Consider the following 40474-nt stretch of genomic DNA (forward strand, 5'->3'; position numbering starts at 1 on the left):
CGTGCTCGCCAGCTCCCTGCCCGGTCTGCTGCCCGACCTCTCGTCCACGCAAGCGCTCGAACTCGCGGCCGCGGCCAGCCGTCCCCGCCGACGCCGCGCTGGTCCTCCCTCGCGGCCCGTCCGCACTCGACCGGGCCGGACGCGGCAGTCACGCCCGCCGCGTCCGGGTGTGCGGGTCAGCCGGGCAGTTGGCAGCCGGGGCGGGTGAGGTCGATGCGGCTCGGTGTGGTGATGCAGGCCGCGATGTAGAAGGTCTGCTGGGCGTAGCCGATGTTCGGCCGGATGGTGACGTTGCCGGCCTGGTCGACCTCGCACGGGTTGTCCAGGGTGCAGCGCTGGGCGTTCTCGTTGAGCGTGTTGTTGATGGCGACGATCTGGCCGGTAGCGTTGTCGAGCACCGGCGAGCCCGAGGTGCCGGGGATTGTGTGGCAGGCGGCGGTGTAGCGCACGGAGTCCTGCCAGGTCCAGCGGTCCTCGCGCAACCGGAAGGCGAAGCCGTCGATGTCGCATGGGTATGTGGCGCGGTGGAAGCCGGAGACCACGGTGATGGCTGTGCCGGTCGTCGGGTGCACTGTGGACAGATCGAGCGCCCGGCTGCCGAACTGCTGCTGCAGCTGGGCGTAGGTGATGGTGAGCCGGTAGATCGACACGTCGGTGTTGGTCATCGTGGCGTAGAGCAGCCGGTTGGCGCGCAGGGTGCCGAGGCTGGTGCCGTTGGAGTTCAGCAGGGTGAAGGTGCGGGTCGAGGCCTGGTTCTGCAGGACCTCGCCGGCCGCGAGCAGCCGGACGCAGTGACCGTTGGACATGACCAGGGCGGGGTCGCCCGGCTGCGAGTTCGGGGTGCGCACCACCGAGCCGGAACAGTTGCTCAATGCGACGATGCCGGTGAAGTCGACGGTGGCGATCGTGGGAGCCGGTTGGGCCGGCGCGGCGGTGGCCGCGGCGCCCACGCTCGGAGCCGCTCCGAGCGCGAGCGCCGTCATGGCGCCGACGGTCAGCAGCGCGCGGGTCAGGCGACCGCGAGGACTTGTGGTCACAGCAGGGTCCTTTCGTTGACCGGAAGTGGTCCCCACGAGCGTGTAGCCCCGCGTGTCCTCGCCGACACCGCCAGACGTCGGAAATCGGCTCAACCGCCCTGATTCCGGCCGCGTCAGGCTTGCCGGAGTCGTCGTGGTGGGGTGGGATCGCTGGATTGACGCGGGTTGTGCTGGTGCTGATCGATCCGCGACGGATGACCCCACATCCGAGGAACGACCGTGTGCTTGCCGAGAATGCCATCGAAGCAGGTCAGGCGGTGTGGTGGTACGGCGTTGAGGATGTCGCCCAACCGTTGTTGTCGGCGGAGGTGGAGATGGTCGAGGCCTGTTTGATTGGTGGTCGGTTGTGGCAGGGCGTGTAGTGGTCGGGCGTTGGCGATGCCTTGGTGGGTCGGTGAGTGTTGTAGAACTGCTCGTACTCGCGCAGGGCCCGAAGTGGGTGTCGTTGGTTCCAGATCAGTGTGCGGTCGAGCAGTTCGCGGCGGCAGGTCTGGATCCAGCGTTCCATGATTGCGTTCATTCGCGGTATTCGGACACGGGCGAGAGCCACGAAAGCCGAGTGACCAGTGTCTGGAACCTCGAAGGCAGGCTCGTCGACCGGATGACCGGCGCCACCTCGCCCACAGCCCTCGCGCATCGGTGCTCGCGAACGCGACCACCGATGGCAGCATCCAGGTCCGGAACCTCACAGACAGGAGTTCCAGCATGCTGTCCGGGCCGTCGCCGTCGCCGCAGAACCTCGCCTTCACCGGGGACGGCAAGATCCTGGCGGCAGCAGCCGGAGACTCGGTCCGCCTGCGGGATCTCGACACGCGCGAACTCATCACCGAGCTACCCCAACAAGAAGACTCTCCGACCATGGCCTTCAGCCCCCGACGACCACGGGCTCGCCATCGCGGGAGCCGACGGAACCGCACGCCTCTGCGACCGGCTCACCCACGACTTTCCCACCGAGAAGACGCCGCCCAACTGCTCCGGCACGACCTCGTGATCGCTGACAGCACGAAGTTCGGTCGCCGGCGGCGCGGCCGGGCCTGCTGATCGAGCGGACCGCGGGCTGGACGGTCGGGCGCGATTCGCTGCCATCACAGTCGAGAATCCGGTGCGGCTGAAGAAGTGACAGAACGGAAACCGCCCTGGTATTCGGGGCGGTCCCGGTGCGAGCGGGGATCCGACGGACCTTGGCAGCACTTCCACACCGAATTGGTCTGCTGCGTCAACGCGAGGATCCGCAGCACTTCGGACATCGTGGAATAAAAAGGATTTTAGAACTCGTTCTATGCGGCAGGTGGGCCGCGCAAAGCGGTCTTGGGCCGATATCGGCATGCACTCTGTTATCTGACAGTTGACCGGCTTTTGCCGTAGCAGCGATTGTTGAGCGACCCTCGACGGCGCTGTCAGTGGGAGTCCATTCACATGTCAGGGGGTACCACATGTCTTGGTCGCTCGATCGCGCTCGGCTTCGACGGTCCCACGGAACCGCGATCTTGGGCATCTTTTCCCGGTTGGGCCATCTACTAGAGTGGATGGAAATCCTGGGATTTCGGGTGAGGTGCCGTGACCGACGTCAGCAGCAACAGACGCGAGCTCGGCCGCTTCCTGCGCACCCGTCGGGAGCGCATCGCGCCGGAGCAGGTGGGCCTGCCAGCCGGGCCGCGCCGTCGTACGAGGGGGTTGCGCCGCGAGGAGGTCGCCGTTCTTGCCGGCCTGAGCCCCACCTGGTACACGTATCTCGAACAGGCGCGCAACATTCGCCCGTCGCCCGAGGTCCTCGACAGCCTGGCCCGGGTGCTCCAGCTGACCGAGGACGAGCGCCGTTACATGCATGTCCTCGTGTACGGCGAGGTGATCCATCCAGAACCGTTGGAAACGGATATCTCGGGCAACCAGATACTCGAGCAGGTGGTCGGCCTGATGGCGGGGTCACCGTATCCGGTGTACTGCTCCGACCAGTACTGCGATCTCATCAGCTGGAACCCCGCGGCGCGCGAGTGGTTCGACGACTGGGACCGGACACCGAAGGCCGAGCTCAACTTCCTGCGCTGGATGCTCGTCTCCCCCGCGGCGCGGCAGGTGCTCGTGGACTGGGAGAACGACGCCCAGGACATCGTCGCGCGCTGGCGGGGGGAGGTGGCCAAGTGGCCCGGCGATGCCCGCATCGAGGCGCTCATCGCCGAGTTCGCCGAGGTCAGCCCGCAGTTCCGGCAATGGTGGGATGATCACGACGTGCAGGAGCATCGCTCGCGCGTGCGGCGGTTCCGGCACCCCCGGCTCGGCGTCCAGACACTGCGGATGGTCGTGCTCAACGGCCCTGAGTTCTCGCCGGCCGCGGCCATCGTGCACATCCCGGTGCAGGTGTAGGCCGCAGCGGCGTTTCTTCCCTCGGCTCGCCGGGCCTGCTCAAATTGCGGTGCGAAACTTTCATGTTGCGGAATCACATACCAGGAGGGGTGTCATCACAATGGAGAAATACGAATCCCTTGGCGCAAATACCGACGCTGTCGACGATTACCGGACGGCAGTCATCGGGGTGGCGTGTAGACTCCCAGGAGCATCCGATGTCGAAGAGTTATGGAATGTCCTCACCACCGAAACAGATGCCATACGACGTATTCCCGTGGAGCGGTTCGACGTCGACAAGATATACGATCCGCGCCCCGGGACGCCCGGGCGCGTCGTCACCCGGCACGGCGGGTTCCTGGACGACATCGACAAGTTCGACGCACAGTTCTTCGGCATCTCGCCACAGGTGGCCATGCGCATGGACCCCCAAGAGCGGTTGCTGATGGAGGCGACCTGGGAGGCCGTCGAGGACGCCGGCATCCCGGACCGCGCACTGGCGGGCAGCAACACGGGCGTCTACGCCACCTCGGTGACCGCCGACTACTGGGACATACTGCGTGGCGCCGGCAAGAACGACCTCCACTCCGCGGTGAACGCCAAGCCGAGCGCCACCGCCGCCGGCCTCATCGCGCACCACCTCGACGTGCGCGGCCCGGCCATGGGCCTGGAGGCTACCTGCGCCTCCGCGCTGCTGGCCGTGCACGTCGCGTGCCGGGCACTGCGCCACGGCGAGATCGAGCTGGCCATCGTGGCCGGTGCGAACGTGCTGCTCGGTCCGGACCAGTACATGGCCATGTCCGAGGCCGAGATCCTCTCACCGACCGGCCGGTGCCGGTTCGGCGACGCCGCGGCCGACGGCTACGTCCGCAGCGAGGGCGTGGTGGCCGTGGTTCTCAAGCCGCTCAGCCGGGCCGTCGTCGATGGCGATCGGATCTACGCGACGATCCGGGGGAGTGCGGCGGTGAGCAACGGTCGAAGCGGCGGCACCATGATCTCGCCCGGACTGGCCGGCCAGGTCGAGATGCTGCGCCGGGCGTACCGGGACGCCGGTGTCGCGCCCGGCGCCATCTCCTACGTCGAGGCGCACGGCCCCGGCACACCCGAGGGCGACGTCGTGGAGCTGACCGCACTGGCCGAGGTCCTCGACGAGGGCCGCGAGCGCGACCGGCCGTGCGTGGTCGGGTCGGTCAAGTCGAACATCGGGCACACCGAGGCCGCGGCCGGGCTCGCGGGTCTGCTGAAGGCCGTGCTCGTGCTGAAGAACCGCTGGGTTCCCGCGACGCTGCACGTGGCGCGACCGAACCCGGTGTTCACCGAGTTGCCCGGGTCGATCGAGCTCGCGGTGCGGCCGATCGACCTGGCCGAGCGGCCGGCCGGCACGCTGCTCGCCGGGGTCAGCGCGTTCGGCCTGACGGGCACCAACGTCCACGTCGTGCTCGGCGAGGCGCCACTGTCGGCGGCCTCGGCCCGGCACCACACCGCACCTCTCGTGCTGCCGCTGTCGGCCAAGTGCCCGGTGGCCATGCGGCAGCTGGCCGGCCGGTACGCGGACCTGATCGGCAGCCGGGTGGCCGCTGGGAACCTGACCGACGTGTGCTACGGCGCGGGCGCCCGACGCAGTCACCTCGCCTACCGGCTCGCGGTGGTCGGCCGCGACCGGAACGCGTTGGTGGACGGGTTGCGTTCGGTCGAGGCCGGCTACGACTCCCCGTCCGTCCTCGGCAGACCCGAGTCGAGCGCCGAGGCCCCCCAGGTGGTGTTCGTCTTCGCGGGGCAGGGTTCCCACCGCGAGGACATGGGAAGGGAGCTGATCGAGGAGCAGCCGTACTTCCGGGAGTGGATGCGGCGCTGCGACGAGGCGATCGGGGCCGAGGCGGGTTGGTCGGTGATCGAGCGGATCTGCGGCCACGCTCCGCTGACCGACGAGGAGCACATCCAGCCGGCGCTCTGGGCGATCGAGGTCTCACTCGCCGCGCTGTGGCGGGAATGGGGCATCGAGCCAGACCTGGTGATCGGGCACAGCATGGGCGAGATCGCGGCTGCGGTCACCTCGGGTGCACTGTCCCTTTCAGACGGCGCGGCGTTGGTCTGCCGACGGGGTGCCCTGCTGACCCGGGTCCAGGGCTCGGGTGCCATGTGGGCGGTGCAGCTCGGCGAGGACGAGGCCGTCGAGGCGATCGCGGACCAGACCGGCCAGGTGTGCGTCGCCGCGGTCAACAGCGACCACTCGACCACGCTGTCCGGTGACACGGCGGCGCTCCTCGAGGTCGTCGAGCAGCTGCGCGGTCGTGGGATCTACAGCAAGCAGCTGCGGGTCAACTGTGCCTCGCACGCGCCGCAGGTCGAGCCGATAGAGGCGGACCTGCGCGCCGCGTTGACCGACCTGCGCCCGGTCGAGCCCCGGATTCCCATGTACTCCACGGTGTTCGACCGCGAGGTGGCCGGGCCGGAACTGGATGGGGCGTACTGGGCACACAACCTGCGCCAGCCGGTCCGGTTCGCCTCGGCGGTGCGCGCGGCGGTCGCACGGCGGCCACGCACGCTGTTCATCGAGATCAGCACGCACTCCGTGCTCGTCCCGGCCATCGAGGACGTGCTCGAGTCGGTGGCCGGAGACCAGGTCGCGGTGCCGTCGCTGCGCCGTGACCAGAGCGAGCTGGACACCATGGCGACCGGGCTCGCGTTCGCGTACACGCACGGCTGCCGGCCACGCTGGGAACGGGTGTACGAGAACGCGCGGTACGTTCCGGTGCCTGGGCACCCCTGGCTCCGCCGGCCCTACTGGGTCGACACCACGGACCGGCCCGTGCCAGTCGCGCCTGTCCCGGCCGAACCGGCGCGTCCCGCACCCGTGCCGGTTCGCGCCGGCGCGGCCGGTGGTGACCTCGTGCGCACGATCGTCATGCACACCGCGGACGTGCTCGCCATGCCGCAGGAGAAGATCGACCCGTCGGCGCCGCTGCTGGACTCCGGGTTGGACTCGTTGCTCGCGGCGAAGCTCGGCACCCGGATCGAGCAGCAGCTCGGTGTGCGGGTTCCGGTCCGGCAGCTGCTTGCCCGCCTCTCGCTGGTCGACCTGGCCGAGCAGTTGAGCGGTCAGCTGCCGGCCGGTCAGCCGTCATAGCGCAACGCGAAACCGACCGGTCCCGGGTCCACCGCGGCATCGTCGTGGACCCGGAACCAGATCGTTCAGACGGAGGGGCGGGCGGCCCACGCGTCCTCGGTCAGGCACTGCGGGCCGGCCGAGCGGTAGGCGTGTGCCATCGAGACGAGGGTGACGTGGTGGTGCCAGCCGGGGTAGGACCGGCCCTCGAAGTGGCCGAGGCCGGTCTCGTCGTGCAGCCGGGTCATGTCCTCGGCGACCTGCCGGCGCGTCCGGGCGAGGTGGATCAGCTCGGGGAGTCGCATCTGGCCGAGGTTGGTCACGTACACAGCGCTTGGCTGGCCCTGCCCCGACGTCCATTCCGCGAGTACGGCACGGTTGGCGCGGTAGGGGCGAACCCGCGAAAGGGCGCCCTGCATGGGCGCCAGCACGAACCGAACGGTACTCATCCGCCCATCGGCCGTCTCCCGCGAAGTGACCACGCCGTGGCCGAGCCGACGGGCCCGGATGGCCACCTCGCCGGCGGTGGTCGGCCGGTCAGTGGTGGAGCCGGCGACCGTGAGCCGGGGCGGTGGCGCGACGGGCATGTTCTCGACCACCTGGACCAGATAGGGCACGTTGCGCTCGTCGAGCCCGCGCAGCAGGAGCTCGGCCTGGCGGTCGAAGCGCGCGTCGGCGAGCAGCGGCACCGTCGGCAGGTCCCAGTCAATCAGCAACTCGTCGAGCATGTCGAGGCCGCACGCCCAGGCGGGCCGGTGCCGCTCCCCGGCCGGCACGCGGGTGCGCGAGCGCCGCTCGGCGTCGTCGTGCCACGCGCGTGGCAGCAGCAACCGCCAGTTCACCGGCACGCTGCGGTCGTCCCAGGCGAGGAACGCGGCCAAGCCCAACTGGCAGTTCAGCAACCTGCCCGCGGCCGGCGCGAACTGCCTGGCCACGCCGACGGAGTTGCACCCGTTCTTCGGGAACACCGCATCCTGGAGCACTATCGCTCTCGGCCGGCCGGTCGCGACCAGTTCCCGCGCGAGGCGGTTGCGTACCGGTGTCCACTGCCAGGGGCTCTGGTTGACGAACTGCTGCAGCGACTGGTCGGCGCGCCAGCCGACCACGTGGTCGCAGATGCGTCTGATGGTTTTGCGACCGGGTAACGACACCAGCCCCCGTACGTAGACCTCGCCCCAGCGGCGCTGGTCGGCTCGGCTGAACGAGGCGAAGAGGCGCTGGCAGAACTCGGATAAGTTGCCGGTGTCCCCGATCCGGGCGGACCCGATGAAGTCGATCTGCTCAGTCGTCATGGTTTACCCCCATCTACGCGTGGATGCGTTCGGATCAGTCGGCCGGCGGCACGTCCCGGAGGGTCGGTGCGAGGCAGTGGGCCTGGTCGTAGCGCAGGCGCTCGGCGATGGCGATGGCATATGGGGTGTAGCAGGTTCGCCAGTCCTGGAACGTCGCCCAGGCGTCGGCGTATCCGCGGTCCCGTGGCAGCCCCGCGGTCACCGCGACCTGCATCGACTGCTCGAAGTTGCACTCCTCGCGGCCCTGCAGGCTGACCGCCGGCCGCGGGATCTGGATGCCGAGGCGGGCGGACAGCTGCGGCAGGCAGGTCGTGCCGGCCTGCAGCACGCTGTGCACGCCGGGCGGTACCCACCGCGGCGCGACCGCGTCGGCCAGCGCGGCCGCGTCCAGCACCAGCACCGCGGCGTCCAGCCAGCACAGCTCGGTGGCCGGGCCCAGGTAGGTCAACGGGGGGAAGGCGGTGTGGGTGGTCCGCACGTCGGCCAGCCACGCGGTCCAGTGTGCGAAGGTCTGGTCGAGGTGGTCCCGGGAGCCGGACGTCAGGTGGTGGGCCAGCAGCCGTTCCGCGTCCGGCGGCCGCAGCGCGCGCATCGCCAGCCCGGCGACGGTGCGCTCGCGCCGGCTGTAGGCCGCGAGGATCCTGGTCACCAGCACGGTGAACAGGGCGAGGGTCACCGCGACGGACAGCCAGGCGACCACGGCGAGCGGCACCGGACCGGCGTCCAGGAGCGGGAACGCGACCAGCGCGTCGCAGGTGAGGTCCGCGCCGCCGATCGCCGGTGCGGTGAGCGCGAACCCCAGCAGGGTTCCGCCCACCCAGCAGGAGAGCGTGGCGAGCAGCGCGACCGGTCCGGTCAGGTCGAGCACCTGCCCGCGAGCAACGGGTGGCAGCCAGCGCGCGACCGTGCCGGTGACGACCGAGGTCGCCCGGGTCGCCGCCCGCATCAGGCGGGAGGACCGGCCACGCGGGGCGATCACCGTACGCAGCACGCTCGACCAGACGGCCAGCACCAGCGCGACACCGGCCAACAGCGCGATCAGCTCGACCATGCCCGGCCTCCCACGGTTTCGTCGACAGGACCCGACACTGAGGGTCGCAGGTGGCGCCGGCGGGTATACAGACCGAGCGAATGGTGGTACCGCCAATGCCAGCACTCGCCGCGGCGGCGCACTCCGTTAGCTGCCTGTTGACCGGCCCCAAGGTCAACATCACCGTTGAGGGAGGGATTTCGTACAACAGTTAAGGGGCAAGCTCATGGAGTGGCACTTCGTCGGCCGTAACCGGCACGCGGAGATCATCCGAGACCGCCTCCGCCGGCCGGGGGCGGGCCCGCTCGTTGTGGTCGGCGAGCCGCGGATCGGCCGCACCACCCTGGTCACCCGCGCACTGCGGTCGCAACTGGACGAGGAGCGGGACCAGCTGTTCGAGCTGCGACCGGGCAACGGCCGGCCGTTCTCCTCGCTGCGGCACGCGCTGCCACCCGGCACCCCGACCACCGGCGCCGACGCCCAGCAGGTGGCCGAGCTCCTATCCGCACAAGCGGGCGGCCGACGACCGGTCGTACTGGCCGACGACGCGCACCGCGCCGACCCAGCCAGCATGCTCGTGCTCCTGTGGCTGCACCGCCACCGCGGCGCCTTCCTGCTGCTGACCCATCCCGGTGCCGACGCGGACGTCCGGCCCGACCCGCTGGACTGCCTGCGTTACGAGCCCGGCTTCGAGTACCTCGAACTGCCCCCGCTGAGCCTCTACGAGGTGCGTGTGCTGCTGGCCGGCATGCTCGGTGGACCGGCCCGGTCAGCCACAAGCGACGCGCTGCACGCGGCCACCGGCGGCAACCCGGGGCTGTTGCGGGATCTCGTGCTGCATCAGGCGTTACGTGACCACATGGTCCAAGTGGACGGGAAGTGGGCGCTGGGCGACACGATCACGCCGGGCACCGTGCTGACCTGCCGCGGCGCTGAGCACCTGCTCTCCGCGGTCCGCGCGGCGTGGCGCGAGTTGGCGCTCGACCGCGTCGATGACCTGTGCCGGCTGGCGACGTGGAGCGGACTCGCCGAACACATCGCGTTGATCCGCGCGTCGGTGTTGACCTTCCGCGGCCGTTTCACCGAGGCGCTGGCGATGCTCGATGAGCCCGTCGACGTGTCGACACGGCCGCACGCCGCGCTGATGCGTGCGGTGTGCCTTGGCATCGGGCTCGGCCGTACCGAAGAGGCGTTGGCCGTGCTGACGGCCGCGCAACAGCAGGGCGTGCTGTCGCGGACCAGGTCGCTGGCCTACCAGGGCTGGTTGCTGAGCCTTTCCGGGCGAATGGAAGAGGCCATGGTCGTGCTGACCGACCGTGAGCCGCACACCGACCGGGAGGCGACGTTGTTCGTGAACCTGGCTTCGGCGTTGCTCGCGCTGGCGTCGGGCAGGAGCACCGAGGCCGTGGGATTCCTGCGGCGCACCCTGGCCGGTGCCGAGGGCGTGCGCGACGCGCTGCCGTGGCTCACGCCGTACCTGACGGCATACCTGATCGACGCCCTGCTGCTGGCCGGCCGCATCACCGAGGCGACGAAGCTGGCCGTGGAGTTCCACGCAGCGGTGCCCAGTTCCGGCTGGGGTGTGGTCGTGGCTCTCGCTACCACCGACGTGCGCGCTCCGGCCGTTGCGCTGACGCGCTGACCGCGCGGAGGGGCCTTTCTCACGTATCGTGTGAGGAAGGCCCCTTCGGCGCGTCACCTGTGGATCGTGCACCCCGCGTCGGCAGTCACGCCCGGTGCACCGCGAGCATGGTGATGTCGTCCGACTGGTCGGCGTCGCCGACGAAGCGGAACAGGGCGTCGTCCACCGAGCGCAGCAGGTCCTCGGCGGAGGCCGGTGCCCGGCGCACCAGATCGAGCAACTGGTTCATCCCGAAGAGCCCGCCCGTGGCGTCGCGGGCCTCCACCACGCCGTCGGTATACAGCAGAAGGCGGTCGCCGTGGTCGAGTTTGGTATGTCCCAACGTGTACACGCTGTCGGGCATCATGCCGACCGCGGGACCGGTGGGGTAGAGCAGATCCTGTCGGCCGTCCGCGTGGACCAGCACCGGTGGGTTGTGACCGCCGTTGATGTACAGCAGTGAACCGGACACCGGGTCCAGCACACCGAAGAACAGCGTGGCGAAGTAGCCCTGCCGCAGGTGGTTGCGGGCCAGGTACCGGTTGGTGCCGACCACCGCCTGCATCAGCGGCCCCGCCCCGATGGACAGCAGCGGCGGCAGCGCGGCCCCGTTGCACACCGCGTTGTCCACGATCAGTTCCGGCCCCGCGTCCACCAGCTGCCAGCTGCCCGTGTGCTCCGCGGTGTGCCGCAACAGGGTCCTGATCAGCGCCATGAACAGTGCGGCACCGACACCCTTGTCGCACACGTCCGCCACGACGAACCCCAGCCGCCGTCCGTTGACCAGCTCGAAGCCGTCGTAGAAGTCGCCGGCTACCTGGCGGGCGGGACGGAACCGGGTGGCCAGCTCCCAACCCGGGTAGCTCGGCAGCTCCTGTGGCATGAACCCGGACTGGATCTCCCTGGCGATGCTGAGGTCCCGTTCGTACTCGCGGACGCTGGCGGTGGTCAGCTGCTCCATGACCGGGGCGAACGGCATCGGTTCCCAGTGGTCGTCCAGTCGCCCGCCGAGCATTCCCGGCACGTACGGCGGGACGACGTAGTCGAAGCCGCTGCGGACGCACGACTCCAGATCGTCCAGGTCACCGTCGGGGAACACCACCACGTGCGGGGCCGTCGAGGTCATCGCGCCGCGCTGTGCGATCAGCGACACCTGGTGCGGGCCGAGCGACGCGGACACCAGCAGCACATCGGCCTCGGCGTAGAGCACCGGCCGTTCGGCCAGTTCGCGAGTGGTGGCATGCCTGACCGTCACGCCGTCGGCCCGCAGTGCCCGGTCCAGATCCGGGACCGCGTTCTCCCGGTCAGCAATGACAATCGCGGTGGTTCCGGCCATCGCGGCCTCCGTCCTCCAGCAGCGGGGTGCGCCGCATCACCAGTTCGGTGCGGTTGCGCCCGTGCTCGCGGGTGTAACCCAACTCGTCCACCGAGCTGACCGCCAGGTACAGGCCGAGGCCGCCGACCTCGCACAGCATCGGGTCGGTCAGCGAGGGCGGCTTCACACGGTTGCGCGGATCGAACGGCGGCGCGCAGTCCTCGATCCGCAACCACACCCTGTCCGGTTCCACACCGCCGAACACGTCCACCGTGCCGGCCCGGCCCCGGTAGCCGTGGACGGCGATGTTGGTGGTGATCTCGTCGGCGGCGAGGCGTAGCCGGTACGCCCGGCGCGAGCAGAGCCCGCCGTCCTCGGCGAGCTGGCCGACCAGGTCCGCCAGCCGATCGGCCAGGTCGCCCGCGTTGGTCCGCAACCGTTGCGTGATCATCATGGCTCCGTGGTCTCCTGCATCAGGATGGCGCGGTCGAAACCGGTCAGCCGGATGGTCTCGGCCACCTCCGGCTGAGTGCCGACGAGCACGATGTCGGCGCCCCTTTCGAGCTTCTGGTGCGCGAACACAAGGCAGCGCAGCCCGGCCGAGGACAGGTACGTCAGCTCCCCGACCAGCAGCACCATTCGCCGTACCCGGCGGGCCACCGCGTCCATGATCAGCTCGTGGAGCCGTGGCGCGGACCGCGAGTCCAGCTCGCCGGACATCTGTACGGTGGCCACCCCGTCCTCCACGTCCAGCTTCGCCTCGAATGCCATCGTCATCACTCCTCGATCTCCTGTGCCCCGTGCGGGGTCGCGACCAGCACGACCACCGACCGGGGACCCACCCGCACCGCGGCCTGGTCGGCCAGCGCGGTCTCCTCGCCCGGACGGCAGCTGTCTTCCTGCGGCGGCGCCGAGGTGTCCGCGAACCGGCGCCACAGCCACCCGGCGGGCAGCTCCGGCAGTTCCAGCCGGTGCGCCTCCCAGTGCCCGTTCGCCGCGACGTAGACGCAGTCGTCCGCCTCGACACGGCCGTCTCCACCGCCGGCGTCATCGCCTTCGCAGAGCATGCAGGCGAACAGCCTGCTGTGCGGCGACCAGTCCGGGGTCCATGCGTGCACGCCGTGCCAGCTCACGTCCGGGAACATCCGGTCGTGCGTGTGCCCAGTGGGGTGACGCCGCCGGCGCAGGCACGGGTGCGCGCGCCGGAACGCGATCACGTCGCGGGTGAAGCGCACCAGGTCCGCGTTGCTGTCCGCGAGCGACCAGTCCACCCAGGACAGTTCACCGTCATGGCAGTAGGCGTTGTTGTTGCCCCGCTGCGTCCTGGCCATCTCGTCGCCGGCCAGCAGCATCGGGATGCCGTGGCTGGTCAGCAACATCAGCAGGGCGTTGCGCATCTGCCGGCCACGCAGCGCCAGCACGTGGTGGTTCTCGGTGGGGCCCTCGTGGCCGCAGTTCCACGAGTGGTTGTCGTGCTCCCCGTCCTGGTTGTCCTCGCCGTTCGCCTCATTGTGCTTGTGGTGGTAGGACACCAGGTCGTGCAGTGTGAACCCGTCGTGCGCGGTGACGAAGTTGACCGACGCGACCGTGCCGCGGCCGGTGTACAGGTCGGGGGAGCCGACGTACCTGGTGGCCATCTCGGCCGTGGCGCCCACGTCGCCCTTGAGGAACCGGCGCAACGCGTCGCGGTACCTGCCGTTCCACTCCGCCCACCGCTGGTACGCCGGGAACGAACCGACCTGGAACAGCCCGCCCGCGTCCCATGCCTCCGCGATCAGCTTGCAGTCCCGCAGCACGGGGTCGTGCGCGAGCGCCTCCAGCAGCGGCGGGTTGGCCAGCGGCGCCCCGTCCTGGGAGCGGCCGAGGATCGCCGCGAGGTCGAACCGGAAACCGTCCACATGGTACTCGGCGACCCAGTACCGAAGGCAGTCCAGCACGAACCCGCGGACCACCGGGTGGTTGCAGTTGAGCGTGTTGCCGGTGCCGCTGAAGTTGTAGTAGTGCCTGTCCGGGGTGAGCATGTAGTAGACGCGGTTGTCCAGACCGCGGAACGACAGCGTGGGGCCGAGCTGGTTGCCCTCCGCGGTGTGGTTGAACACCACGTCCAACACCACCTCGATACCCGCGCGGTGCAACTGCTTCACGGTGTTCTTCAGCTCGTCGGCCTGCATACCGTGCTGCCCGGTGGCCGCGTACCCGGCCTTGGGCGCGAAGAACCCGACCGTGTTGTAGCCCCAGAAGTCGAACAGCGGGCTGCCGGTGGTGGGGTCGGTCCTGGTGTTGTCCCGCTCGTCGAACTCGAAAACCGGCATCAGCTCGACGCAGTTGACGCCCAGCGACGCCAGGTAGCCGATCTTCTCGACCAGGCCGGCGAACATGCCTGGCGCGTTCACCCCGGACGACGGATGGGCGGTGAACCCCCGCACGTGCAGCTCGTAGACGACCAGGTCCTCCTGCGGTATCCGGAGTGGGCGGTCGTCCTCCCAGTCGAAGTCGGCTGGCGCGATCCTGGACCGCCACGGGCCGCCGGGCGCGCCCCACCGCTCCCGGCCGGACAGCATCGTGCCGTACGGGTCGATCAGCGCCTGTCGCGCGTCGAACCAGTCACCCTCGTCAGGCTTGAACGGACCGTGCGCGCGGTAGCAGTACTCGACGGCCTCCGGGTCCAGCCCGAACACGGTCATCGCGTACACGCCGCCGGTGCGGAAGGAGTCCGGGAACTCCAGCTCCGCCCACGACTCGGCTTCGCCTGGCCGGTACAGCACCAGCGTGATGCCGGTGGCGTTGTTGGAGTACACCGAGAAGTTGACGCCGCCCGGCACGAGAGTCGCGCCGAACGGGACCGGCCGTCCTGGCCGCACCGGTAGGCCGGCGATCCGGTGCGTCGGGTACGCGTCGATCCGGCCGAGTGGCTGACTCGCGTCCCGTTCCTCCGAGGTACGGGTGGGAAACCTCGGGCCTGATGTTGATCCTGTGGTTGACACAGGGAGTGTCATGGCGCCCCCTCGAATCAGCCGCCCAGCGCGGTGATGCCCTCGGGCGTCGTGTCGAACATGGTGAAGAAATCCAGAAACCCGGTGGCCGCCATGACGTCCCGCACGTCGGGCCGGGCTCCGGCGAGCAGCAGGTGGCCGCCGCTCGTCGCCGCCTGCCGGTGGACCAGCAGCAGGACCCGCAGGCCCGCGCTCGACAGGTAGGTGGTCCGGGTCAGGTCGAGCAGGACCGGGCCCCGCTCGGGTAACAGCTCACCGAGCTCCCGGTGCACCTGCCCCGCGGTCCGGCTGTCCAACTGGCCGTCCAGCGCGAGCACGGTGACCGGGCCCTGCATCTGCTTGCTGATCTGCATGATGTCGCTCCCTCAGCGGTCCACGGGTGCGAGATGGGCCCGCACCGTCAGTTCGGCCGCCGAGTCCGGGAGGCGGACGGTCATCGCCTCCGGGTCGAAGTCGGCGTACGGCACACCGTCGATCTCCACCCAGCGCAGCCCAACCCGGCCGGGTGGCAGGGCGTCCGGGGCGACACGCAGCACGCGGCCGGCGAAGCCGTCCGGCCGGGGGCGGAACCACAGCGACAGCGGCTCGCCGGACAGCAGCAGTCGCTGATAAACCGTTGCCAGGTAACAGAGTTCCGCGGCGTGGTACATACTCATCGAGTGGCTGCCCTTGAGGCGCTCGGTGCCGAGCAGGTACGGCACGCCGCTGGCCAGCACGTTGAAGTACACGCCGCCCTCGTCGTGGTCGAGGAAGAACGCGTTGTAGAACGCGGCCGCCTCCCTCCCGTGCTCCCGGAACTCCGAGTCGCCGCCGCTCCCCGCCAGGATCAGGTATGCCAGGATCGCCTGCTCCTGCTGCCACCACGCCTTGCGGTCGTGCCAGACGAACCGGTGCCGGCCGTCGTCCGCGCCGCGGGTGCGCTCGACCATGTCGTACCAGCCGCCACGCTGGCTGTCGGTGCCGTGCTCCGGCAGCATCTTGCCGATGCGTTCGGCGAGCTCGCGGTAGGCGGAGTTCGGCCGGATCGCGTCCATCCGCATGAGGTTCCAGGCGATCTTCAGGTTGTGTCCGACCACGGCGCGGTCCTGCTGCCAGCCGTGCTCCGGGTCCGCACTCCAGTCACCGTGGAACCGCTCGCGCACGAACGGGCTGGCGGGGTCGGGAAAGTGCTCGAGGATCAGGTCGAAGGTCTCCGCCAGCATGTCGGCGTGCCGCTCATCGCCGGTGGCCAGGTACAGGTTGATCAGATACGCCGGAGCGTGGTCGCCGATGGAGTTCCAGTTCTTGCGCGACCGGTTGGGCCCGAGCGACTCGTGGTGCGGGCTCAGCGTGATCGGGTCGATGTGGGAGAAGTAGCCGCCGTGGGTGGGATCGTGAAAGAACCGATGGAACAGCCGCAGCGTCGCGTCGATGTCCGCGGCGATCCGCGGGTCGCCGGTGACCCGGTAGGTCTGCGTGGGGCCGACCAGCGCGTAGATCTGTTCATAGGCCGGGATCGCATCGTAGTCGTCGCCGAACTCGGAGGTGAACATCTTCTCCTGCACCGTGCCGCGCACGTCGATACCGTGGTACCAGTAGACGACGTCGTCGTCGCGGTCCACGAAACGCATGTGCGCGCGCAGGTACTCGGTGCCGCGCTCGGCCACCCGCAGGAAGTCCTCCTCGCCGGTGAGCAGGTGGGCCGTGGCCATGCCGTAGACCAGCCGGGAGATCGTGTCGGTCTCCTGGACGTGGTGGTCGCTCTTGTCCCCGCCGAGCCGCAGCATGGTGCGGTAGTCGGCGTAGTCGACCGGGTCGGTGGCGCCGAACTGGGCACGCCGGTAGAACCTCGCCAGCTCGCCGAGCTGCCGCGTCCACCAGCCGCGCTCCTCGAAGGCGTACTCGTCGACGCCGTGGCCGAGGAAGATCAGCTGCTTGGCCTCGAACTCGGTGCCGCCAGCCTGCGGGTAGAAGATGCCGTAGGCGAACAGCCGGCGGCCCGGCTCGAGCAGCTCGACCAGCTGCCCGCTCGCGTCGGCGTAGGGCTCGCCGAGGTTGCGCAGGAACTGCGCGCCGGTCGTGCCGGTCAGCCGGGCCCGAACCGGGCGCCCGTCGGACGTGCGCAGGTCCAGGAGTCCCTGCCCGGCGTCGTACCCGACCACCCGGCCGGCGACCAGGTCGGAGAAGGCGAAGTCGAGCGAGGTCATCGAGGATCCTCCACTGTCTACGGATGACTTCTCAGTCGGCGGAACCTGGACGCGGTGCGGGCGGTGACCAGGTCGATGATCGTGCGGGCGAAGAGGTGGCAGTGGTCGGCGCTGCGCGCGGTGACCAGGTCACGGTCCACCACCACGTCCTGGTCGGTGTAGACCGCGCCCATGTTGCGCACGTCGGCGAGCAGGTTCACGTGCGCGGTCACCCGGCGACCCCGTACCACCTCGGCGATCGGCGAGACCAGCCACATGCCGTGGCAGATGATCCCCTTGAGCACCGAGGGGCGATCGAACGCACGCCGCAGCAGGCGCACCGCCGGTGCGAGCCGGGTGGCGTCCTCGGTGTAGCGCAACCGGTCGGCCACCATCCCGGACGGCACGATCAGCACGTCCAGCTCTGCCAGTCGCCGGTCGTCCAACTCGTCGACGTCACTGTCCACTGTGAACGGAAGGTGGTACTCGTGGCCGGTGAAGGTGAGCGACTCGTTGCCCCACAGGCGGGTCACGTACCGCACCGTGGCGCCCTCCTCGGCGAAGCGGCGCTGGTAGTAGTGTAGCTCGGGCTCGACGTAGTCGCTCTCCAGCATGATCGCGACGGTGCGACCGGCAAGCGCGCCGCCCTCGCGTGGAACGAACTGGTTCACCTGACTCCTCCCCGTCGTGCGTGCTACTCGATGACCAGGTCGACCAGGTACGGACCGGAGTGGGCGAGCATCCGGCGCACCGCCGCGGTCACCTCGCCCGACTTCTCCACCCGCTCGCCGGCCACACCCATGGACCGTGCCAGCTCGACGAAGCCGATCGCCGGGTCACCGAGGTGGAACGCATCCGGGTAGGCGTGCGCGGGCAGGCCACGCTCGGCGCGGTACTGGTCGAGGTTCAGGTCGAGCAACCGGTACCGGTCGTTGTCGCAGATCACGAACTTCGCCGCGACGCGGTACCGCGCGGCGGTCCACAACGCCTGGATGGTGTACATGCTGCCGCCGTCGCCGGTGAACCCGACCACCTCGGCGTCCGGCCTGGCGATCTTGGCGCCGATCGCGCCGGTGATCCCGACGCCCAGCGACCCGCCCCTGGTCTGGAAGTAGTTGCCGGGCACGCGCGGCGGAAGCTGGCGAACCAGGTCCGGCGACGCGGTCAGCGCCTCGTCGAACACCACCAGGTCCGGCCCGGCCTGCTCGGCCAGCGCCGCGGCGAACAACCGCATCAACGGGTCGTCGGCGGTGACAGGTGGGGCGGCCCACGACCGGCGGGGGAGGGACGCCGGTCGCGATGCCGCCCCGGCATCGGCGAGCGCACCGGCCAGTGCCGCGAGCGTCGGCTTCGGATCGGCGACCAGCGCGACGTCCACCGGGTGGTTCTTGCCGATCTCGTAGTCGTCGAGGTCGATGTGCACGACAGTCGCGTCCGGCCGGAACGGGTTCTCCAGCAACGGGAAGACCTCTGGGAACACGTACGTGCCGACGATCAGCACTGTGTCGGCGTCCGCCACCCTCGGTTCGCTCACCGTGCCGAACATATGGCCCATCTGCCCGCGGTAGAGCGGATGCGTGCCGGTCATGTTCAGCTCGGAGTCGTTGACTCCCCACACCGGCGCGTTGACCAGTTCGGCCACCCTGGCCAGCTCGGCCTGCGCGCCGGCCTCGGCGACACCGTCGCCGATGAGGATCACCGGGTTGCGCGCACCGGCGAGTGCCCGTGCGGCGCGGTCCAGCTCCGCCGGTACCGGCAGCACACTGCGGCTCGGGATCGTCGTGGCCACGGCGGTCTCGGTGGTCGGCTGGTCGAGGACGTCCATCGGCAGCGCCACGAACACCGGGCCGCGCGGCGGGGTCATGGCGAGTTTGACCGCTCTGCGCAGGACGCGCAGCAGCGAGCCGGGGTGCAGTACACGCGTGGCGTACTTGGTGACCGGCCGCGCCATCGCGACTAGGTCGGCCGCCATCTGCGCGTCGAGCGCGTCGTACCGCACCCCGGCCTCGCCGGCGACCACCACGAGCGGCGAGTGGCCGCGCATCGCCTGGTACAGCATGCCGATCCCGTTGCCGAGACCGACGCCGGCATGCAGTTGCACCAGCGCGGGGCCGCCGGTCGCACGGGCGTACCCGTCAGCGATGCCCACCGCGGTGGCCTCCTGCAACGCCAGGACGTACCGGAAGTCCGGCACGTCCCGCATGGCGTCCAGAAAGCCCTGCTCCACGGTGCCCGGGTTGCCGAACATCACGGTCAGGCCGTCCGCGGCGAACTGCTCGAAGATCGCTTCCCGGCCCGGTCGCGCGGTCATGGTGGTGGCATCCATCTCGCTACCAACCGAAGCGGAGGAGGCCGTGCTCCAACACCTCGACCAGCTTTTCGCCGGCGAGGAAGGAGTCCGGCGTGGACCGCGCCGTGATGAACGGGTAGTCGACGATGACCGAGGTCTCCTTGCCGACGTTGCCGTGGTACCGCCCGTCCGGTCCGGTGGCGTCGCGGAGGATGTACTCCAGCGGGTACGGCGGCGGGCCCATGTTGAAGTCCACCCCGATGAACCCGGTACCGTCCTTGTAGTCGTACTCCTTGCAGTGCCCGGTGACGTGCTTGCCCCAGATGAGGCTCGCCCGGTCCTCCCAGTCGCGCGCGAAGGCCAGCGGCGCGACGCCGTAGCACTCGCCGACGATCGGCTTGTCCGCGCGGTGGAAGGCGAGGATCAGCTCGTGCAGCCGGCCGTTGTTGGCCAGGTCGACGATCGGGCCGCTGCCGCCGACGATGACCAGGGCGTCGTACCGCTGGACGTCCTTGTCCAACTGGGACAGTTCTCGGTGGTACGCCTCGATCAACCGCAGGAAGTTGGGTTCGCTGTTGTACGGCCGGTCGGGGATCCAGTCGGCGAGGCTGACCGGGCTGTCGAGCCGGGCGGACTCGTCCAGCTCACGGGCGGCGACGGCCACCTCGGGTGTGGTCACCGAACGGCCGAGCGGTGGGTCGATGTAACCGGGGTCCAGGCTGGGCGGCAGCGCCTGCGGGCGCTTGCCGGTCGGGGTGGCGAAGACCGTCTGGTAGCCGCGCTCGTCGCACGCGACTACCGGTCCCAGCAGCTCCTCCCCCCAGTACCCGTACTCGGACAGGACGAACAATATTTTCTTCGACATAGGTGCTCCCGGCGATGAAGTCGTGGGAAGTACTCACGAACGAGTCAAACAACTCATGCCGTGCGACCGCCACGATCCGACGATTCCACGGGGATACTGCGTGCTTTTCACGAAACAGCGGAGCGGCGGTAGTTTTTAGTTGCGACGGTGTCGGCCGTGGCGCTTCACTCCGGACGGAATCGAATTTTTCCGCGAGGAGGTTCGTATGAGTATCCCGACACAGCAGGCGCTCACCGAGGAGCGGGTGCGTGCCATGGCGCGGGACTGGTACCAGGCACTGGACCGCCACGACCCGGTCGAGGACGTGCTGCCCTACCTGGTCACCGACGGCCTGGTCATGGTGTTCCCAGAGGCCACGCTGCGCGGCCTGGATGACTTCCGCGGCTGGTACCGCACGGTTACCCACCGGTTCTTCGACGAGGTGCACGAGCTGGACGAGGTGACCGTGCGCTTCGACGAGGCCGGCGTGGCCCACACGCGGGTGGTGGTCCGCTGGGAGGCCACGGTCTGGGACGCGCCGGCGGCACGCAGCACCTGGCTCGGCTTCACCGCGACCCAGACCTGGGAGGTCGTCGCCGGGGACGGTGTGCCGAAGATCCGCCGCTACGTCGTTGACGAGCTCGACCCGATGCCCGGCTCCGCCGCCCTGTAATCGAGAAGGAGACCGACATGAGTGACCTGACCATCCAGCGCGTGCATCGGGCCTACGACGCACTGGGCTCCGGCGACATCGACCGGGCGCTGGAGTACTGGGACCCGGCCGTCCGGTTCCTCACCCCCGGCAACCACACCTACGCAGGCTGGCACGAGGGCATCGAGGCCTTCATGGCCTTCATGGCCAAGGTGGACGAGATCTCCGCCGGCACCTTCCGGATGGAACCGTACACGGTGCTGGTCAACGCGGCCGACGGCTACTCCGTCGACGTGAACAAGACCTACGCCACCCGCTCCCACGCCGCGCCCGGCGGGGTATCGCCGTACCTGGAGCTGGAGATCGAGGGGCTGCACGTCCTGAAGTGGGAGAACGGGCGCGTGGTCGAGGGTCGCGGCGCCATCTTCGGCGACGGCATGACCCGGTTCAACCAGTGGTGGTCGCCGTTGAACCCGGACGGCACCCGGGTCGTGGTCTGAGGAGGCCTGCATGGTCCGCTGGTCCCACGTCGCGCTCAACTGCGGCGACCTCGACACCACTGAGAAGTTCTACACCGAGCTGTTCGGCTTCCACCGTGCCAACGAGTTCACCGTCGGCAGCATGTCGATCGTGTTCCTCCGGTTGGGTGACGCCCGCCTCGAGCTGTTCTGCGACCCCGCGGCCGCGCCGCAGGCGCCGGGAACCGCCGGGCAGGACGGGCCGGACGTCCGGGGCACGGTGCGGCACGTGGCCTTCCAGGTCGACGACCTCGCGAAGTTCCTGGCCGGTCCGGCGGCGACCGCCGAGGTCACCCTCGGCCCGCTGGACTTCGCCGAGTTCATCCCGGGCTGGCGGACGGTCTGGCTGCGCGACCCGGACGGCGTGGTGGTGGAGGTCAGCCAGGGCTACCGGGACGCAGCCGCGTACCCGTGATGGTGGCACTGCCAATACCACGACAAGTCCGTTCTGTTTGCCGGCGGCACGTGCGACGCACGATGTGCGTGTCCGTTGGTCGAACTTCCGACATCCGTGTGGAGGCTCCCCGTGAGTAGCACCACGAACTCGCCACCCGTCGTCCCGGCGGCGGCGATCGAGCAGCCGTCCTGGAAACGCTGGATAGCATTGCCGGTCGTGCTCGTCGGCACTTTCATGACAATTCTCGACTTCTTCATCGTCAACGTCGCCATTCCGTCGGCGCAGGCGGACCTGAATGCCAGCGACGCGCAGGTGCAACTGGTCGTCGCGGGTTACGGCGTCACCTATGCCGCCGGCCTGATCACCGGCGGCCGGCTCGGTGACCTGTACGGCCGGCGCAGGATATTCGCCATCGGCCTGGCCACCTTCACGGCGGCGTCGTTCCTGTGCGGCGTGTCGGTCAGCGCCGACATGCTGGTGGCGTCGCGCATTCTGCAGGGGCTCACCGCGGCACTGATGTTCCCGCAGGTGCTGTCGATCATCAACGTCACCTACACCGGCCCGGACCAGCCTCGCGCGTTCGCCGGGTTCGGCGCAGCACTCGGCCTCGCCACCGTTGGCGGCCAGGTGATCGGCGGGCTGCTGATCGCCGCGAACGTGTTCGACCTCGGTTGGCGGGCCTGCTTCCTGGTCAACCTGCCGGTCGGGCTGGTCGCGCTGGCACTGCTGCGGCGCGTTGTCCCGGAGTCGCGTTCGGACACCGCACGGCGCCTTGACCTGGTGGGTATGGCGATCGTCACGCCCGGCATGCTGTTGCTGCTGATACCGCTGGTGGAAGGCAGGCAGGCCGGCTGGCCCGTGTGGAGCTGGGTCTGCCTGGTCCTCGGTGTACTGGTGCTGTGCGGGTTCGCCCGCCACCAGCTGGCACTGTCCCGCCGGGGTGGCACGCCGCTGGTCGAGCCCGGCCTGTTCGGCTCGCCGTCGTTCCGGGTCGGGCTCGCCACGGTGTTCAGCGTGTATGCGGGAATGGCGTCGTTCATGCTGGTGATCGCGCTGTACGTGCAGCACGGCTTGCACTATTCGCCGCTCAAGGCGGGTCTGGTGTTCCTGCCGATGGGGGTGGCGTTCTTCCTCACCTCCAGCAACGCGGCCAAGTTCATCCGCCGGTTCGGCCGTCGCACGCTCACCATGGGTGGGCTGCTGTTGGGCAGCGGCGAGGTCGGCCTGCTGGTCGTCACCTCGGACGCGGGCGAGAACCTCAACATGCCGCTGTACCTGGTGTTCATGGCGATCGCCGGTGCCGGCATCGGGATGGTCGGCGCGCCGCTGCTGTCCCAGGTGCTGGCCGGCGTGGACAAGCAGTACGCCGGATCGGGTGCCGGTGTGGTGTCCACCGCGCAGCAGCTGTCCGGCGCGTTGGGCGTGGCGATCATGGGCATCGTCTTCTTCGGTGCCGTCGGTGTGGGTTCCGGGCCGGCCGTCTACGGGCGCGCCTTCGCCGACGGACTCATCTACCTGCTGGTGCTGGCGGTGACCCCCGCGGTGATCCCCATGCCGAACCGCTGGTGGGCGCCGAGACCGGTCGAGGCGCCGGTCGGCTGACCCGGGTGCCGGCCGTCCCGGCCGGCACCCGCTCTCGAGGCTTTCCAGGGAGTTGGACCAATGTCGGACTACACGGACATCATCATCGGCGCGGGTTCCACCGGCGCGGTCATCGCCGCGCGGTTGTGCGAGCACGACGACCGGCGGGTGCTGCTGATTGAGGCGGGCCCGGACTACCCGGACGTCGACGACCTGCCGGAGGACCTGCGCAACGGGCTCTACCCGTCGTTCATCGACCACGACTGGGGTTACCAGGCAGAGGCGGTGCCCGGCCGGATGATCCCGCTGGCGCGCGGCAAGGTGGTCGGTGGCTGTTCGGCGATCAACACGTCGCTGGCCGTGCGGCCGGACCCGATCGACTTCGAGGAGTGGGCGGGTCTCGGCAACGACGGCTGGACCTGGCAGGACGTGCTGCCGTACTACGTCAAGCTGGAGGACGACCGGGACTTCGGCGAGCCCCACCACGGCAAGGGCGGCCCGATCCCGGTGTGGCGCTGGCGCGACGAGCAGCTCAACCCGTTGCAGCGGGCGCTGCTGGACGCCTGCAAGGAGTTGGGTTACCCGGAGGTCACCGACCACAACGACCCGGCGGCCACCGGCGTCGGTCCGCTCGGCACCAACCAGGTGGACGGGCTGCGGATCTCTACCGCGATCGCCTATCTGGGGCCGGTGCGCAAGAACGAACGCCTGGAGATCCGGCCGGAAACGCTGGTCGACAAGATCCTGTTCGACCAGGGCAGGGCGGTCGGCGTCGAGGTGACCACCGCCGGGCGCACCGAGCGGGTGTACGGCGACCGGATCGTCCTGTCCGCCGGCGCGATCGGCACGCCCGCGATCCTGATGCGCTCCGGCATCGGGCCCGCGGACAAGCTCGCCGGGCTGGGTGTTCCGGTGGTGGCCGACCGGCCGGGTGTGGGGCAGCACCTCAAGGACCACCCGACCTGCCTGGTGACGTTCCGGCCGCGACCGGGCGTCTACGACGATTCCCTTCCGGTGGTGCAGATCATGCTGCAGTCGACCTACACCGGTTCGGCAGAGCGCAACGACATGCAGGTCTACCTGTTCAGCCACGTGGACCTGAACGGGTTCGCGGCCGGGCTGCGCGACCAGATCGGCACCGACAAGGTCTTCATGATCTCCGCGGGGGTCGAGCGCCCACTGTCCACCGGGGAGGTGTCGATCGACTCGACCGACCCGGGGGAGCCGCCGAGGATCCGCTACAACTTCCTCGACCACCCGGAGGACCGGCGCCGGATGCGGGAGGGCATGCGGCTGGCCTGGAAGATCGCCAGCACCCCCCAGCTGGCCCTGTTCTCCACCGGGCAGATGGTGCCCGGCCCGGATGTCATGAACGACGACGACGCGCTGGACGAGTTCATGTTGTCCACGGTGGACAATCACTGCCACCCGATGGGTACCGCCCGGATGGGGCCCGCGGACGACCCGCACGCGGTGGTGGACGCCCGGTGCCGCGCGCACGGCGTGCCCAACCTGTGGGTCGCGGACGCGTCCGTCATCCCGGTCACTCTGCGCGCCAACGGAAATTTGACCTGCATCATGCTCGGCGAGCGGGTCTCCGAGTGGCTTGGACAGCCGACCTGAGCCGGGCTCGCGCGGGTGCGCGGACGCCGCGCACCCGCCTTTCCACCCCGAGAGAAACGGATGCACCATGCTGTTGCGGACCGAGACCGCGCCCGAGATCGGCCTGTTCGCCCTCAACGGCGGCGAGACCGTGTGCGACCCGGCTGACATGCGGCGGATCGCGGTACTGGCCGAGGAGCTCGGTTACGAGTCGCTGTGGATGGGTGAGCACCCGGTGCTGCCGGTGCCGCCGCCACCCATAGGCTGGTTCCACCCCGGCTACGTGCTGGGTGACCCGCTGACCACGCTGTCCCACCTCGCCGCGGTGACGACCCGGATCCGGCTGAGCACCGGCGTAATGCTGTTGCCGCTCCGCAACCCGGTGATCACTGCCAAGCAGGTGGCCACGGCCGACGTGTTGTCCGGCGGGCGGATCACGTTGGGCATCGGCATGGGCTACATCCGAGCCCAGGCGGATGCGGTCGGCGTGCCGTTCACCGGACGCGCCGACCGCGGCCGTGAGTACCTGGAGGCGATGCGTGCCCTCTGGTACGACCAGTCACCCGTGCGCTACCAGGGCGAGCACGTCAACCTCGACGGGATCGAGGCGTACCCGCGCCCGGTGCAGCCGGACCTGCCGGTCGTGGTCGGCGGGCACACGGCCAAGGCGTTGCGGTTGGCCATCACCCACGGCCACGGCTGGTTCGGCTTCGGGCTCACCCCGGCGATGGTCGATGCCACGCTGCGCCAGCTCAACGACCTGGCAGGCAGGGTGAGCAGGCCCGAGTCGCTCGGCCCGCTCACCATCACCGTGTCACCGCCACGGGGCGGCGTGGACAAGGACACCGTGGCGCGGTACCGGCGGGCCGGCGTGCATCGCCTCGTGCTCTGGTCACCGCCGAACCTGCCGGTCGACGAGCTGGCCGGCTACGTGCGCGAGCACGCCGCGTTCGTGCCACCGAAGTAGACAACCCGATTTCCTCCCGGAGACAACCATGGCCGCAGCAGCGCCCACTCAGAACGCGTTACGCCTACCCTCGCTGACCGGCATGCGGATCATCGCAGCCGGCATGATCTTCTTCTTCCACGCCCAGTTCGAGTCGATCTTCACCAACCACACCACCACCAGTATCTACAACGGACTGCTGGGCCAGGGTGGACCGACCGGCGTCGGCTTCTTCTTCATCCTCAGTGGTTTCGTGCTCACGTGGTCGGCGCGGCAGGACGACACGCCACGTCGCTTCTGGCGGCGGCGCATCGCCAAGATCTACCCCAACCACGTGGTCACGTTCCTGGCCGCGGGTGTCCTGCTGCTGGCGACCGTGCAGACGATCCACCTCGGTCCGGCGCTGGCCAACCTGTTCCTGCTGCAGGCGTGGACGCCGAACCTGTCTGTGACGCTGAGCATGAACCCGGTGGCCTGGTCGCTCTCCTGCGAAGCGCTGTTCTACCTGCTGTTCCCGTTCCTCCTGCGCCGGGTGCTGCGCATCCGGCCGGAGCGGCTGTGGCTCTGCGCGTTCGTCCTCCTGGCGCTGATGTGGCTGGTGCCCACCGTCGTCAGTCTGCTCCCGCTGCCGACCGACGGCCCGCACATCCCGTGGCGCAACGTCTCGCAGTGGCAGTTCTGGCTCGCCTACACCTTCCCGCCGGTGCGCGCGCTGGACTTCGTGCTCGGCATGGTGATGGCGCGGATCGTGCTCTCGGGCCGGTGGATCAACCTGCGGCTGGCGCCCGCGCTGGTGCTGCTACTCGCCGGCTTCCTCGCCGCCGGCGTGGTGCCGACGCTCTACCGCATGGTGGCGATCACCGCTCTGCCGATGGCTCTGGTCATCCCCGCCGCTGCCACCGCGGACGTGCGTGGCGACCGATCGTTCCTGCGGCGCCGCACGTGGGTGTGGCTGGGGGACATCTCGTTCGCCTTCTATCTGTGGCATCGCCTGGTGCTCAAATACTGCCACATGCTCGTCGGATCGACCCACAAGTGGTCGACGCTGCCGGGTCTGGGCATGCTGCTGCTCGCACTGGCCATCACGATCGGACTGTCGCACCTGCTGTACAAGTTCGTCGAGGTGCCGCTGATGCGCCGGCTGGCCAAACCACGGCCGCGGCGAACGGAGGCCGTCGCCACCCCGCCGCCGGCGCCGTCCGAGACACCCGCAGGATGACCGGCGTAGCGAGGGCTCCGTTCGTCATGCCGCTCAGTGGGCGGCCGGCAGCCCGCTGGGACAATGCGCAGCACCAACACGGGCACGTCGACGCCGGTCGACATGACGACGGTGCCGAGGCGACCTCGCGCGGTGGGCCCCGGTCACCGTCCGAAGCCTGGTCGCGTCGGCAGAAGCGCGACCGGTCGGAGTGTCACTCCTTCGGCACGAGGCGCAGGGAGATCGAGTTGATGCAGGAGCGCTGGTCGGTGGGAGTGGGGTAGCCCTCGCCCTCGAAGACGTGGCCCAGGTGGGAGTGGCAGTTGACGCACAGGACCTCGACGCGGCCCGAATGTCGCCACACGCACTGACAGGCAAGTTGAATGGTGCATGTCACCCGGGAACGATCGGTGTGTTGACGAGGAGGTCGAACACCAGTCCGCTCGAGCCTTGGCCGCGGCCCTCGCCTCGCTGGGCGGACAGCCAGACCACCGCGCGGCCGTCGGCCCAGCGGGTGCGGTTGTAGGCTACGGACAGGCGGGTGCCGGCCTGTGGCACCTCCTCCTCGTTGACGAAGTACCACTCGTCACGGTCGAAACCCTCGCGTAGCAACGTTGTTCTCGGAGGCACCGGCTCGACGTCCAGTGCGCTGGGCATTGCCGCGCGTTGGAGTTGGATCTCGCGGTTGTCGCGGTCGACATGGACGGGGATGAACGGAATCCAGTGTTCCGGGATGGTGTTCAACGCCGCGTAGGACAGTGCGGCGCGGGGTGGGTCCGTGACGACCGGCGTCCCTGCCTGCCTGCGGCGGTATGCCAGCATCTCCGCGGCTGCCTCGCTGCCTCGGTGCGGGTCGCCGGTGGGCAGGCGGACGGTTTGTTCGATGCCCCACACCAGGTTCGCGTTCTCGTCGCGGATCATCAGGACCTCTTCCAGCGGCGGACCGACCGCGACCTTCGGCACGCTCGGTGGGAGGACCATGTCGGTGTCCGCGGGAACGTCGTCGACTCCGATGGTGTCCAATGTGTACATCGACCAGCGTTGCCAGTCCTCGTCGAAACCCTGGCCCGCCGGCTTGACCCACTGGCGGATGCCGAACACGTCGGTGACCGCCAGGCCGCGGATCCGCGCGACCGTGCCTGCCGGCAGGTCGCACGGCACCTGGTACCAGTCGTTGCTGAATACCAGCGCGAACTCCAGGAACACCAGCCTGGCCAGGTCGGTGCTGTCGGGGTGGACGGCGGCGAAGTTGGTCTTCCCGTCCTCCAGCGCCCACCAGCGGGGCAGTGGCATGCCGGAGTAGCGAACGGGTGCCGGGAATACCGTCCTGGATATCGTCGACTCCGGCGGTTTCGCCCCACCGAGAGGGTTGCCGGTCTCGATGGAGAACGCGTGCCAGTCGAGCTCGCCGCCGGGATACTCCTGTGATGTCAGGGTTTTCTCCGCACCGCCCGGCATCGTGGCGGCTACGGAGAAGCGGTGCTCCAGCCGGCGTGGGTCCCAGGCGGTGTTTCCCTCCGGTCGGTCCGGGGTGACGCCCGTCGGCTGGTCGATCAGCGCGTCGAACCAGGAGACGAGCCGCGTGCCCGCACTGTTGAGCTTGTTCCGGTCGAGGTCCAGGCCCAGCAACGTGGTGATACCCGCCGCGGCCGCGCCGCCACCCTTCACGTGCAGGTACAGCTCGTACCCGTCCATGCTGCGCCCGGCGACGGCCTGCATCGTGGCCCACACGGTCGGGTTGGCGCGCTGTGTCACGTCGGCGGCCGTTGGCGGCTTTATCGGGTACTTGGTGGTGTACTGCTCCCGGTAGTCGGAGAGTTGGCCGAGCAGCCCGACCTGGCCGAGTAGTTTGAACCAGCGGTGGCCGATCGCGAGCCGCAGGTCGAAGCCGATCTTCTCGGTGCCGTAGGTGAAACGCAGCTGCCGCCGTTCCACGACCGTCTCCAGTGGGCTGTCGGTTGGTATCAGGTCCTCCGGGGCGCCGTCGAACGACCGGAACCGGGTCGGCCGTGACGGTGTGACCGAGTAGGTGACGGTCACCGGTGAGCCGCCGTCCGTGCCGCGGAACTCGCCGAGCTGCCACTGCCGGGAGAGCATCCACAGTGGATCTCGCACCTCCGCGCGCAGTGCGCGGCCGAAGTCGGCGGTGCGTGGGCGGCCTTCCAACCGGTTCCACACACCGGCGTCGGGGAACTCTGTCATTGGCCTGCCCTCCAACGAAGGTTGGCGACGCCGAGATCGGTGGCCCGGGTCGCCGGCAGCACGGTCGCGGGGAGCAGGTGCGCGAACGCCGTCGCACCGAGATGTGCCGGCTCGACCGCACGGGTCTTCGCCAGCTCGAACGTCTCCGTGATCGCGTCGACCAGCTCGGCGGACGCCCACTGGCCGCCTGCCGTCCGCACCGGCGGCACGACCAGCAGCATCGCTTGCGGTGGCTCCGAGTCCGGTCCGTTGTGGTGCACGGCGATGCCCGTGGTCTCGCGTTCGGCGGGGATCACCTCGGTCCACTCGTCCAGGAGGAGCCCGCACTGTACGTCGCCGTTCAGGGTGGCCGCGTAGTGCGCGGTGAACAGCAGCCGGTCCTCGTTGAGCTGGTTGGGCAGGTTCGGGTCCTTCGCGAACTCCAGGCCGAGCCAGTGGTCCTTCGGCACGTACGGGAACTGGACGGGCGTCAGCTCTGGTTCCGACCAACCGAGGATGCCGGTGCCCAGCAACCCACCCGGCCCGAGCAACGCGTCCGAGAGCAGCACGGTCTGCTCCCACAGCCGCGGCTTCTCACGCACTCGCGCGAGCCCGTGCAGCCAGTCGTCGACCGGGAAGTCCCTGGCAGGCTTGAGATGCGCGAGCAGTTTTCCGCTGTCGGTGCGGGCCTTGCGCCACTGGTCGATGACCGGCGTCGCCGTGAACTGGGGCACGGACAGGACATCCTCGCCGAGCAGGGCTTTCAGCGCGTCGGTCCCGGCGCGGACCCGGTCCGGTCCGGGGGCGGCCGAGTCGTAGAGGCCCAGCGCCGTCTCCGCGGCGATGCGTCGTGCGTCGAGTTCGTCCTTCAGCTTTCGTCCGCGTGTCAGCAGGTCCAGGCCGAAGGCCACGACGCGGTCCTGGAAGGGTTTCAGGTCGAGGCCCTGCGCGTCGAACTCGGCGGGCGGCAGCTTTGCCGCGACGTCCGTGAGCAGTCCGCTCACCGTGGTCTTGCTGGTGCCGGCCAGCTGGCTCAACACGTTGACGCGGTTGGCGAACGTGTTCCGGAGGTTCCGGACCCGGGTGCGCATCTGTTGGGCCGTCTGGGTTCGCGGTCCCGGCTTGGCGGTGAGCAGCCGCTCGGCCTTCTCCAGCAGCTGGAACCGGGGCTCCTCCGGTTTCTGCGGAAGGTCGTCCTCCTGGTCGATCAGCACGGTCGCGGCGGCGAGGGCGTCGGCCATGCGGGCCGCCAGTACCGCGACGGCCGCCAGGATGTCGCCGAACACCCCGCCACGCCACTGCGCGAGCTCACCCCAGCCGCTGCGCAACAGACCGAAGCCGGCCGAGGTCACCGCCAGCTTCGCGTACCGGGTCAGGAAGTTGTCGATCCCGGCCAGCACATCGGGCCGGGAGGGCTCTGCGGCTTCCGGATAGAGCGCACCGAGATCGCTGACGTAGATCGTCACGTTCTTGATCAGGTCCTTGATGGACGCCAGCACGGCGAGCGGCCGGTCCTTGGGCAGTGTGATGGCGTCGTCGGCGGCGCGGTTGACGGCGGCGCTGCCCGCTGCGGGCACCAGGTCGCTCTGGCGCAGGGGCCGGGCCGTGGTCAGCAGCGTGCGCACGGCCGCGACCAGCGGCGAGAGCTCGAAGAAGGTGGTCTTGTCCTTCACTCTGGTCGTGTACTCGATGTGCAGCTCGACGTCCGGCCGCGGCGTCGACTCCTCGATGACCACGCCGAGGATCCGGTCGTCCAGGTCGGTCATCGCGGCCTGGTCTGCCGGGCGCAGCGCCCACAGCAGGTCGATCGGCGCCAGTCCGGCCTCCGCCTGGGTGACCGTCTGGCTGTGGGCCTCGCCCTCGTCGTCGTGCCACGTCACGAGTGCCACGACGTTCGTGGACTTCGGCAGCACCGCCGGCAGCCAGGCGTTGACGGCCGGCTCGGCCTGCACGCGGGGCTTGTTGTGGCCGAGCACCGGCGCGCCGTCGTCCGGGTCGACGTCCGGGTCGAACTGCACGGCCAGCCGGTGGGTGAGGGTGGTCCCGCTGCGCGGCGTCTCCACGACTGACGGAGCGGGCGGGAGTCCTTCCTTGGCGTACGCGTCCAGCGCAGCCGACGCGCGTTCGGTGTTGCCCTGCAGTGCCTGGTGGGCGCCTTCGGCGACGGCCACGTCGGCGACCGCGTCCAACGTGTTGCGCAACGCGTTCACGACGGCCCGGATGTGGCCCTTCGTGGTGGTGTCCGCGTGCTCCAGGTCCTCGTACCCGAACGGGTAGTCGTCCGGGTGCTCGGTGCCCGGCGGGGCGTTGTCGCGCAAGGCGTTGACATGTCGCAGCAGGGCCAGCCCGTGGATCACGTTGCGGGCCTCGACCTGCTCGATGGGCGTCGACACCGCCGGGTCGGTCGGCTCCGGGACTGTCTCGTCAATCTTGTTGGCGCGCAAGGGAAACTTCAGACGCAGTCCCGCGATGTACTTGTCGAGCCCCGCGGCCCGGTCGTGCAGCGCCCGTTCGAAGCGGTAGCCGAGCAGCGCGCCGAGTGACTGCCCCTGACGCATCCCGTCCGCGATCGTTAGCGCGAGCCGGACGCGTTCCGAGCTGAGGTTGACCGCGAACACGTTGGGTTTCGCGATGTCGGCATTCGCGAGGTAGCCGGCCCGCAACACGGCGGCGGTGCGCGCGTGCGCGGGCGACGGGCTGTGGACGTACCCCGCGTTCTGCCTGTCATGCGGGAGTTCGGCGGCGCCGAAGACGCCCGTGAGGTCGGCGGGCACGGGGGCCATGTCCACGGGGTCGACGTTCCGTCTGACGTGCTCGAGCCAGCCATAGGCGCCGAGGTGTAGGCCGCGGGTCGGCTGGCCGGTGCCGTCGGGGCCGTACCGCATCTCGGCCAGCCGCTCGTTGACCAGCCCGAGCCGCCACGCGTCCAGGCGGTAGGTGGCGCAGTCGAGGTGCTCCGCGAACAGCCGCTCCAGCCGCGCGGTCGGTAGCTTGGCCAGGTCCTTGAGCGCCGTGACCTGCTCGGCCTTCTCCTCGGGGGTCGCTTCCGTGGCTGCCAGCAGGACCGCGTGCCGCGCGAGCAGATACAGCAACGCGGCGGGTGGCAGGTCGTCCGGGAAGCCCTGCTCGTTCAGGATCGTGGCTGGATCGCTCTCGGCGAGCCAGGTCAGGTAGTCGCGGCTGTCCGTGGTGTACGGCCGGATCCGGTCCTTTTCGGACAGCGGTCGGTCGTCGACCACCGGCGCGACCATGGGCTCGGCCGCGTCCGCGAACACCCGCAGCATGGCGTCGGGGTCGGCGTCCCGCGTGACACCCAGTCGGGTGAGCAGGTCCCGGACCGGGGCGGCGGCGTGGGCCACGGCCGCCGTCAGTGGATCGTCTCCCACGGGACTCTGGGCGTAGCGGAAGTGGTACTCGACCGATGTCGGGTGCAACGCGACGACGTCCAGCAGGACCTGGTGCCGGTCGGTGCCCTCGAGCGTGTCGAGGTTGGAGACGTGTTCGAGCGCGGCGTGCCAGTCTTCCGCCGCCGCCTTCAGCATGTCGTTGAGCGCGGTCCGGTGCGTCGCGGTGGCGGGGAAGGCGAGCCGGGAGAACACGGTCGTCGGCAGGATCCCGTACGGCTGGCGGCCTATCTTCACCGCGGGCAGCGGCCCCCGGCCGGATATGTTGGCGAGGAAGAACTTCCGGGTCTCGGCGATCTCCTCCGGGGTGAGCACGCCGTTGAGCAGTGCCGGTAGGAAGTAGCCCCACGTCGCCGGCCACAGGGCGGTGTTCGCGGCCCACGCCTCGCGCCGGTCGGTGCCCGCCGCGTTCGGCACGCCGGTCAGCACGGCCGGGTCGAGCCCGAGCAGTTCGGCGAACCACTGCCCGTCGGTCCTGGTGGTCCAGTCGCCTGCCGTGGCGGCGAACCCGGCCACCGTCGCCAGGCCTGCGTCGGCCTCGGCCTTCGGGTCCTGTCCGGCCGGCCGTTCCTCGGAGTTGTTGGTCGGTGTGCCCTGCGGCAGCAGGCTGAACCCGGACGGGCTACGCAGTTGGTCGGTGAGCAGGCCGGCGAACGCAGTTGCGCTCTGCTGGGGAGTCGCCTGTTCGCGGAGCCCGAGCACGACGATCCGGTCGACGCCCTCGCGGAAGGCGTCCTTGAGCTCGACCTTGATGCCCATGCCCGCGGTGACGGCCTCGTCGAAGTTGGTCAGCCAGAGCAGGGCAGGCGGCATGTTCAGCGTGCCGGTCTTCTCGTTGATCTTGAGCTGGGTCTCGGGTGGCTCGTTGGGACTCGGGCTCACCGCCAACCCCTGGCGCACGGGACCGCCGGATTCCGTGAATACGAGCGTGTCGCCTTTGTACCCGAACGCCGTGAACCTGTCGGGAAGCAGTGCCGCGGTGGCGGCCACGGTCCAGGACTGCGCCGCGAACTGCCCCGCCGTTGGCGTCGGCAACACGAGGAAGGCCACCACGACCACGTCGCCAGGGGTGGCGGGTGCGGCGTCCGCACCGGACGGTCGTCGTGCCTTGATGGCGGCCGCCTTGGCGCCGACGGCGGCGAACAACTGGATCTCGGCCGCACGCAGCTTCCCCCGGTCGCCGTGTGCGCCCCACACGGCCGTCCAGTACGTGGTTGCGGCCTGCCGGTCGGCCGCGGCGAGCGGTTGCGGGCTCACGACCACGAGCACGACCGCGCCGGCCGGCACGCCGAGCGGCCGGTCGGCCGGGTTCGCCGGCTCGCGTGACCGCAGCAACCAGCCGGCCCGCCCGGCCGGGATCCGCGCGACGAGTTCGTGCCAGGCGGCCTGCTCACCAACTGCCGATCCGCCGGAGGCCCACAACGCGACCCAGTAGGCGTCCAGCGCGGCGAGTTCCGCCTTGGTCGGCTTCGGCTCGAACTTGTTCACCGACCACTCGTCGGGGAACACGCGGATCAGCAAGTGCGTCTGCGTGAAGCGGGTCTCGATCCGGACCGGACCCAGCAGCACGGGAAAGTCATGGCTGAGTGTGGGCATCCGGCAACATCTCCTGTGCGTGCATGGCGACCAGCACCGGGGCCTGGAAGAGGATGTAGGCGACGTCGGCGGCGCTGACGTTCGCGTGCCAGTCGTCGACCAGGACGTCCTCGTCCCGCTGCGCGACCTTCTCCAGGTCGTCCTTCTCGAGCATGTCGTCGTCGAGGGAAATCGTTGGGGCGTCGGCGAACCGGATGAATCCGTGCTCGTGCGGGTCGATCGTCTTCCAGGTCAGGTCGTTCCATACCTCGACGGCCGGCTTCACGTTCGGCTGGTCATCGTCCAGCCCGAACCGCGGGTCGCCAGGCCGTTCCTTCAACACGAAGAACCAGCCGAGATCGCCGTCGACACCCGTCCCTCGGGCCGTCGCCGCGTCGAGGTCGAAGCCGAGCAGGTAGAGGTCCGGCTCGACCTTGGCCTCGTAGATCGGCAGCTGGACCACCGTCGTCGGGTCCTCGTTCGCCGGCAGGTCGGCCAGTGTCCGTTCCCCGCTCCTGTCAGGTCCGGACTTGTCGGGCAACAGCGGCCACGCGGCCTTGTGCGCGTAGATCGCCGCGGTCGGGTACCTCCGCAACAGCTCGCCCCGGATCACCAGCACGAGGCCGACCGTCGGCCGGCTGTGGTTCCCACCGAGGGGAGAGGTCTTGCCCCACAGGTGGATCGGCGGGATGTCGTAGAGCCGCTCACGCCGCTGTGCCGCCGTCTCGTCGGGTTTCGCCGGGGCGGTGCGTGGGTCCCAGAACTGCCGGAACGGAGTGCCGCGCTGGTCGGTCGGATACTCCCGCCACAGCAGCTCCCGCGCCATCTCGTGGTTGAGGCCGACGAAGAAGGACTCGATGAAGCGGCGGTTGGGCTCCAGCAGCGTCACCGAGTTCGGCGGGAGCAGCCCGAGGTTGGGCACGAACGTGTCCACCGACATCCTCAGCAGCTCGGTGTACATCGGCATGTCGAACTTGGGGTAGGCCATCACCTCGGTCAGCTCGCCGTCCTTCGGGGCGAGCCGCTCCGGCAGGTCGACCGCCGCGATGATGTTCTTCATGATCGTCCTGTCCGCGGCGAGGCCGGTGACCACGGCGGTGGTGGTGCCACGGACGTCCAGTGGCTGCGGGCCGTCTTCCTCGGCCGCGACGGACAACCGGGCCCGCAGCGCGCCGAGTGCCGGCTCGGCGGCGCCGTCCCGCATCCGTTCGGCCAGCCGTGCCGGCGTGACCAGTCCGGGTGGCGCGTCGAGTGGCGGCGCGGGGGAGACCTGCTGCTCGTCGATGCGGGCGAGGAGCGGGTCCAGCGAGGTCTTCAGGGTCTTCATCAGGCGGGCGCGTGGCCGGGTGATGCGGCGCATGGCCGGCGACACCGGGGCCGCCGCGACGCGGCTTCGCGCCACCTTGTACCCGACGGTGAGTACCTCGCCGGACGTGGCGGCGGGCTGGGCCAGCACCTTGGGGTGGGCGGGTGCGGTGAGTGTCAGCGCCCGTCCGGACGCCGGTGGGTCTGCCTCGGCCACCTGCGCCGGGCCGGCCTGTTCGGCGATGTGCTTGCCGTGCAGGATGTTGCCGACCTCCCTGGCCAGCTGCGCGGTTCTGATCCACGCGTTGGCTCGCGGTGCCTCGCCGAGCTGCTCCCAGGCGGCGGCCATCAGCTCCTCCTGCCGCGCCTGCACGACCTTGACGCCGAAGTGCGCGGCGACCCGGTAACGCGGGTCGAGGTTGAGCCGGTGCACCCAGTTGTGCACCTCGGCGGGCGGTAGGTCGGTGCCGTCCGGGTGCTTCAGCAGCTTCGGGGTGAGCGCGTGCCAGCGCCCGTACAGCGGCGGCGTGATCACCGGGTCCCCCCGCCCGGCCAGTTTGGGGATCTGGGTCTCGGTGTTCGCGGTGACCACGGCGTTGTGCTGGTAGGCCTCGGCGAGGTTGATCAACCCGGCGAGCGCCTGCTGCCACTGGTTCGGATACGGCGGAGCGGGTGGGCCGGGTGGTTTCTGCGGTCCGTAGTAGTTGTCCCAGTTCTCATGATTGTCGATGACCGCGTCCGAGTCGGTCAGCTGGAGCGCACCGCCGAGCCGCAGCACGCCGTTCGGCACGGCCGGCGTGGTGAGCTCGGGCAGTCCGTAGCCGGGGGAGCGGTGCGCGTCCATGTCACGCAGGCCGACCGGTTCCTGGGCCTCGAACGGTTTCAGCAGCCGGGCCAGGTACTCGAAGTCCCCGGCCTTGCTCGTGGTGAACTCCCAGCGGTGGTAGTGCGGGAGGCGTACGGACGCAGTGCCCCAGCTCGGCGTCGTCGCCTCGATGCCGCCGGCCTCGATCTCCGCCGCCGTCATCCCGAGCCCGGCACGGCGCCCGGTCTCGAACGTGGGCACCAGGAACGCGTGGTAAGTGGTGCTCGGGTCGAGGTGCCGGGGGCAGATCACGCGGGAACAGGCGCTGTCCGGCGCCTCCCGCAACACCTTGGCGAGGTTTGACAGCACAGGTCCCATCGCGCCGGGCGTCGTGTCGTCCACGAAGACCTGGTCGGCCAACGAGCCGTTCACGTGGACGTGCGCCCAGGCCCCCAGTTCCTTCGCGGGCTGCAGTGCTTCCGGCTTCGTGACCGTGATGTACGGCAGCGGACCACCGCCCTCCTTGCCGTCCTCGAACTCCATGGTGGTCAGCACGATCAGCGCGAGCCACGGGGTGAGCCGCCTCGTGGTGGCGTCCGGCCCGGCCGGGCTGTAGCGCCACGCGTAGTCCTCGTCGTAGAACTCGATGTGCGCCAGGTAGTTGGGCTCGAAGTTGGTGGCGAACGGCGGCGGCTCCATGCGTGAGACCGCCCGCGAGTCAACCCCCGTCACGTCGCCGGGGCCGTAGAGCTGCACGGGTTGCTCGACCGGCGGGTGCGGCGGCGGCGGGTTGACCGGATCGAGTGCGTCGGCGGTCAGCTCCAGCATGACGGAGATGGTCGCCCGTCCGGTCTCCTGCGCACCGGTGATCTTGGTCGAGAGCCCGGTCCGCAGCCAGGGCAGGAAGGAGTAGGCGCCGTCGTCACTCACGTGCCGCTCCGTTCCGCGGTCGCGGTGAGCTCAACGGGGCCGGCCGCGGCGGCCAGCCCGGTGCGGGCGATGCCACCCGCGACGAGCAGCTTCGTGCCGGACGCCGCCGCCGCGAACGCCCATCGACCCTCGACGAGGCCGGCGAACGGGGTCCAGGCACCCGCCGCGAACTGGAGGACGCCGCGATAGCCGGCCTCGTTGTCCGCGTGGTCCGCGCCGCCGACTATCAGTGCCTTGCCGGCCCCGAACGGCACGCCGCGGTGGAACGTCCGGCCCGCCGGCATCGGGCTCACTTCCTGCCACGTCTGGGAGGTGACGTTGTACACCTCCGCGGTGGCGCGGGCGAAGGGGTCGAAGCCATCGGCGCTCGCACCCGGCGCGCGGCCGCCCGCGACCAGCACGGTGGTCGCCGACAGGGCGGTCGCGGAGTGCGCGCCGCGGGCGTGGTGCATGGTCCCGGTCGGCGTCCACTTCTTGGTCGCGGTGTCGTACAGCTCGCAGAACGCGAGGTCCGCCTGGTCCGCCGTGCCGACGGGCACGCCGCCACCGCACACGAGCACCTTCTTGCCGTCCTGCAGGGCGATCGCGGCGTGTCCGGTGCGTGCGTCGGTCATGTCGTGCTCGACCGGCTGCCACGTCTGGTCTTCGGGGTTGAACAACTCGGCGGAACGCGACGCGACCGTGCCGCCGCCCGTGCGCTGCCCCGAGCCGCCCGCGACGAGGACGAGCCCGTTGTCCAGCACGGTCGCGCTGTGCCCGACGCGGCCGACCGCCATGGCGTTGGTGGTCGGCAGCCACTTCTTCTCTGTCGGGTCGAAGATCTCGGCCGTCTTCAGCGGGCTGCCATTCGAGGTGCTGATACCCCCGGCGGCCAGTACCTTGCCGCTCGGCAGGAGCGTCAGCGTGTGCAGCTGCCGGGTGGTGCCGAGCAGGATGGTCGTCGACCACGTGCCCGCGGTGAGGTCGAACACGGCGCTGTCCCGCAGCCCGGCACCCGTGGCGTTCGCACCGCCGGCGACCAGGATCTTCGTGCCGTCCTTGAGCACCACGGCGCCGTCGTGCTGGCCCTGCCAGCACGCGGCGATGACGTAGTCGGGTGTCGGCGACCACGTGTCGGCCGCGAGAGTGCTGGTCGTCATCGGTCGGTCCCTCCGGTCATGGCAGGTAGGTCTCCGCGGTCGTGGCGAGCTGGGCGGGCCCCGGCGCGGCGGGCCCGGTCAGCGCCCGGCCACCTACCGCGAGCACGCGGCCGTCCGCCAGGTCGACAGCCGCGAAGTCCCACCGGCCGGTGGCGAGGGCGCCGGTCGGTGTCCAGGAGCCCGTGGCCGGGTTGAAGGTCACGGCATCCCGGTAGCCGGCCGTGGCGCGAGGCCGGCCGACGCCACCGATGACGACGGCGCCCCGGCGTGTCCGGACGCACCGATGTCCACTTCGGCCGCCGCCGGGCAGGTCGTCAACCGGCTGCCAGACCCCGGTGCTCGGGTCGTACACCTCGGCCGAGGCGAGGCTCTCGACCCGGTAAGGGATGGCCGGCACGGCGTCGCCGCCGGTGACCAGCACCTTGCCGCCCGGCAGGAGCGTCGCCTGGTGGCCTTTGCGGGGGGTGGCGAGGCTGCCGGTGGCGGTCCACGACTTCGTGGCCGGGTCGTACAGCTCGCAGGACGCGAGTGCCCGCTCGCCGTCGCCGGTCGGCACGGCGCCGCCGACGACCAGCACCGCACCCGTGCCGAGCACCACGGCCGCGTGCCCGGTCCGCGCCTCGGCCATCGGACCGATCGCTGTCCAGGCCAGGGTGGCCGGGTCGAGCAGCTCGGCCAACGCGAGCGCGGCGCCCCGCGCACTCGTGCCACCGGCGACGAGCAGCTTCCGGTCAGCGATCGTGGCCGAGTGTCCATATCGGGCGGTCGTCAACGCGGCGTCCGGAGTGGACCAGGTGCGTGTCACGGGATCGAACACCTCGACCGTGGCCAGTGGTGCGCCGTCCGTGCCGAGTCCGCCCGCGGCGACGACCCGGCCGTCGCCCAGTCTCGTCGCGGTGTGCCGCCGCCGGGCCGTGGCCAGTGACCCGACCTGGGGCGCCCAGGTGCGCGGGATCGGGTCGAAGAGTGCCGTCGTGGCCACAGCTGTGCCGGTTGCGTCGGCGCCGCCCGCGACCAGCACCTGCCCGTCCTTCGACAACCGCACCGCGTCGGCTTCCGTGACCGCCGAAGGCGGCGCGCCTGCCACCGACCAGACACCCGATTCCGCGAGCGTGCCGCCAGGCACCTCGGCCTGACGCAGGACGTGCAGCTGCCCGGCCAGAGCCGGGTCCGCGTGGATCCAGTCGGCCATGGCGTCCTCGGCGGACGCCACACTGCGGAAGCTCGACGACGTGGCACTGGCGGTGGCCGGTGGGAACGCCTGCTGGTTGTTGCGCAGGTAGGCGACGACGAACCGGCCACCGGGGACCCGCACGGTTTCCTCGACCGCGAACGGCTGGCGCTGCCTGGCTTCCTGTTGGGACAGTGGTGACCTTGCGGTGCTGCTGCCCTCCAGGAGCTGGTTGAACACGGTCGCCGGCGGGGTGTAAAGCCGTCCGTGCACGCGCCCGTTGCGTACCGGCGCGGCCGCCGCACGCCTGGTGTTGACCATCCCCGGCGCCTTGTTGTCGACGATGCTCAGCTCGTAACGGGCGCTGCGGCGCACCACCCGTGGCGACGCGATCGCACCGCCCTCGGCGACCAGCTCCAAGCCGGCGTCCTGGGTCTCGTAGGCGGGGCGGGACAGCTTCGCCGCGTCGTCCATGTCCTGGAACTGGGCCATCGCGAACTTGTCGCCGGTGACCGACCGCCGCACGAGGCCGCTGCCCGGCGCCGGCTCGACCGTGAAACGCTTGCCGTCACTGGGGCGCTGGGCGCCGACCCGGTCGATCCGGACGCCGAGCGGGATGGCCCGCTGCCGCACGAACAGCGAGCCGAGCGGGTGCAGGACCAGGCCGTCGTCCGGTGTGAGGGGTCGCAGCGTGACCAGCGGGTTGGTGCCGCCGGCCGGCAACCGGGTCTGCCAGCCCTCGGTCTTGCGGACCTCCGCTTCCAGCAGTGCGAGTACCGCGACCGGCGGCAGCGTCGTGGTGCGTTCCTCGCCCCATGTGATGTCGAAGTCGGCGGAGATCTCGAAGAACAGCAGGGTGATCGAGCCGCGACCGTGTGCCCGCCACGGTGCGGGCCCTTCCAGCGTGAAGTTCAGGTCGATGCTGAACACGCCCACGCCGAACGCCTTCAGCGAGACCCCGGCGGAGATCTGGACGACGAAGGAGAACGGGGAGAACCGGAACAACGCGTCGAAGCCGAGATGGCCCTCGATGCCGA

General features: G+C 70.0%; 28 protein-coding genes and 2 pseudogenes. 11 read left to right on the forward strand and 19 right to left on the reverse strand.

Annotation, left to right across the window (positions count from 1 at the left end):
• Window positions 1-176: 176 nt before the first annotated feature.
• Complete coding sequence (locus ACJ73U_RS23770; RefSeq protein ID WP_407779899.1) at window positions 177-1037, reverse strand: serine protease; 861 nt, start codon at window positions 1035-1037, stop codon at window positions 177-179.
• A gap of 167 nt (window positions 1038-1204) precedes the next feature.
• Here ACJ73U_RS23770 and ACJ73U_RS23775 point away from each other — a divergent pair, with 167 nt between their 5' ends.
• Complete coding sequence (locus ACJ73U_RS23775) at window positions 1205-1399, forward strand: hypothetical protein (RefSeq protein WP_407779926.1); 195 nt, start codon at window positions 1205-1207, stop codon at window positions 1397-1399.
• A gap of 86 nt (window positions 1400-1485) precedes the next feature.
• On the opposite strand, the pseudogene ACJ73U_RS23780 reads toward ACJ73U_RS23775, so the two are convergent.
• A pseudogene (locus ACJ73U_RS23780) lies at window positions 1486-1674 on the reverse strand (hypothetical protein); the annotation flags it as partial.
• Window positions 1675-2594: 920 nt separating this feature from the next.
• Here ACJ73U_RS23780 and ACJ73U_RS23785 point away from each other — a divergent pair.
• Both ACJ73U_RS23785 and ACJ73U_RS23790 read left to right on the forward strand, forming a co-directional pair.
• Window positions 2595-3398, forward strand: a complete 804-nt coding sequence (locus ACJ73U_RS23785) for a helix-turn-helix transcriptional regulator (RefSeq protein ID WP_407779900.1) — start codon at window positions 2595-2597, stop codon at window positions 3396-3398.
• 100 nt (window positions 3399-3498) lie between these two features.
• Window positions 3499-6504, forward strand: a complete 3006-nt coding sequence (locus ACJ73U_RS23790) for a type I polyketide synthase (RefSeq protein WP_407779901.1) — start codon at window positions 3499-3501, stop codon at window positions 6502-6504.
• Window positions 6505-6569: 65 nt separating this feature from the next.
• Here ACJ73U_RS23790 and ACJ73U_RS23795 read toward each other — a convergent pair whose 3' ends face one another.
• Together ACJ73U_RS23795 and ACJ73U_RS23800 are read right to left on the reverse strand one after the other, a co-directional pair.
• The gene (locus ACJ73U_RS23795; RefSeq protein WP_407779902.1) at window positions 6570-7775 is read right to left on the reverse strand and encodes an IS701 family transposase; all 1206 of its coding nucleotides are present in this window, start codon (window positions 7773-7775) and stop codon (window positions 6570-6572) included.
• A gap of 34 nt (window positions 7776-7809) precedes the next feature.
• The gene (locus ACJ73U_RS23800; RefSeq protein ID WP_407779903.1) at window positions 7810-8826 is read right to left on the reverse strand and encodes a hypothetical protein; all 1017 of its coding nucleotides are present in this window, start codon (window positions 8824-8826) and stop codon (window positions 7810-7812) included.
• Window positions 8827-9031: 205 nt separating this feature from the next.
• Between ACJ73U_RS23800 and ACJ73U_RS23805 the strand changes: the two genes are divergently transcribed.
• Window positions 9032-10447: an ATP-binding protein gene (locus tag ACJ73U_RS23805; RefSeq protein ID WP_407779904.1), complete on the forward strand. Its 1416-nt coding sequence runs from the start codon at window positions 9032-9034 to the stop codon at window positions 10445-10447.
• An 85-nt stretch (window positions 10448-10532) separates the two neighbouring features.
• On the opposite strand, the gene ACJ73U_RS23810 is transcribed toward ACJ73U_RS23805, so the two are convergent.
• From ACJ73U_RS23810 to ACJ73U_RS23850, 9 genes are read right to left on the reverse strand one after another with little or no spacing between them, the layout of a single operon-like run.
• Window positions 10533-11762 (reverse strand): PP2C family protein-serine/threonine phosphatase, encoded by a 1230-nt coding sequence (locus ACJ73U_RS23810; RefSeq protein WP_407779905.1) that lies wholly within the window; start codon window positions 11760-11762, stop codon window positions 10533-10535.
• Window positions 11731-12192, reverse strand: coding sequence for an ATP-binding protein (locus ACJ73U_RS23815; RefSeq protein ID WP_407779906.1), 462 nt, complete (start codon window positions 12190-12192; stop codon window positions 11731-11733). The genes ACJ73U_RS23810 and ACJ73U_RS23815 overlap by 32 nt, the downstream gene beginning before the upstream one ends.
• A complete protein-coding gene (locus tag ACJ73U_RS23820; RefSeq protein ID WP_407779907.1) occupies window positions 12192-12518 on the reverse strand; it encodes an STAS domain-containing protein in 327 nt (108 codons plus the stop codon). The genes ACJ73U_RS23815 and ACJ73U_RS23820 overlap by 1 nt, the downstream gene beginning before the upstream one ends.
• A complete protein-coding gene (locus ACJ73U_RS23825) occupies window positions 12518-14725 on the reverse strand; it encodes a glycogen debranching protein (protein ID WP_407779908.1) in 2208 nt (735 codons plus the stop codon). The genes ACJ73U_RS23820 and ACJ73U_RS23825 overlap by 1 nt, the downstream gene beginning before the upstream one ends.
• A 26-nt stretch (window positions 14726-14751) precedes the next feature.
• Complete coding sequence (locus ACJ73U_RS23830; RefSeq protein ID WP_407779909.1) at window positions 14752-15087, reverse strand: STAS domain-containing protein; 336 nt, start codon at window positions 15085-15087, stop codon at window positions 14752-14754.
• Window positions 15088-15099: 12 nt separating this feature from the next.
• Entirely contained in the window at window positions 15100-16920 is a 1821-nt protein-coding gene (locus tag ACJ73U_RS23835) for an AGE family epimerase/isomerase (RefSeq protein ID WP_407779910.1), read from the reverse strand.
• A 17-nt stretch (window positions 16921-16937) separates the two neighbouring features.
• The gene (locus tag ACJ73U_RS23840) at window positions 16938-17570 is read right to left on the reverse strand and encodes a DJ-1/PfpI family protein (protein ID WP_407779911.1); all 633 of its coding nucleotides are present in this window, start codon (window positions 17568-17570) and stop codon (window positions 16938-16940) included.
• Window positions 17571-17593: 23 nt separating this feature from the next.
• Entirely contained in the window at window positions 17594-19210 is a 1617-nt protein-coding gene (locus ACJ73U_RS23845) for a thiamine pyrophosphate-binding protein (RefSeq protein ID WP_407779912.1), read from the reverse strand.
• 19 nt (window positions 19211-19229) lie between these two features.
• Window positions 19230-20054, reverse strand: coding sequence for a type 1 glutamine amidotransferase domain-containing protein (locus tag ACJ73U_RS23850; protein WP_407779913.1), 825 nt, complete (start codon window positions 20052-20054; stop codon window positions 19230-19232).
• A 205-nt stretch (window positions 20055-20259) separates the two neighbouring features.
• Here ACJ73U_RS23850 and ACJ73U_RS23855 point away from each other — a divergent pair, with 205 nt between their 5' ends.
• The 7 genes from ACJ73U_RS23855 (at window position 20260) to ACJ73U_RS23885 (ending at window position 26948) form a co-directional block, all read left to right on the forward strand.
• Window positions 20260-20706 (forward strand): nuclear transport factor 2 family protein, encoded by a 447-nt coding sequence (locus ACJ73U_RS23855; RefSeq protein ID WP_407779914.1) that lies wholly within the window; start codon window positions 20260-20262, stop codon window positions 20704-20706.
• Between the two features lie 17 nt (window positions 20707-20723).
• Window positions 20724-21185, forward strand: coding sequence for a nuclear transport factor 2 family protein (locus ACJ73U_RS23860; RefSeq protein WP_407779915.1), 462 nt, complete (start codon window positions 20724-20726; stop codon window positions 21183-21185).
• Between the two features lie 10 nt (window positions 21186-21195).
• On the forward strand, window positions 21196-21618 hold the full coding sequence (locus ACJ73U_RS23865) for a VOC family protein (protein ID WP_407779916.1): 423 nt from the start codon (window positions 21196-21198) through the stop codon (window positions 21616-21618).
• Window positions 21619-21729: 111 nt separating this feature from the next.
• A complete protein-coding gene (locus tag ACJ73U_RS23870) occupies window positions 21730-23202 on the forward strand; it encodes an MFS transporter (RefSeq protein ID WP_407779917.1) in 1473 nt (490 codons plus the stop codon).
• A 60-nt stretch (window positions 23203-23262) separates the two neighbouring features.
• A complete protein-coding gene (locus tag ACJ73U_RS23875) occupies window positions 23263-24804 on the forward strand; it encodes a GMC family oxidoreductase (protein WP_407779918.1) in 1542 nt (513 codons plus the stop codon).
• 67 nt (window positions 24805-24871) lie between these two features.
• Window positions 24872-25750 carry a TIGR03619 family F420-dependent LLM class oxidoreductase gene (locus tag ACJ73U_RS23880; RefSeq protein WP_407779919.1) on the forward strand — a complete coding sequence of 293 codons (879 nt, stop codon included), beginning with the start codon at window positions 24872-24874 and terminating at the stop codon, window positions 25748-25750.
• A 28-nt stretch (window positions 25751-25778) separates the two neighbouring features.
• Entirely contained in the window at window positions 25779-26948 is a 1170-nt protein-coding gene (locus tag ACJ73U_RS23885; RefSeq protein WP_407779920.1) for an acyltransferase family protein, read from the forward strand.
• A 193-nt stretch (window positions 26949-27141) separates the two neighbouring features.
• Here the strand turns inward: ACJ73U_RS23885 and ACJ73U_RS23890 are convergent.
• The 6 genes and pseudogenes from ACJ73U_RS23890 to ACJ73U_RS23915 all read right to left on the reverse strand — a co-directional run.
• A pseudogene (locus tag ACJ73U_RS23890) lies at window positions 27142-27273 on the reverse strand (peptide-methionine (R)-S-oxide reductase); the annotation flags it as partial.
• A gap of 47 nt (window positions 27274-27320) precedes the next feature.
• On the reverse strand, window positions 27321-29129 hold the full coding sequence (locus tag ACJ73U_RS23895; protein ID WP_407779921.1) for a hypothetical protein: 1809 nt from the start codon (window positions 29127-29129) through the stop codon (window positions 27321-27323).
• On the reverse strand, window positions 29126-34108 hold the full coding sequence (locus tag ACJ73U_RS23900) for a hypothetical protein (RefSeq protein WP_407779922.1): 4983 nt from the start codon (window positions 34106-34108) through the stop codon (window positions 29126-29128). The genes ACJ73U_RS23895 and ACJ73U_RS23900 overlap by 4 nt, the downstream gene beginning before the upstream one ends.
• A complete protein-coding gene (locus tag ACJ73U_RS23905; protein WP_407779923.1) occupies window positions 34089-37127 on the reverse strand; it encodes a hypothetical protein in 3039 nt (1012 codons plus the stop codon). Before ACJ73U_RS23905 ends, ACJ73U_RS23900 begins: the two co-directional genes overlap by 20 nt.
• Window positions 37124-38266 (reverse strand): Kelch repeat-containing protein, encoded by a 1143-nt coding sequence (locus tag ACJ73U_RS23910; protein ID WP_407779924.1) that lies wholly within the window; start codon window positions 38264-38266, stop codon window positions 37124-37126. The genes ACJ73U_RS23905 and ACJ73U_RS23910 overlap by 4 nt, the downstream gene beginning before the upstream one ends.
• Before the next feature lie 16 nt (window positions 38267-38282).
• A partial coding sequence (locus ACJ73U_RS23915; protein WP_407779925.1) for a kelch repeat-containing protein occupies window positions 38283-40474 on the reverse strand: 2192 nt, incomplete at its 5' end.

The sequence above is a fragment of the Actinophytocola sp. genome, from assembly GCF_045807065.1.
Lineage (GTDB): Bacteria > Actinomycetota > Actinomycetes > Mycobacteriales > Pseudonocardiaceae > Actinophytocola.

Bases quoted from the DNA above. Each gene is read 5' to 3' on its own strand.
- ACJ73U_RS23790 (WP_407779901.1), top strand. From the start codon at position 3,499: ATGGAGAAATACGAATCCCTTGGCGCAAATACCGACGCTGTCGACGAT.
- ACJ73U_RS23795 (WP_407779902.1), bottom strand. From the start codon at position 7,775: ATGACGACTGAGCAGATCGACTTCATCGGGTCCGCCCGGATCGGGGAC.
- ACJ73U_RS23800 (WP_407779903.1), bottom strand. From the start codon at position 8,826: ATGGTCGAGCTGATCGCGCTGTTGGCCGGTGTCGCGCTGGTGCTGGCC.
- ACJ73U_RS23805 (WP_407779904.1), top strand. From the start codon at position 9,032: ATGGAGTGGCACTTCGTCGGCCGTAACCGGCACGCGGAGATCATCCGA.
- ACJ73U_RS23810 (WP_407779905.1), bottom strand. From the start codon at position 11,762: ATGGCCGGAACCACCGCGATTGTCATTGCTGACCGGGAGAACGCGGTC.
- ACJ73U_RS23815 (WP_407779906.1), bottom strand. From the start codon at position 12,192: ATGATCACGCAACGGTTGCGGACCAACGCGGGCGACCTGGCCGATCGG.
- ACJ73U_RS23820 (WP_407779907.1), bottom strand. From the start codon at position 12,518: ATGACGATGGCATTCGAGGCGAAGCTGGACGTGGAGGACGGGGTGGCC.
- ACJ73U_RS23830 (WP_407779909.1), bottom strand. From the start codon at position 15,087: ATGCAGATCAGCAAGCAGATGCAGGGCCCGGTCACCGTGCTCGCGCTG.
- ACJ73U_RS23835 (WP_407779910.1), bottom strand. From the start codon at position 16,920: ATGACCTCGCTCGACTTCGCCTTCTCCGACCTGGTCGCCGGCCGGGTG.
- ACJ73U_RS23845 (WP_407779912.1), bottom strand. From the start codon at position 19,210: ATGACCGCGCGACCGGGCCGGGAAGCGATCTTCGAGCAGTTCGCCGCG.
- ACJ73U_RS23850 (WP_407779913.1), bottom strand. From the start codon at position 20,054: ATGTCGAAGAAAATATTGTTCGTCCTGTCCGAGTACGGGTACTGGGGG.
- ACJ73U_RS23855 (WP_407779914.1), top strand. From the start codon at position 20,260: ATGAGTATCCCGACACAGCAGGCGCTCACCGAGGAGCGGGTGCGTGCC.
- ACJ73U_RS23860 (WP_407779915.1), top strand. From the start codon at position 20,724: ATGAGTGACCTGACCATCCAGCGCGTGCATCGGGCCTACGACGCACTG.
- ACJ73U_RS23865 (WP_407779916.1), top strand. From the start codon at position 21,196: ATGGTCCGCTGGTCCCACGTCGCGCTCAACTGCGGCGACCTCGACACC.
- ACJ73U_RS23875 (WP_407779918.1), top strand. From the start codon at position 23,263: ATGTCGGACTACACGGACATCATCATCGGCGCGGGTTCCACCGGCGCG.
- ACJ73U_RS23880 (WP_407779919.1), top strand. From the start codon at position 24,872: ATGCTGTTGCGGACCGAGACCGCGCCCGAGATCGGCCTGTTCGCCCTC.
- ACJ73U_RS23885 (WP_407779920.1), top strand. From the start codon at position 25,779: ATGGCCGCAGCAGCGCCCACTCAGAACGCGTTACGCCTACCCTCGCTG.
- ACJ73U_RS23895 (WP_407779921.1), bottom strand. From the start codon at position 29,129: ATGACAGAGTTCCCCGACGCCGGTGTGTGGAACCGGTTGGAAGGCCGC.
- ACJ73U_RS23900 (WP_407779922.1), bottom strand. From the start codon at position 34,108: ATGCCCACACTCAGCCATGACTTTCCCGTGCTGCTGGGTCCGGTCCGG.
- ACJ73U_RS23910 (WP_407779924.1), bottom strand. From the start codon at position 38,266: ATGACGACCAGCACTCTCGCGGCCGACACGTGGTCGCCGACACCCGAC.